At 69.3% G+C, this 55,213-nt stretch carries 55 protein-coding genes (1 of these 55 cut by a window edge); 21 read left to right on the top strand and 34 right to left on the bottom strand.

All coding sequences use genetic code 11. The annotated features are described in order from the left end of the window. Nucleotides 1–138: 138 nt before the first annotated feature. Together KUG39_RS01030 and KUG39_RS01035 are read left to right on the top strand one after the other, a co-directional pair. A complete protein-coding gene (locus KUG39_RS01030) occupies nt 139–636 on the top strand; it encodes a hypothetical protein (RefSeq protein WP_216912172.1) in 498 nt (165 codons plus the stop codon). A 38-nt stretch (nt 637–674) separates the two neighbouring features. After that, nucleotides 675–1,304: a hypothetical protein gene (locus KUG39_RS01035; RefSeq protein ID WP_216912173.1), complete on the top strand. Its 630-nt coding sequence runs from the start codon at nt 675–677 to the stop codon at nt 1,302–1,304. 36 nt (nt 1,305–1,340) lie between these two features. On the opposite strand, the gene KUG39_RS01040 is transcribed toward KUG39_RS01035, so the two are convergent. The 9 genes from KUG39_RS01040 to KUG39_RS01080 form a co-directional block, all read right to left on the bottom strand. Continuing rightward, a complete protein-coding gene (locus KUG39_RS01040) occupies nt 1,341–1,946 on the bottom strand; it encodes an alpha/beta hydrolase (protein WP_094584093.1) in 606 nt (201 codons plus the stop codon). Between the two features lie 64 nt (nt 1,947–2,010). Next, a complete protein-coding gene (locus KUG39_RS01045; protein WP_286192835.1) occupies nt 2,011–3,546 on the bottom strand; it encodes an alpha/beta hydrolase family protein in 1,536 nt (511 codons plus the stop codon). A gap of 70 nt (nt 3,547–3,616) precedes the next feature. Continuing rightward, nucleotides 3,617–4,423 (bottom strand): nitrate ABC transporter ATP-binding protein, encoded by an 807-nt coding sequence (locus tag KUG39_RS01050; RefSeq protein WP_094584095.1) that lies wholly within the window; start codon nt 4,421–4,423, stop codon nt 3,617–3,619. A gap of 27 nt (nt 4,424–4,450) precedes the next feature. Continuing rightward, nucleotides 4,451–6,448 carry an ABC transporter ATP-binding/substrate-binding protein gene (locus KUG39_RS01055; RefSeq protein ID WP_216912175.1) on the bottom strand — a complete coding sequence of 666 codons (1,998 nt, stop codon included), beginning with the start codon at nt 6,446–6,448 and terminating at the stop codon, nt 4,451–4,453. 6 nt (nt 6,449–6,454) lie between these two features. Next, complete coding sequence (locus tag KUG39_RS01060; RefSeq protein WP_216912176.1) at nt 6,455–6,604, bottom strand: hypothetical protein; 150 nt, start codon at nt 6,602–6,604, stop codon at nt 6,455–6,457. 13 nt (nt 6,605–6,617) lie between these two features. Next, nucleotides 6,618–7,451 (bottom strand): nitrate ABC transporter permease, encoded by an 834-nt coding sequence (ntrB, locus tag KUG39_RS01065; RefSeq protein WP_216912178.1) that lies wholly within the window; start codon nt 7,449–7,451, stop codon nt 6,618–6,620. A 117-nt stretch (nt 7,452–7,568) separates the two neighbouring features. Then, nucleotides 7,569–8,897, bottom strand: coding sequence for a CmpA/NrtA family ABC transporter substrate-binding protein (locus tag KUG39_RS01070; protein WP_094584098.1), 1,329 nt, complete (start codon nt 8,895–8,897; stop codon nt 7,569–7,571). A gap of 340 nt (nt 8,898–9,237) precedes the next feature. Beyond that, complete coding sequence (locus KUG39_RS01075; RefSeq protein ID WP_190609796.1) at nt 9,238–9,747, bottom strand: phosphate-starvation-inducible PsiE family protein; 510 nt, start codon at nt 9,745–9,747, stop codon at nt 9,238–9,240. Next, the gene (locus KUG39_RS01080; protein WP_158219474.1) at nt 9,704–10,414 is read right to left on the bottom strand and encodes a Crp/Fnr family transcriptional regulator; all 711 of its coding nucleotides are present in this window, start codon (nt 10,412–10,414) and stop codon (nt 9,704–9,706) included. The genes KUG39_RS01075 and KUG39_RS01080 overlap by 44 nt, the downstream gene beginning before the upstream one ends. Nucleotides 10,415–10,570: 156 nt before the next feature. On the opposite strand from KUG39_RS01080, the gene KUG39_RS01085 reads away from it, so the two are divergent. Continuing rightward, nucleotides 10,571–11,470 (top strand): DUF6671 family protein, encoded by a 900-nt coding sequence (locus KUG39_RS01085; protein WP_353617306.1) that lies wholly within the window; start codon nt 10,571–10,573, stop codon nt 11,468–11,470. A gap of 175 nt (nt 11,471–11,645) precedes the next feature. Here the strand turns inward: KUG39_RS01085 and KUG39_RS01090 are convergent, their stop codons facing one another. Next, complete coding sequence (locus KUG39_RS01090; protein ID WP_216912180.1) at nt 11,646–12,095, bottom strand: thiol-disulfide oxidoreductase DCC family protein; 450 nt, start codon at nt 12,093–12,095, stop codon at nt 11,646–11,648. A gap of 94 nt (nt 12,096–12,189) precedes the next feature. Here KUG39_RS01090 and KUG39_RS01095 point away from each other — a divergent pair, with 94 nt between their 5' ends. Further along, nucleotides 12,190–13,023 (top strand): lysophospholipid acyltransferase family protein, encoded by an 834-nt coding sequence (locus KUG39_RS01095; RefSeq protein WP_216912182.1) that lies wholly within the window; start codon nt 12,190–12,192, stop codon nt 13,021–13,023. Here KUG39_RS01095 and KUG39_RS01100 read toward each other — a convergent pair. After that, nucleotides 13,014–13,631, bottom strand: a complete 618-nt coding sequence (locus KUG39_RS01100) for a hypothetical protein (protein ID WP_094584103.1) — start codon at nt 13,629–13,631, stop codon at nt 13,014–13,016. The genes KUG39_RS01095 and KUG39_RS01100 overlap by 10 nt on opposite strands. 153 nt (nt 13,632–13,784) lie before the next feature. Between KUG39_RS01100 and KUG39_RS01105 the strand changes: the two genes are divergently transcribed. Then, nucleotides 13,785–14,378 carry a MarC family protein gene (locus KUG39_RS01105; RefSeq protein ID WP_158219475.1) on the top strand — a complete coding sequence of 198 codons (594 nt, stop codon included), beginning with the start codon at nt 13,785–13,787 and terminating at the stop codon, nt 14,376–14,378. Between the two features lie 25 nt (nt 14,379–14,403). Here the strand turns inward: KUG39_RS01105 and KUG39_RS01110 are convergent, their stop codons facing one another. Then, the gene (locus KUG39_RS01110) at nt 14,404–14,961 is read right to left on the bottom strand and encodes a hypothetical protein (protein WP_216912184.1); all 558 of its coding nucleotides are present in this window, start codon (nt 14,959–14,961) and stop codon (nt 14,404–14,406) included. 707 nt (nt 14,962–15,668) lie between these two features. Between KUG39_RS01110 and KUG39_RS01115 the strand changes: the two genes are divergently transcribed. From KUG39_RS01115 to KUG39_RS01130, 4 genes are all read left to right on the top strand, one after another. After that, nucleotides 15,669–16,283: an esterase/lipase family protein gene (locus KUG39_RS01115; protein ID WP_190609788.1), complete on the top strand. Its 615-nt coding sequence runs from the start codon at nt 15,669–15,671 to the stop codon at nt 16,281–16,283. 49 nt (nt 16,284–16,332) lie between these two features. Beyond that, a complete protein-coding gene (locus KUG39_RS01120) occupies nt 16,333–16,875 on the top strand; it encodes a methyltransferase family protein (RefSeq protein ID WP_216912186.1) in 543 nt (180 codons plus the stop codon). A 57-nt stretch (nt 16,876–16,932) separates the two neighbouring features. Next, nucleotides 16,933–17,670 carry a superoxide dismutase gene (locus tag KUG39_RS01125; protein WP_286192836.1) on the top strand — a complete coding sequence of 246 codons (738 nt, stop codon included), beginning with the start codon at nt 16,933–16,935 and terminating at the stop codon, nt 17,668–17,670. 79 nt (nt 17,671–17,749) lie between these two features. Next, nucleotides 17,750–18,196, top strand: a complete 447-nt coding sequence (locus tag KUG39_RS01130; protein ID WP_216912188.1) for a cupin domain-containing protein — start codon at nt 17,750–17,752, stop codon at nt 18,194–18,196. A gap of 22 nt (nt 18,197–18,218) precedes the next feature. Here the strand turns inward: KUG39_RS01130 and KUG39_RS01135 are convergent, their stop codons facing one another. The 6 genes from KUG39_RS01135 to KUG39_RS01160 form a co-directional block, all read right to left on the bottom strand. Next, nucleotides 18,219–18,434 carry a Nif11-like leader peptide family natural product precursor gene (locus KUG39_RS01135; protein ID WP_015108575.1) on the bottom strand — a complete coding sequence of 72 codons (216 nt, stop codon included), beginning with the start codon at nt 18,432–18,434 and terminating at the stop codon, nt 18,219–18,221. A gap of 43 nt (nt 18,435–18,477) precedes the next feature. After that, nucleotides 18,478–21,222, bottom strand: a complete 2,745-nt coding sequence (locus KUG39_RS01140) for a cation-translocating P-type ATPase (protein WP_216912196.1) — start codon at nt 21,220–21,222, stop codon at nt 18,478–18,480. A gap of 27 nt (nt 21,223–21,249) precedes the next feature. Continuing rightward, nucleotides 21,250–21,897 carry a thermonuclease family protein gene (locus tag KUG39_RS01145; protein ID WP_190609780.1) on the bottom strand — a complete coding sequence of 216 codons (648 nt, stop codon included), beginning with the start codon at nt 21,895–21,897 and terminating at the stop codon, nt 21,250–21,252. A 28-nt stretch (nt 21,898–21,925) separates the two neighbouring features. Then, nucleotides 21,926–23,305: a nicotinate phosphoribosyltransferase gene (locus KUG39_RS01150; RefSeq protein WP_216912198.1), complete on the bottom strand. Its 1,380-nt coding sequence runs from the start codon at nt 23,303–23,305 to the stop codon at nt 21,926–21,928. A gap of 12 nt (nt 23,306–23,317) precedes the next feature. Continuing rightward, entirely contained in the window at nt 23,318–24,334 is a 1,017-nt protein-coding gene (locus KUG39_RS01155; RefSeq protein ID WP_216912200.1) for a bifunctional nicotinamide-nucleotide adenylyltransferase/Nudix hydroxylase, read from the bottom strand. A 271-nt stretch (nt 24,335–24,605) separates the two neighbouring features. Next, the gene (locus tag KUG39_RS01160) at nt 24,606–24,884 is read right to left on the bottom strand and encodes a hypothetical protein (protein WP_216918181.1); all 279 of its coding nucleotides are present in this window, start codon (nt 24,882–24,884) and stop codon (nt 24,606–24,608) included. A 20-nt stretch (nt 24,885–24,904) separates the two neighbouring features. Here KUG39_RS01160 and KUG39_RS01165 point away from each other — a divergent pair, with 20 nt between their 5' ends. The 4 genes from KUG39_RS01165 to KUG39_RS01180 all read left to right on the top strand — a co-directional run bounded on the left by KUG39_RS01165 (nt 24,905) and on the right by KUG39_RS01180 (nt 27,955). Then, nucleotides 24,905–25,369 carry a hypothetical protein gene (locus KUG39_RS01165; RefSeq protein ID WP_216912204.1) on the top strand — a complete coding sequence of 155 codons (465 nt, stop codon included), beginning with the start codon at nt 24,905–24,907 and terminating at the stop codon, nt 25,367–25,369. Nucleotides 25,370–25,575: 206 nt separating this feature from the next. Beyond that, nucleotides 25,576–26,271, top strand: coding sequence for a phosphoribosyltransferase (locus tag KUG39_RS01170; RefSeq protein WP_216912206.1), 696 nt, complete (start codon nt 25,576–25,578; stop codon nt 26,269–26,271). Further along, a complete protein-coding gene (locus KUG39_RS01175) occupies nt 26,268–27,407 on the top strand; it encodes a phosphotransferase enzyme family protein (protein WP_216912208.1) in 1,140 nt (379 codons plus the stop codon). Before KUG39_RS01170 ends, KUG39_RS01175 begins: the two co-directional genes overlap by 4 nt. Further along, nucleotides 27,407–27,955, top strand: coding sequence for a DOMON-like domain-containing protein (locus tag KUG39_RS01180; RefSeq protein ID WP_216912210.1), 549 nt, complete (start codon nt 27,407–27,409; stop codon nt 27,953–27,955). The genes KUG39_RS01175 and KUG39_RS01180 overlap by 1 nt, the downstream gene beginning before the upstream one ends. On the opposite strand, the gene lipA is transcribed toward KUG39_RS01180, so the two are convergent. Both lipA and recR read right to left on the bottom strand, forming a co-directional pair. Beyond that, complete coding sequence (gene lipA, locus KUG39_RS01185) at nt 27,956–28,873, bottom strand: lipoyl synthase (protein WP_216912212.1); 918 nt, start codon at nt 28,871–28,873, stop codon at nt 27,956–27,958. 16 nt (nt 28,874–28,889) lie between these two features. Further along, complete coding sequence (gene recR, locus KUG39_RS01190; protein ID WP_233133770.1) at nt 28,890–29,459, bottom strand: recombination mediator RecR; 570 nt, start codon at nt 29,457–29,459, stop codon at nt 28,890–28,892. Between the two features lie 229 nt (nt 29,460–29,688). Between recR and psbP the strand changes: the two genes are divergently transcribed. The 6 genes from psbP (at nt 29,689) to KUG39_RS01220 (ending at nt 36,592) form a co-directional block, all read left to right on the top strand. Beyond that, a complete protein-coding gene (gene psbP / locus KUG39_RS01195) occupies nt 29,689–30,195 on the top strand; it encodes a photosystem II reaction center PsbP (protein WP_190609889.1) in 507 nt (168 codons plus the stop codon). A gap of 2 nt (nt 30,196–30,197) precedes the next feature. Then, the gene (locus KUG39_RS01200) at nt 30,198–31,262 is read left to right on the top strand and encodes an NAD(P)/FAD-dependent oxidoreductase (protein ID WP_216912214.1); all 1,065 of its coding nucleotides are present in this window, start codon (nt 30,198–30,200) and stop codon (nt 31,260–31,262) included. A gap of 32 nt (nt 31,263–31,294) precedes the next feature. Next, nucleotides 31,295–32,653, top strand: coding sequence for an NHLP bacteriocin system secretion protein (locus KUG39_RS01205; RefSeq protein ID WP_502988626.1), 1,359 nt, complete (start codon nt 31,295–31,297; stop codon nt 32,651–32,653). After that, complete coding sequence (locus tag KUG39_RS01210) at nt 32,650–32,841, top strand: hypothetical protein (protein WP_094584122.1); 192 nt, start codon at nt 32,650–32,652, stop codon at nt 32,839–32,841. Before KUG39_RS01205 ends, KUG39_RS01210 begins: the two co-directional genes overlap by 4 nt. A 211-nt stretch (nt 32,842–33,052) precedes the next feature. Next, complete coding sequence (locus KUG39_RS01215; protein WP_286192837.1) at nt 33,053–34,000, top strand: ABC transporter substrate-binding protein; 948 nt, start codon at nt 33,053–33,055, stop codon at nt 33,998–34,000. A gap of 15 nt (nt 34,001–34,015) precedes the next feature. Further along, nucleotides 34,016–36,592, top strand: a complete 2,577-nt coding sequence (locus KUG39_RS01220; protein ID WP_216912216.1) for an ATP-binding protein — start codon at nt 34,016–34,018, stop codon at nt 36,590–36,592. 66 nt (nt 36,593–36,658) lie between these two features. Here KUG39_RS01220 and KUG39_RS01225 read toward each other — a convergent pair whose 3' ends face one another. The 6 genes from KUG39_RS01225 to KUG39_RS01250 all read right to left on the bottom strand — a co-directional run bounded on the left by KUG39_RS01225 (nt 36,659) and on the right by KUG39_RS01250 (nt 44,594). Continuing rightward, nucleotides 36,659–37,756, bottom strand: coding sequence for a GGDEF domain-containing protein (locus KUG39_RS01225; RefSeq protein ID WP_286192838.1), 1,098 nt, complete (start codon nt 37,754–37,756; stop codon nt 36,659–36,661). A 239-nt stretch (nt 37,757–37,995) separates the two neighbouring features. Then, nucleotides 37,996–39,402 (bottom strand): chloride channel protein, encoded by a 1,407-nt coding sequence (locus tag KUG39_RS01230; RefSeq protein WP_190609761.1) that lies wholly within the window; start codon nt 39,400–39,402, stop codon nt 37,996–37,998. Continuing rightward, nucleotides 39,399–41,186 carry a TolC family protein gene (locus tag KUG39_RS01235; RefSeq protein ID WP_216912218.1) on the bottom strand — a complete coding sequence of 596 codons (1,788 nt, stop codon included), beginning with the start codon at nt 41,184–41,186 and terminating at the stop codon, nt 39,399–39,401. Before KUG39_RS01235 ends, KUG39_RS01230 begins: the two co-directional genes overlap by 4 nt. A gap of 15 nt (nt 41,187–41,201) precedes the next feature. Continuing rightward, entirely contained in the window at nt 41,202–42,548 is a 1,347-nt protein-coding gene (locus tag KUG39_RS01240; protein WP_216912220.1) for a carbohydrate porin, read from the bottom strand. Between the two features lie 4 nt (nt 42,549–42,552). Beyond that, nucleotides 42,553–43,635, bottom strand: coding sequence for an FUSC family protein (locus tag KUG39_RS01245; RefSeq protein WP_216912222.1), 1,083 nt, complete (start codon nt 43,633–43,635; stop codon nt 42,553–42,555). Further along, nucleotides 43,629–44,594, bottom strand: a complete 966-nt coding sequence (locus KUG39_RS01250; RefSeq protein WP_216912224.1) for an FUSC family protein — start codon at nt 44,592–44,594, stop codon at nt 43,629–43,631. Before KUG39_RS01250 ends, KUG39_RS01245 begins: the two co-directional genes overlap by 7 nt. A gap of 104 nt (nt 44,595–44,698) precedes the next feature. On the opposite strand from KUG39_RS01250, the gene KUG39_RS01255 reads away from it, so the two are divergent. After that, complete coding sequence (locus tag KUG39_RS01255; RefSeq protein ID WP_216912226.1) at nt 44,699–45,202, top strand: MgtC/SapB family protein; 504 nt, start codon at nt 44,699–44,701, stop codon at nt 45,200–45,202. Here KUG39_RS01255 and KUG39_RS01260 read toward each other — a convergent pair. The 3 genes from KUG39_RS01260 to rbp are packed head-to-tail and all read right to left on the bottom strand — an operon-like array spanning nt 45,171 to nt 48,395. Beyond that, on the bottom strand, nt 45,171–46,139 hold the full coding sequence (locus KUG39_RS01260; protein ID WP_502707661.1) for an LCP family protein: 969 nt from the start codon (nt 46,137–46,139) through the stop codon (nt 45,171–45,173). The two genes, KUG39_RS01255 and KUG39_RS01260, sit on opposite strands and share 32 nt — an antisense overlap. 25 nt (nt 46,140–46,164) lie before the next feature. Further along, entirely contained in the window at nt 46,165–47,994 is a 1,830-nt protein-coding gene (locus tag KUG39_RS01265) for an ABC transporter ATP-binding protein (protein ID WP_353617307.1), read from the bottom strand. After that, complete coding sequence (rbp, locus tag KUG39_RS01270) at nt 47,991–48,395, bottom strand: RNA-binding regulator (RefSeq protein ID WP_216912227.1); 405 nt, start codon at nt 48,393–48,395, stop codon at nt 47,991–47,993. The genes KUG39_RS01265 and rbp overlap by 4 nt, the downstream gene beginning before the upstream one ends. A 285-nt stretch (nt 48,396–48,680) precedes the next feature. On the opposite strand from rbp, the gene KUG39_RS01275 reads away from it, so the two are divergent. Next, entirely contained in the window at nt 48,681–48,884 is a 204-nt protein-coding gene (locus tag KUG39_RS01275) for a DUF8633 family putative protein (protein WP_216912229.1), read from the top strand. Nucleotides 48,885–48,911: 27 nt separating this feature from the next. On the opposite strand, the gene KUG39_RS01280 is transcribed toward KUG39_RS01275, so the two are convergent. The 5 genes from KUG39_RS01280 to KUG39_RS01300 form a co-directional block, all read right to left on the bottom strand. Continuing rightward, complete coding sequence (locus KUG39_RS01280) at nt 48,912–49,217, bottom strand: hypothetical protein (RefSeq protein ID WP_094584135.1); 306 nt, start codon at nt 49,215–49,217, stop codon at nt 48,912–48,914. A 59-nt stretch (nt 49,218–49,276) separates the two neighbouring features. Next, on the bottom strand, nt 49,277–51,235 hold the full coding sequence (locus tag KUG39_RS01285; RefSeq protein ID WP_216912231.1) for a DEAD/DEAH box helicase: 1,959 nt from the start codon (nt 51,233–51,235) through the stop codon (nt 49,277–49,279). Nucleotides 51,236–51,327: 92 nt separating this feature from the next. After that, complete coding sequence (locus tag KUG39_RS01290) at nt 51,328–51,690, bottom strand: phosphomannose isomerase type II C-terminal cupin domain (protein WP_094584137.1); 363 nt, start codon at nt 51,688–51,690, stop codon at nt 51,328–51,330. Between the two features lie 414 nt (nt 51,691–52,104). Further along, nucleotides 52,105–53,766, bottom strand: coding sequence for an ATP-dependent DNA helicase (locus KUG39_RS01295; RefSeq protein ID WP_216912233.1), 1,662 nt, complete (start codon nt 53,764–53,766; stop codon nt 52,105–52,107). Then, nucleotides 53,763–55,213 carry the end of a UvrD-helicase domain-containing protein gene (locus tag KUG39_RS01300; protein ID WP_216912235.1) on the bottom strand. The gene runs 2,356 nt beyond the window's last position, so 1,451 of the gene's 3,807 nt are visible here — the last part of the coding sequence; its start codon lies beyond the right edge, outside the window; it ends in the stop codon at nt 53,763–53,765. The genes KUG39_RS01295 and KUG39_RS01300 overlap by 4 nt, the downstream gene beginning before the upstream one ends.

The following is a 55,213-nucleotide window of genomic DNA, read 5'->3' on the forward strand; positions in this document are numbered from 1 at the left end:
GGCGAAGGGAGGGGCCTTATTGCGAATGGCTCTCAACCTAGAGGACCCACGGGCACTTTTGCAAGCGATTCTCAATAGCAGCTGGTGGTTGCGAGGCGGGGGTCACTAGCGTCGAGAGCTGCTTTCAGAGGCGCTGCCGTGATCCCCGATGCCCCATGGCTGCTCGAACGGGAACGCCGCTGCCGCCGGGAGGGCAGCGGCCTGACGACGGCGGATCTGGTCGGCTGCTGGCGACTCGAGCGGATCTGGAACAAGGGGAGCCGGGAGCCGGCCTCGGTGGCCGCCGGCCTGCTGCGGGGGCTGGCGGCCCGGCTGCGGCTGTCCGCGGACGGGGCCGGTCCGGAGGCTGGGGACCTGCGGCTGGCCAACAGCGTGCGCCTCGGTGCTCTGGAGCTCCGCTTCGAGGGTGTGGGCCGTCTGGAGGGCCGCCGCCCCCTGCTGGTCTTCAGCTTCGAGCGCCTGCTGCTGCTGCTGGGCGGGCGGGTGCTGATCGAGCGGGCCCTGCCCCAGCCCGATCCGCTGCGCCGGCCCTTCTTCGCCCTGATCGCCGCCGAACGCCCGCACTGGCTGGCGGCCCGGGGTCGCGGCGGCGGCCTCGCCCTGTGGCTCCTTGAGGGGGATGAAGGGCAAAAATGAGGCTAGGGTGAATGAAAATTGAATAAAAGGTTGGAACCATGGCTGAGTCAGCAACGGCCCTGCAGGACTGGTTGCTCCTGAGGGCGGAGGACGGCAGCACGGCGACCCTTCCGGACAACCTCTCGCGGGCCTTCCAGTCCAACGACCTCAGCCTGCTGCCGGTGTTCGTGGCCCACGCCTGGCAGGAGCACCTCCAGGCGGAGGCGGACCGCGGACGGCGGCAAGCCACCGAGGCCCAGCAGCAGGATCGAGCGGCCGCCTTCCATGCCCAGCTCGGCCTCGATGCCCAGGCCGACGGCGACCTGGCCCTGCAGCTGGGCCGGGCGGTGGACCGCGGCCTCAGCGCCTGCCGCTGCGAGCTTCACCTCACGGCCCAGTCGATGCCGGATGGTCTGCGCTGGTTTCGCCTGGAGATCAGGGACAGCCCCGCCGACCCCGGTGGGCAGCAGGAGACGGTCCAGGTGCTCCCCGTCGCCGGTGAATCCCAGGCCCTGACCATCCGCACCGCCATCCATGCGGTCCTCGAGGAACGCGGCTGGCAGGCCAGCGCCGAGCCGGGGCTGTTCCACCTCCAGGGTCCCCAGCTGGCGGCCCTGGTGGCGATTCTGAAGCGGCTGGCCGTGCCGGAATCCGAGGCCCTGACGGATCTGATGGCGCAGCCTGCCTGAGCTCCGGCTTGCCGGCCCGCCCCCCGGATGGCGCTGTCAGGGGCTGGCCGGCGGGCCGGGTTCCTGCATCCGCTCGAGGTTGGCGCCGAGGTCGGATTCGAGAAACTCCTTCACCACATGGCCCATGCCGCTGAGCCCCGCCAGGGCCGATTGCAGGGCCGGCAGGTTGATGGCGATCTCCTCGTTGGGGTAGGCCCGCAGGAATCCCACCGCCGAGAGCGTTCCCGAGCCGGACTCGATCCCCAGGATCGTCGCTGACCGCAGCGCCACCATGCCCACCTGCGGCGCCCTCAGCGGATAGAGGATGCCGGACAGCCGCTCCAGGGCGTTCTCGCCGAAGCGGGTGCTGAGCAGCCGGGTGGTCAGCGCCAGCGGCAGCGTCACCCGGTGGTTCAGCAGCCTGCCGACCTCGGCGGGGTCCTTGCCGCCCAGCCGCAGGGCATCCCCCAGCAGGCCCACGGCCTCACCGGTCCGGGCCAGCCGTTCCAGGTCGGCGACGGGGATCGAACGGCGAAACGCTCCGCTGACGAAGACCACCTGCTCGGCGGCCTCGGCCGCCGGCCCGGCCAGGATCAGCAGGGCCGCCAAGCCGGTGGCGCCCCAGGCGTGGGCCGTTGAGGGCAGGGAAGGCAGGGGGGGCATCGATCGGGTGGCCGGATCCTTGGGTGCCGGATCAAGTGTGGGTCAGACGACAGGCACCGGCGCTTCAGGGGTTCCAACTCGCCAGCCGGTCGCTCACGTCGACCAGGGGAAGGCCGTCACCCCCCCAGCCACCCGGGGGTAGCAGGGCCGGGGCTCTGGGCCCGGGGGCGACGGCGGGGCCGGCGGCGAAGGCCCCGTTCACCCAGGCCAGCAGCAGTCCCCGCAGGGGTCCGCCGCCCTGGTCATAGGGGGAGCCCATGTTGAAGTGATCACCGCCGCCCGCCAGGACCAGCCGATGGCCGTCCTTCCCCAGGCGGGCGACCCGGGCCATCGGAGCGATGGCTTCGGGACCGGGGGGCACCACCCAGTCACGGCTGCCGCTCACCACCAGCACCCGCCCCTGGAAGACGGGGATGGTTCCGGTCTCGAACAGGAGCGACATCGGCGGACTCACCGCCACGGCGGCCTTCACCCGCGGATCGGCCAGGGCGGCCTGGTCGATGGCGCCCAGGAAGCTGCACTGCAGCACCCAGCTCAGGTTGCGCTGGGGATCCTGCAGATTGCTGCAGCGTTTCTGCAGTTGCTGGGAGGTGGGTCGGGCGCCCGCCAGCTGCAGGGCCGTGGTGGCCCCCCAGGACTGGCCCAGCACCACCACCGAACCGGTGTCCAGTCCGCCCGGAAGCCCCAGTGTCCCGGCGGCCGCCGCATCGATCAGGGCAGAGATGTCGAGGGGGCGCAGGCGCAGCTCCGCCGGACCGGGCGGCGGCACCTTGCCGGAGAGCATGGCCTGCTGCTGGGTGCGGTCACTGCCGGGGTGGCGGGGCAGCAGCACCGTGTAGCCGTGGCTGGCCAGGTGCCGTGCCCAGCCCTCAAAGCTCTCGGGCCCGTCCCAGAGGCCATGGGAGATGGCCACCAGCCGGCCGGAGGCCTGCTGGGTCGGGCGGATCACCACCACCTCCAGGGGCTGGGGCCGGTAGGCCACCGGCAGAGTCAGGGTGTCGCGCCGCACGGGCAGGGGGCCCGGATCCCGCAGGGAGGGGGCCGGCGTCGCTGCCGTCCCCCCCTCCAGCAGACGGTTCGCCGACAGCAGCTGGGCGTTCATCCGCTGGAGCAGGAACAGGCCCTTGCCCACATCGACGCTGGCGGTGCGGCCCGGCACGGCCTGGAGCACCCCCAGCATCGTCAGGGGACCGCGGCCGGCGGCCCGGTCCAGCACCTTCAGCACCGTGTCGCTGGACACGTCGGCCGGCAGACCGTCGACCCCCCCGAGGGAGGAGAGCAGCAGCAGGGCCTGCTGGGCCAGGGGGGAGGGGACGACCTGGCGGGCCACGTCCAGGGCCTGCAGGGGCAGGGGGGCATTGAACAGATCCACCAGGGAGCGCCCGATGGCGCCCCGGGTGGCCTGGTCGAGTTCGGCCAGGTCGCTGTTGCCGGCGAGCAGGGCCCCGGGATCGCTCAGTTCCGCCAGCCGGATCGAGAACGTGGTCTCGACCAGGGGCAGCTTCAGCTCGATCGTCTCGAGGGCCCGGGCCGGCGGCACAGCGGCCAGGCCTGCGGCGAGCGCCAGGCCCAGAGCGGCCAGGGACGGAGAGATCCGCATCACCAGAGCAACTCCGCTGTGGGGGGCGCATCCTGGCAGAAATGAACGGCCATGACCCGCCCCGTGGGCCTCATTCCACGTCGTCGTGGGCGAAGCGGTTGTAGAGGAAGTCGAGGGCCGTGTTGCGCAGCTCGTAGTACTTGGGATCCTCCATGATGTCCTCCCGGTTGCGGGGCCGGGGGAAGTCGATCGGCATCACCTCGCCGATGGAGGCGGCCGGGCCGTTGGTCATCATCACCAGCCGATCGGCGAGGAACAGGGCCTCATCGATGTCGTGGGTGATCATCAGCACGGTGCATTTCTGGGTGTTCCAGATCTGCAGCAGCTCCTCCTGCAGCTCCTCCTTGGTGATCGCATCGAGGGCCCCGAAGGGTTCATCGAGGATCAGCACCTCCGGGCGGATGGCCAGGGCGCGGGCGATGGCCACCCGCTGCTTCATGCCACCGGAGAGCTGGGGAATGCGCTTGTCCATGGCCTTCTCCAGGCCCACCATCGCCAGATGGTCCACGGCGATCTCGCGCTTCTCGCGGCTGGAGAGGTCGGGCTTCACCTCGTCAATGGCCAGATAGACGTTCTCGTAGGCCGTCATCCAGGGCAGCAGGGCGTATCCCTGAAAGACCACCATCCGATCGGGCCCGGGCTTCTCGATCGGCCTGCCGTTGAGCAGCACCTGGCCGGCGGTGGGTGTCGAAAAGCCGGAGACCATGTTCAGCAGGGTGGACTTGCCGCAGCCGGAATGGCCGATGACGCAGATGAATTCCCCCTGCTCGACCTGCAGGTTGATGTTGTCCAGCACCGGGTAGGGGCCGGTGGGGGTGGGGTAGACCTTGCCCAGGCCTTCAAAACGCAGCAGGGGCTGGGTGGCGGTGGTGATCATGGGAGGAAGGGGCGGAGGGACGGCGGATCAGAGGCTGATGGCACGGGGCTGGCCGATGGGGATTTCGGCGACGCTGAAATCGCGGTGCAGGGACACATCGTTGAGGTAGCCGATCGGGTCCTCGGGGTTGAAGGGACGGCCGTCGAACAGTTCGATGCCCTGGCGCTGATAGCTCACGTCGTCCAGACCCAGTTCCCGCGCGGCGGTGCTGAACACCCCCACGCTGCAGACCCGCTCGAGGATCTCCACGTAGTTGCGGGGGAAGGGGATCTCGGCCCAGCGGGCCAGCTGGGTGAGGATCCAGAGGTGCTCGCTGCGGCTGGGCCGGTTCAGCCCCGCTCTGTAGAACAGGTGGTGCGGTTCGCCGTGGGGAGCGAAGGAGCCGGAATCGCCCTGCTGGCCGCTGAAGCGGATCAGATCGGCCTTGATCCCCAGATAGCGGCGGTCACTGAGCAGTTCGCTCATTTCCGCCCAGTGGGCGGGATCGGCGCAGTAGCGGCAGGCCTCCAGCAGCGCCTTGGTGAGGGCGATGTGGGTGTTGGGGTAGGCCTGGGCCCAGTCCTCGCGGGCGCCGAGCACCTTGCCGGGATGGCCCGACCAGATCTCCAGATCCCCCACGATCGGCACGCCGTGACCGCTGCTGGCGGCCCGGAAGTTCCAGGGTTCACCGATGCAGTAGCCGTCGATGGAGCCGTCCTTGAGGTCGGCGAGCATCTGGGCCGGCGGCAGGGTCTGCAGGTGCACGTCCTTGTCGGGGTCGATGCCGTTGGCCGCCAGCCAGTAGCGCAGCAGCAGGTTGTGCATGGAGGCGGGATGGACGATGCCGATCCGGTGGGGCTCCCGCTCGTGGCTGCCCAACCAGGCGCGGTAGTCCTCCACCGTGCTGACGCCTTGTTCCGCCAGTCGTTTGGCGAGGGTCACCTCGTTGCCGTTGCGGCTGATGGTGAGGGAGGACACGATCGGCAGCGGGTCGCTGCCGTGGCCGCCGGCCGTCATCCAGGTGGGCATCCCGGAGGGCATCATCGCCGCGTCGAGGGTCCTGTCGACCAGACCGTCGACCACACCCCGCCAGCTGGTCTCCCGCACCAGCTGCACGTCGTCGAGACCGTGCTTGGTGAAGAAACCCTTGGCCTCCGCCACCGCCAGGGGGGCGCAGGCGGCCAGGGGGATGAAGCCCAGGTCGAGATTCACCTTCTCCAGACCGTGGCGGGCCAGCACCTTGTGGGGCCGCGCCTGCCATTGCTTGACCCGCTTCTGGCGGTTGAGGAAGTAGATGATCTCCGAGCGCAGGCTGTAGTAGCTGGGGTGGTGCACCACCGTGAGCCGTTCTCTGGGCCGGGGGATGTCCACCTCGAGGATGCCGCCGATCTTCGAACCGGGCCCGTTGGTGAGCATCACGATCCGGTCGGAGAGCAGCACCGCCTCGTCCACGTCGTGGGTGACCATCACCGCCGTGAGCTCGTGCTCGTTGCAGATCTGCATCAGCTTTTCCTGCAGATTCCCCCGCGTCAGCGCATCGAGGGCGCCGAAGGGTTCATCGAGCAGCAGCAGCTTGGGCTTGATGGCCAGGGCGCGGGCGATCGACACCCGCTGGCGCATGCCGCCCGAGAGCTGGGCAGGGAGCTTGGTGGCCGCCTGGGTCAGACCCACCATCTCCATGTGCTCTTCGATCAGCGCGTCCTGCTCCGCTTTGCCAAGGTCGGGCATCACCTCCTCGATTGCCAGGGCGATGTTCTGGCGAACGGTGAGCCAGGGCAGCAGCGAGTAGTTCTGAAAGACGACCATCTTGTCGGGCCCCGGGCGCTTCACCGTTTCGCCTTCGAGGAGCACGGTGCCGCCGGTGGGCAGATCCAGGCCGGCGATCATGTTGAGCAGGGTGGACTTGCCGCAACCGGAGTGGCCGATCAGGGAGATGAATTCGCCCTTGCGGATTTCCAGATCGATCCCCTTCAGGGCCAGGTAGTTGCCGCCACCGGTGAGGGGAAAGTTCTTTTCGAGATTCTGAACATCAACGAGTGCTGTCATGGCGGATCACGTTTGGGGAAAGTGGAGGACACAGAAGGCCAGGACCATGGCGGTCATCAGCAGGAGGCGGGCCAGCAGAAAGCGGATCACGTTCTTCCTTTCGCTCATCCAGGCGTCGAGCCATCCGAAGGGCCTGAGGGCGGAGGGCAGATTCATGGCTGGGTGTGCCTCACTGGCCGGGGGAAATGCGGGCCTGGATCCAGGCCATCAGGCGATCCAGCAGCAGGCCGATGCCGCCGATCCAGATCACGGCCAGCACGATGTCGCTGACGTAGTTCTGCTGGTAGGCATCCCAGATGAAGAAGCCGATGCCGACGATGCCGCTCATCACGATCTCGGCGGCGATGATCGCCAGCCAGGCCAGGCCGATGGAGATGCGCAGGCCCGTGAAGATGTAGGGAAGGGCCGAGGGGATGAGCACCTTGGTGAAGAAGGTCTTCTTCGACATCTGCAGCACCAGGGCCACGTTGTGGTAGTCCTGCGGGATCTGGCGCACCCCTTCGGCGGTGTTGATCAGGATCGGCCACACCGCGGTGATGAAGATCACGAAGATGGCCGCCGGCTGGTTCTTCTGGAAGATCACCAGGGCAATGGGCACCCAGGCCAGGGGGGCCACCATGCGCAGGAACTGGAACAGGGGGTCGAAGGCACGGTTGAGTGTCTTGTTGAGGCCCACGGCGATGCCGGCGCTGATCCCCACCACGGCGGCGAGGAAGTAACCCTGGGCGACCCGGCCCAGGCTGGCCATCGTCTGCCAGAAGAGGCCCTTGTCGAGGCCGCCTCGGTCGTAGAAGGGATAGAGCAGCAGTTCACGGGTGCGCTGCTCGGTGAACAGGCTCAGGGGACCGGGCAGGCGGGTGAGGCCGAGGCTGGCGCTGAGCTGCCAGGCCAGCAGAAAGCCGGCGATGCCGAACAGGGGCGGCAGGATCAGCTTGCGGTTGCGCTTCCACCAGAGCAGGGGGCCTGCCGCGTTGCTGGTGGGGTTGGGGGATGTGGTCGTCATGGAAGGGGTTCGTCCTGGAAGAAAGGGATGGAATCCGTTGGAAGGAATGACCCGTGACGGCAGTCACGGGTCTGGGAGGTGCAGGGCCGATGGGGCACCGGCCGATGGGCGAAGAAATCAGCGCTTGATCTTGAGGCTGTCGAGATAGGCCTGGGGGTTCTCCGGATCGAAGACGATTCCGTCGAAGAAGGTCTCCTTGCCGCGGGAGGAACCGGTGGGAATGTCCTTGGCGGGCAGCCCCAGTTCGGTGGCGGCCTGGCGCCAGATGTCTTCCCGGTTCACCTTGTCGACCAGGGCTTTGGCCTGCTCGATCGAGGTGAGCTTGCCGGGGTGCATGTTCCAGCGCAGCGATTCCACCAGGAACCACAGACTCAGGCTCTTGTAGGGATAGGAGATCACCCCCCGATCACTCATCCAGTAGATCGGGCCCAGCTTCGGATCGTTCACCGGTTTGCGATCCGCACCGAGCAGGTACTCGCCCTTCAGCGCGGGTTCGAGCACCTCCACAGGGGTGTTGAAATAGGCGCGGGAGCTGATCAGCTTGGCCACCTCGCTGCGGTTCTCGGGCTTGTCGGCCCACTGCTGGGCCTCGATCAGGCCCTTCACCAGCGCCACCGCCGCCTTGGGATTCTTGTCGACCCAGTCGCTGCGGACCGCCAGGAATTCCTCGGGGTGCACCGGCCACATCTGGGCGGTGAGGGCGGCCAGGTAGCCGATGTCATCCTTGACGATCCGGAACGGCCAGGGATCGCCGGTGCTGAACGCATCCATGGTGCCGTTGCGCATGCCCTGGAGGGTTTCAGTGGAGGGCACGGTCAGCAGTTCAATGTCCTTGTCGGGATCGACACCCCCTGCCGCCAGCCAGTAGCGGATCCAGAGGTCCTGGTTGGCATTGGGGAAGGTGTAGGCGGCGCGGAACTTGCGGCCTTCCTTCTGCGGGAAGCGCTGGAAGACATCCACGGCCGGGGCCAGATCCAGCCCCAGGTTGTCGGCCTTGAGGCTGTTGGAGACCGCAATGCCATTGCCCTGGCTGTTCAGCTGGGCCAGCACCACCATGGGCACCTTCTTGCCGTCGGTGATGATCCCTTCGGTGATCAGGTGGGGCATCGGCAGCTGCCACTGGCCCCCATCGATGCCGCCGCCGGCGGAGCCGAGCACCACGTTGTCGCGGGCGGCGGGCCAGCTGGCCTGCTTGGCCAGTTCCACCTTGATCCCGTGCTTCGCGAAGAAGCCCTTCTCCACACCCACCACCAGGGGAGCGGCTTCCAGGATGGGGATGTAGCCGAGCTTGATGGTGCCCAGCTCCTGGCCGGCCGCAGGGCTGGCGGCCTGGGGCGAGCTGGTGGACTCGGAGGTGCCTGGTGGATTTCCCAGGCATCCGGCGAGCAGCAGGGAGGATCCCAGGGCTGCCCCGAACCGGGTGAGGAAGCGACGGCGACTCGTCATGGCATTCAGGTGTTGATGGAGGGAGATGAAAAGGGTTGGCAAGAAAAGAAGAGGGGCTGCTCAAAGAACAGTCCCATGGGGCTAATCCGTGGTTGTCAGCGTCTCCTCAGCGTGGAGACTATGGCGAAGGGAGAAGGGTTGAAACGGTGCGTTCGAGGGTGGTTTGGCGACCCCGGATTTGGGGTCCGGCAACATTAGTGGTTGAGTTTTAAACCTGGGTGTCGACTTGAAGCAGACCTGCCAATCTCCTGAATAAATCTGGCTTATGCATTCAGGAATACAAGGCTCAGGACACAGGTATCCCGAACAACATCCGCTGCTAAATGGCCTGGAGGGCTGCTTACTCCTGCTGCTGGCGCATCCGCGCCGACACCTGGGCTTCAGGGTCGACGCCGGCAAATGTCGGAGGCAGCCACACCCGCACCACCATCAGCAGGGCCATGGTCATCAGGAACAGGCAGACCGCCAGGATCTGTTGCCAGTCCGTCTCCAGCACGCCGCGGACGATCACTTCCCGGAGCACCGAGACGATGGCGATCTCCACCGCCACCCCGATCGACACCCGTTGTTCCTGCAGATAGATGATCAGCAGGCGGAACAGCTCCACCAGGATCAGGATGAACAGGATGTCGGCCGTGACCTCGTGAAACTCCGATGTGGAGAAGAGGGTCGAAAAGGTTCGCTTCAGCTGGAGCACCATCACGCCGAACAGCCCCAGGCAGAGGGAAATGGCGATCAGGTCCTGGACGGCCTCAAGGGACTGGACGATCTGGCTGCGGCGGAGCTGCTGATGCCAGGGGATGGCGTCATGGGGTGTCGAAACCGGCGTTCCGGTGGGCGGGTGGTTCATGGCGAAGGGTTTTCGGGAACGGGAAGGGGGCCACGGGAAGGGTGTCTGGGTTTTCGCTCGGGATCTGGGGGCTGGCGGCGCGAGGGACGAGCAGATCGGCCTCGCTGACCTTGACGACCTGGCCCTTGCTGCGGAACCGGGTCAGGGATTTGGTCACGGTGACCCTGGTCATGCCGGCGATGTCGGCGAGCTGGCGGTGGGTCAGGTTCATGTCCTCCAGCGAGAGGGTGGTGCCGCTGGTGCTGACCCGGCCGAAGCGGGCCCCGATCCAGTGCAGCAACCGCAGCAGCCGGGAGTCGGCGGGTCGGACGCGGTGGATCTGCAGCAACTGGGTGGTCTGGGTGAACAGATCCCTCATGAAGTCAAGGGTCTCGCCCTCGCTTGGCTCGAATTCGACCACCACCACCCGGGTGAGGGAGATGAGCTCGTAGGGAGTCACATCACAGCCGATGGGTGTGATCAGATCGCCCGGTCCCCAGATGCCAAGGGTGATGGACTCTCCCTCTTCATTCCAGGTGTTGGCTCGGATGTAGCCATCGTCGATCCGCCAGCTGATGTCGGCGGGCACATGATCATCAGCGCGGAGGGTCAGCTGCAGCGGTCGGGCGGGCATGGCGAGGGTCATGTCACGGCGAATGGCATGGCGGGAGGCTCCGGCGGGCTGCATGGCGAGCTGCGGATGATTGGGCTTGATGGTGTGATCGTTGCGTGGTGCCCAACCACCGGGCAGGACCTGGTGTTGGAGTCCGGGAACATTAATGACCAGATGTGGGTGTTGGGTGCTAGGTCAACGCAGGATTACCAATCCAGCCGATAAGTCCCGGTGATCGGATTGCCGCCCTTCGCCTGTCGCCCTCCGGCGGCTTTTGCTGGCCGTCCGGTCAGCCTGGCCACTCGTCATGGCAAGGAGCGGCTGCTGGCCAGGCCCTTCCGCCATGGCCTCGACCTCAGCCTCGTTCTGGCCAGCGGCTTCGACACCGACCTGCTCGGCACCTTTAGCGGTGAACGGCCCCGTCCCGCCGATGCCCTCGAGACCTGCCGGCGCAAGGCGGAGGCCGGCATGGACGACACGGGTCTGGATCTCGGGCTGGCCAGTGAGGGCAGCTTCGGGTCCCACCCCGCCCTCCCCTGGATGACGGTGGGCACCGAGTGGCTCACCTTCGTTGACCGCCGCGAGGGTCTGCTGATCGCCGAGAGCCTGGTGGCGACGCGCACCAACTTCGACCGCCGGCGGGTGTCACCGCAGGACGACATCCAGGACTGGCTCGATCGGGTGGGCTTTCCCTCCCATGCCCTGATCGCCAGTCCCCATGGCGGCGACGGCGACGGGGGCAGCCCCGGTACCCCCCTGATCAAAGGACTGCGGACCCATGCGGCGCTGGCCGAGGCGATGGGCCGCTGTGCCCGGGCCTCGAGCGATGGCTCGGTCTGGCTGGAGACCGACATGCGGGCCCACTGCAACCCGACCCGACGGCTGGCGATCCGCTCTCTGGCGTTCCGGCTGGTCCGGCGGATCGCCCGTCCCTGTCCGGCCTGCGGTGCGCCGGGCTGGGGCCGTTGCGACGTGCGGGTCGGCCTGCCCTGCCGCTGGTGCGGCCACCCCACCGAGCGCCTTCAGACCGAGGTGTGGGGCTGCGTCGCCTGCGCCCATCGGGAGGAGCGGCCCCGCCCGGATGGTCGACTCACGGCCGATCCCGGGGATTGCCCACGCTGCAATCCCTGAGAGAACTCTCCGGATCCTGTCAGCCCGATCCGCCTTGCCGATCGGTCGTGGCAGCTACCCGGCCAGGTGTCCGGTTGTCAGCGTCAACAGAATCGGTTTTCTAGGGTTGCTGTCTCCTGGAATCCCGATCCGGTGGGGCACCTGCAAGGGCTCTGCCGGATTTTTTATCGGCCGCTCATGATGCGGGGTGGAGGTGCTGAGCCGGAGTCTGCGGTGCCACGGCAGCAGAAGAAGGGACCGCGCAGCGCTCGCGGCAGAGAACCTCCAGGGACGGCCGGCCGGTGATGGCCAGACGCCAGCGGGCCCAGAGTCCGTAGAGGGCATCCACCAGGGGCCGCAGCAGGGGCCAGCGGGTGGGGGCGTAGAGCCAGCCCAGACCCACCAGCCCATAGGCCTGGCGGAACACCTCCACATCCCGGATCACCTCGCCGTCGCTGCGCAGGGCGTGCATGCGGCCCATGGCCTCGGCGTAGGTGATGCCGCCGTGGCGGGCCGGGTCGTAGGCGGGGTCATTGACGTCCACGAAGGCCAGCCGGCCCACCCCCCGGTCGCGGCGGCGCAGGGTGTTCACCTCCCGCAGGCACAGGGGGCAGCCGCCTTCGAACAGCAGGGTGAGCTCGGCCATGGGGCTCCAGACGCCTGGTGAGCCTAGAAAGAGCTGTCACCGTCCCGGTGGCGCCCGTCCGGTGGCCAGACTCCAGCCCGCTCCCCTCTCCCCCATGTCCGTCTGCCGCCAGGCCGCGCTGCGTCGCTGGCAACGCCGGGATCCGCAGTTGATCCAGCGGCTGATGCCGTTCTGGGGCTGGTTCTACGCCCATTACTTCCGCGTCGTCTCCGATGGCTGGGAGCACATCCCCGACGCCGATCCGCTGCTGTTCGTGGGCAGTCACAACGGCGGGCTGGCGGCCCCCGACATGCACATGGTCATGTACGACTGGTTCCGCCGCTTCGGCCTGGAGCGCCCGGTGCTGGGGCTGGCGCACCCGAAGGTCTGGCTGGGCTATCCGCCGCTGGCGGATCTGGCCGCCCGCACCGGAGCCATCCCCTATCACCCCCGCCTGGCCCTGGCGGCCCTGGAGGAGGGGAACAGCCTGCTGGTCTATCCCGGCGGCGGGCAGGACACCTTCCGGCCCCACCGGGACCGGGGCCGCATCCACTTCGCCGGCCGCACCGGCTTCCTGCGCCTGGCGATCTGGCATGACCTGCCGATCGTCCCGGTGATCTCCTGGGGGGCCCACGACACCCTGGTGGTGCTGGAGGACTTCTACCCCCAGTTCCGGGCGCTGCACGAGCGGGGGATGCCCTGGCTGTTCGGCATCGATCCCGAGGTGATGCCCCTCTATCTGGGCCTTCCCTGGGGCCTGGCCCTGGGGCCGCTGCTCAACCTGCCCCTACCGGTGCGGATCCACACGCGGGTGTGCCCGCCGATCCGCCTGGAGCGCAGCGGCCACGCCGCCAGCCGCGACCGGGCCTATGTGCAGGCCTGCTACCAGCAGGTGACCGCCACGATGCAGGAGTCCCTGGATCAGCTGGCGCTCGAGGCTCAGCGGTAACGGGAGGGCGACACGTAGGACTGGGAGGGAATCGACTGCGGCCCGGTGCCGTTGCCGAGCCGCTGCGGCAGGCCGTCCCGCTGGCGCTGCAGTTCCGCCAGAGAACGGGTTTCGCCCATGGCCAGGCCTGTCAGCACCGCCAGTTCCTGCTTCAGCTGGTTGGCGGGCCTGGGATTCACGAAGCGGAAGTTCAGCGTCGTCTTGTCGCCGCCGCTGTCGTAGCCCACCACCGTGAAGTAGAGGTCCGCCGTCTTGCCGGCCTTGGAGCCGGCGAGGGCCCCGCCCACCATGCCCCCCACCAGGCCGATCGGGCCCAGCAGCAGGCCACCGGCGATGGCCCCGGCGGTGCCGCCACCCACGGCTCCCACCGTGCCGTTGGTGCTGTCGTAGGTCTCCTGCCCGCCCGCGTACCAGCGGGCGATGCGGCCGATGGGGATGAAGCTCCTCCTGTCTCCGATGCCGTTGGCGTCGAGGTTGATGCTGCAGGGGTTGTTGCCGCAGAGGGCCTGATAGGTGGTGGCCATCGCCGGTGCGGGAAGCAGCAGGGCCAGGAGCAAGGGAGAGGCCTGGCAGGCTCGCCGTCGAAGCCGGGCTCGCGTGACGGTCATGGGTCGAGCGTGGAGGGTCGTGCCAGTCAATCGACGCTCGCCGACGGCGCAATGGGGCCGGGGCCGCGGGGTGATGACCGGATGTGTCCGGCGTGGCGACGCCCCCGGGGCTCCGATGATGGACATCGCTCTGCCGGTGTCCCCGGGGCCCCCATGTCCCTGATCAACACGGCCGTCGGTCTGCTGGCGATCAGTTCGCCGATCGGTCTGCTGCCGGTGGTGGTGGAGGCCGGAGGGGGCAACCCCGTGCGGATCCGCCGGATCAGCCGCCTGGCGGTGCTCACCTTTCTGTGTGCCCTGATCGCCGCCTGCTGGTGGGGCCAGGGCCTGCTCGACCTGTTCGGCATCACCCTGGACGCCTTCCGGGTGGCCGGGGGTCTGATTCTGCTGCCGATCGGCCTGCGCCTGATCGATGGCCGGGAGGTGAGCCACGGTTCCCTCGACGGCACCGAGGACAGTGCCGGCGTGGTGCCGATCGGCCTGCCGCTGCTGGCGGGCCCGGGGGCCATCTCCCTGGTGGTGGCCGATGCCCCCGCCGCCTGGCAGGGCAGGCTCGCCCTCAGCGGTGTAATCGGCCTGCTGGCGATCCTGATCTATCTGTTGCTGATCGCCTCGATGCCCCTGCGCCAGGCCCTGGGGGAACTGCAGGAGAAGGTGATCAGCCGCCTGATGGGACTGCTGCTGAGCGCCATCGCCGTTCAGATGCTCGTCAGTGGCCTCCGGGGGTGTTTTCCGGTGCTGGCCTGAGGGCCGCGGCGTCCCCCCCGGCTGCTCAGAGATAACCGAGCCTCGGCGGCGTCGGCGGCCCCTCGAACGGGTCAATGGCCAGCTCCCGATCCAGCACGGTGAGGATGTCCTGGATCACGGCAGGTCGGGTGGCCACCCAGAGGAAACCCTCCAGGGGAGCCGCCGCGTGTGGGTCCCACAGGCAGAACTGGGGGTGCTGCCGGTACATGCGGGTGGCCAGGGGCACCAGGAAGCGGGTCTTGGGGAACTGGTCCTCCCCGTGATCGAAGGTGAGGACGATGGCGAATTCCAGCTCGCCCTTCGGGGTGTAGCGGTCGATCCGGGTCTCCCCGTCCGATCCGGGAAAGGGGGAGAGCCGGTACTCGACGTAGCGGCGATGGAAGGGGTTTCTCTGCTCCTTCCAGGTCCTCGCTTCCACCCCCAGCTCCGTCGCCAGCTCGGTGAGCAGCAGATAGGAATGGGTGCGGAGGGTCTCGTGGAGCTCGTCGGTCCTGTTGCTCTGAAGCCGCCAGCGCTGGGCCAGCGCCTCATAGCGGTTCATCTGGGGCAGGTCCTGGGGGGTGGGTCCCGTGGGGCCAGTCACCGATGCTCTCCTCACTTTCTCAGTTTATCGACGGTCGGTGTGGGGGCCAGGGGGTGGTCGCGCCGCCCCGGGCGAGGCTCGGGCAAGGGGCGCATCACCTCCCGAAACGCCTGTCGGCAGCGGTTTTCCAGGAGCTTCAGCCCAATCGCGGCAGGGTTGCAGCAGCACCGCTGCTCTGGCCATGGCCATGAGCGATAACTTGGTGTACTCTTAAAGGGCAGTGAAACGACGGCCATGGATCCTGTGAGCCCGGTAGCCCAGCTGGCAGTCGCCGCCATCAGCGGCGCCGCCTTCCTGATTTCGATGGTTGTGATCCCCTTCCCAGAGTCGAAGGCCGATTCCTCGGCGGGCATCGCCCCGACCTCCCAGACGAGCGCCAGCATGCTTCGCACCCTTGAGTCCTCCGCCCCTCCTCTGGTCAAGTAAGCCTCAACCAACGACCGATCCGCTGGTCCGTCACGGCCACGGTCGAGCACCGTTCGTCCCCCAGTTCCCGGCCAAAGCCACACAGTTCAGCCAGCCATCCCGCAGCAGATTTCCTGCAGCAGCAGATTTCCGGCAACAGATTCCCCGCCAGAGAGCCCCCACTGACCGTTCAGCCGCGAGACCCCAAGCCGGCCCGCTGATCGCCAGTCCATCAACGGAATCCTCACCTCCATCGTTTCCTGGTTGCGCCTCAGGATGGTTAGGCGATGCTCGCCACTGCCATGTCCTCCGGCCCTGAGCCTCCCCAGGGGACGCCGCTGGTGCTGGTCCACGGTCTGTTCGACACGCCCCGGGTCTTCGACCGACTCGATCGCCAACTGGCCGGGAGGCGCCAGCCCCTGCTGAAGCCGGCCCTGCCGCTCCCCTTGCGTGCCGCCGCGATCGAGACCTCGGCCGAGCGGCTCGCCGCCACGATCGAGGCGGCCTTCGGGAGCGCGACGCCGGTCGACATCCTGGGCTTCTCCATGGGCGGCGTCATCGCCCGCACCTGGATCCAGCGGATGGGCGGCCATGCCCGCACCCGCCGCTTCATCAGCCTCGGCAGCCCCCAGCAGGGGACCCTGACGGCCCAGCCCTGGCCCCGCAGGCCGCTGGCCGGCATCGCCGACCTCAAGGTGGGCAGCCCGTTGCTGCGGGAACTCAATGCCGACCTCAGCCTGCTGCAGGGGATCGACTGCCGCAGCTACGCCACGGTCTTCGATCTGATGGTGGTGCCTGGCTGGCGGGCGGTGCTGCCGATCGGGCCGCGGCGGATGCTGCCGGTCTGGACCCACCAGCAGTTGCTGCGCCACCCGGCGGCCCTCGATCCCCTGGTGGCGGATCTGCTGCGCCCCTGAGCCGTTTCCGGCCCCAGCATGGGGGTGGACGCCGATCCGCGAGGTCACGATGCCGAACGCCCTGGCCGCAAGGCTCACCGCCTGGGGATTCTCCTGGGGGGGCCTGCGGGACAACCGCCGTGGCGAGTGGTGGCTGATCGCCCAGATGGCCCTGATCGTGGCCCATCTGCTGCCGGCCACCCCCTCCCCCGCTTCCCTGGGTCTGGCCTGGCCGCTGCCGGCGCGCTTCGGGGGGCTGGCCCTGTTCGCCCTCGGGCTGGTGCTGGCCGGGCAGGGAGCCCTGAAGCTGGGCGCCAGCCTCAGCCCCCTGCCCGAGCCCATGGCCGACGCCCCCCTGGTGACCACCGGGGCCTATGGCCGCTGCCGCCACCCGCTCTACCAGGCCCTGATCCTCTGCTCCCTGGGTGTGACCGTGGCCCTCGGCAGCCTGTTGCATCTGGGCCTGATGCTTGGCCTGGTGGTCGTGCTCGGCTTCAAGGCCCGCCGGGAGGAGGCCCGCCTGGTGCTGCTCCATCCGGACTACGGCGCCTACCGCCAGGCGACCGCCGCGATCCTTCCCGGGCTGCCCTGGCTCGACTGGCGTTCCGCCTGAGCCCCTGCCGCCGATCGGTGGAGCGGTTAGAACCGACGCCACTGCCCTGTCCGGTCCATGCTCCTGCTTCCGTTCTTCCGGGTTCTGCGGGCCTGCGGCCTTGCCGCCCTGATGGCTCTGGGGGTGCTCATGGCCGACCCGGCGCCGGCGTTGGCCGCCTTTGTGCTGCCGCCGCTGCCCTACCCGGTCGATGGCCTGGCTCCGGCGATCGAGCCCACCACGATGACGATCCACCACGACCGCCATCACGCCGCCTACGTGGCCAACCTCAACGCCCGGATCGCCGACCACCCCGAGCTGGAGGGGATGGCGCTGGAGGATCTGCAGGGCCGGATGTCGCGCTACCCGGCCGCCGTGCGCAACAACGGCGGCGGCCACTACAACCATTCCCTCTTCTGGCAGGTGATGGCGCCCCCGGGCCAGGGCGGTGCCCCTTCGGCGGAGCTGGGGGCGGCGATCACCGCGGCCTTCGGCTCCCCCGAAGCCCTGCAGCAGCGCTTTGCCCGGGCGGCGACCGACCGCTTCGGTTCGGGATGGGCCTGGGTGATCCGGCGACCCGACGGCAGCCTGGCGATCACCAGCACCGCCAACCAGGACAACCCGCTGATGGATCTGCCGGGCATCGAGCGGGGCGTGCCCCTGCTGGGTCTGGATGTGTGGGAGCACGCCTATTACCTCGACTACCAGAACCGCAGGCCGGACTACATCGCCGCCTGGTGGTCGCTGGTGAACTGGAACGAGGTGAACCGGCGCTTCGCCGCTGGCGGCGCGGCGACAACCGCGAGTGAATCCTGACAGCCGCGGTTGTCGGTAGCTGATACGACGACCGCCCGGGGAAATGGTCGCGAAAGTTAACGATATTGCCGTGACCACCATGGCCCTGTCCCGAACCGGCCTGTCCGGACACGCCCTGTCCCGAGTTGTCGAGCTCGTCCCCGTCCAGCGAACGCTCCACGGAGACGCCCTCTTCTCCGCGCCCCGCACCAGCGACGAGACCCTCATCGCCGAGATCGCCAGGGGCGACGCCTTCGAACTCTTCTGCCACCGCTTTCAGACCGATCAGCTGCTGGTGCTGCGGGGAGCGATCGATCTGGTGGTGCTCCAGAACCGCCAGATGCGCCGCATCCCCCTGCGGGAGGACGAGGCCACCTGGGTCTGCATTCCCCCCGGGGTGCCCCACGGCGCCATCAACCGGGGCCGGATCCCCGCCCTGCTCGTCAATGCCGTGCTCCGCCACGGACCGAGTGATCCGAGGGATTACGAGCCCCATCCGGTGCCGCCCAGGTTCCGCAGCCAGTGGCGCCGGCTGGCGGTCGCCTGATCGACGGCGCTGGCCGTCCCCCTCAGTTGTATTCCCCGGGGATGTCCTGCTTGGTCACCGTGACCCGACCGACCTTCTTCCCCGAAAGGCGCAGCAACTCATCGCCCGAGAAGTCGAAGCCCCTGCCGGCGGCGATCTGGGCGACGTCGTCGGCGGTGGCGGCGGCCAGCACCTCGGCGCGCAGGGCCTGGTCGTCCTGCATGCGGGCCAGGAAGGAACGGGCCTGATCGAGGCTCATGCGCCGGTGGGGGTGGCGTGGCCGTCCAGCATGGCGCAGGCCCCTATCGGCTCCACAGCTTCTCCAGCTCCAGGTAGGTGACGAACAGCAGGCTGACGCCCCCGCAGGCCCCCAGCTCGCTGGCCGTCAGCGGGGTGACGCCGAAGAAATGGGCCAGCGGCGCCACGTAGAGGAGCATCAGCTGCAGGGCGGCGCTGGCCAGCACCGCCCCCAGCAGCCAGGGGTTCGCCGCCGGAGCGGAGCGCCACAGGGCCCGATCGCTGCCGGCGGAGAGGGCATGGCCCAGCTGGGCCAGACAGAGGGTGGTGAAGGCCATCGTCTGCCAGGGCCGTCCCAGCCGGGCGGCCACCACCATCAGCGCCACCACCAGGGCACCGAAGACCAGTCCGATGCGCAGGATGGCGCTGCCCAGACCCCGGGCGAAGATCGATTCGCCGGGCTCGATCGGCGGCTGGCGCATCAGATCCTCGGCGGGCGGGCCCAGGGCGAGGGCCAGCGCCGGCAGTCCGTCGGTCACCAGGTTGATCCAGAGGATCTGCAGGGGGGTGAGGGCCAGCCCGAGCAGCGGGGCCGAGCCGATGGTGATCAGTTCTCCCAGGTTGCAGCCGAGGATGAAGCGCACGAAGCGGCGGATGTTGGCGTACACCTGCCGGCCTTCCTCCACGGCATTGACGATCGAGGCGAAGTTGTCGTCGAGCAGCACCACGTCGGCCGCCTCCCGGCTCACGTCCGAGCCGCTGATGCCCATGGCCACACCGACGTGGGCCTGGCGCAGGGCCGGGGCGTCGTTGACCCCGTCCCCGGTCATGGCCACCACCGCACCGGTGGCCTGGAGCGCCCGCACGATGCGGAGCTTCTGCTCCGGCACCACCCGGGCGAAGAGGCTGGTCCGTCGCACCAGCGCTTCAAGCGCCGCCGCGTCGAGGCCCTCCAGCTCCGGCCCCTGAACGATCGGGCTTCCCGGTTCCGCCAGGCCGATGGCCTCGCTGATCGAGCGCGCCGTGAGCGGATGGTCGCCGGTGACCATCACCGGCCGGATGCCGGCCCCCCGGCAGCGGGCCACGGCAGCGGGCACCTCCGGCCGGGGCGGATCCCGCTGGGCCATCAGGCCCAGCAGCACCATGGTCTGCAGCCCGGCCTGCGGGCCCCCATGCCGGGGGGCGGCGGCGAAGGCCAGCAGCCGCAGCCCCGAGGCGGCCAGTCCGCGGGCCTGGGCCAGCCACCAGTCCCGCTGGGCCTCGCTGAGGGGCCGCACCCCCGCGCCGTCCAGCCAGCGGTCGCAGCGGTGCAGGATCGCCTCGGGTGCTCCCTTGGCGATCAGCAGCAGGGAGCCCCCGGCGGGGCTCAGACCCAGGACTGGGGGGCCCAGAGGTGCCGTCAGGCGGCCGTCGGTGTCACTCACCCACACCGCCATCATCCGCTGCTCCGAGCAGAAGGGCATCTCGTGGGCACGGCCGTGCAGCGCCCGCAGGCTGGTGGCCTCCAGGCCCGCCCGGGCGGCGATCTCCAGCAGCGCCACTTCGGTGGGATCGCCCATTCCCCCCCGCTGCTGGGGCTCGGCGTCGTTGCACAACACCCCGGCCTGCAGCAGCAGCTCGAGGTGGGCGGGGATGAGCCCGGCCACGGCCCCCGGCGGCGCTGCCAGCTCGGTGGTCAGGAAGCCATGGCGGCTGTCGTCGGCCCCCCGGCCGCCCTGGTGCTCCTCGTCGGGGCGCAGGGCCAGGGTGCCGCAGCGGAGCTCGGTCACCACCTGCCGGTTCTGGGTAAGGGTGCCGGTCTTGTCGGTGCAGATGACGGTGATGGCGCCCAGCGCCTCCACGGCGGGCAGGTGGCGGACCAGGGCGGCGCGACGCACCATCCGCTGGGTGCCGATGGCGAGGCTCACGGTGATCACCGCCGGCAGCCCTTCCGGCACGATCGCGACGGCGGTGGAGAGGGCCAGCTCCAGCAGCGCCAGGGGGGAGCCGCCGAGCAGCCAGCCCCCCAGCGCCACCGCCGCCACGAGCCCCAGGGCCCAGGCCACCAGCCGGCGGGAGAGGTCCGCCAGCCGTTGCTGCAGGGGCGTCGGCTCCGGGCGGGCAGTGTGGATCAGCGTGGCGATGCCACCCAGCACGGTGGCCATGCCCGTGGCCGTCACCACCGCCAGGCCCCGGCCCCGCCCCACGGCGGTGCCGAGGAAGAGGCAGTTGCTGCGCTCCACCAGCGGCGTGTCCGCTGCCAGGGGCGGTTCGGGGCGCTTGCTGACCAGGTCGGCTTCGCCCGTGAGGGCCGACTCCTGCGCTCCCAGGTCGCTGGCCTCGAGCAGCCGGACGTCGGCGGGCACCCGATCACCGCTCTCGAGGCGGATCAGGTCCCCCGGCACCAGCTGGTCAGCGGGGAGGCGCTGCCAGCATCCGTCGCGGCGGACGCGCGCCAGGGGCTGGGCAAGATCCAGCAGGCTGCGCAGGGCCAGCAGCGCCCGGCTCTCCTGCAGGTAGCCGAGCAGGGCGGTGAGCCCCACGATCAGCAGGATGGCGATGGCATCTTTGGGGATGGCGTGGTCCACCACGGCCAGAGCGGCCGACACTGCCGCCACCGCCAGCAGCAGGAGCAGCATCACGTTGCTGAACTGGTCCAGCAGGATCCGCCAGCGCCCGGGACCCGGCGGTAGGTGGAGCCGGTTGGGGCCCGTGGTGGCCAGGCGTTCGGCCGCGGCGGCCCCGCCCAGCCCCTCCCTCTCGACCCCGAGCCGGCGCAGGCATTCCGGCCCGGACAGGGCCTGCCAGTCCGTGGCCTCGGCAGGGATCATGGCCAGCCACCCTGTGGCCCCTGAACCCTAGGAGCGCAGACTTTCGCAGGCCTCCCCGTCGCCATCGGAGTCCAGGTAGCTGTGACCCTGGCGCAGCAGCTCCTGGGCCCTGGCATGGGAGCCGATCTGGCTGCAGAAGTGGCGGCGGCCGTCGGGGGTGGTGCCATCGGGGATCCGGGCGGAACGGCGGCCGCGCCGGAAGTCCCAGGGCCGGGTGATCCCACCCGGCACCCGCCAGACGCCGAGCCCCTGGCGGCGGGCCCGTTCCTCGGCCTCCAGGTAGGCCGCCCCGTCACAGCCGGCCAGATAGCGCCGGTAGGCGAAGGCCAGGCCGTCCTCCACCAGGGCCAGGTTGATGTTGGTGTCACGGATCACCTCGGCCACCGTGCGCCCGAAGCGGTCGGTGCTGTGGGGTTGGATCGTCACCGGCCGCCCGACGGCCAGGCGCATCAGGAGGGCCTGGCGCGCCTGCTGGCCCCACGGGCTCTGGGCCGTTTCGGGGGCATCGATGCAGGCCAGGCGGATCGTGATCCGCTCCTGGCCGCGGCGCACCCGCAGGGTGTCGCCATCGCCGACCGAGACCACGGTGGCCCGGAAGGCCGGTGCCGCTGCCGCGGGCCCGCCCTGCAGCAGGGCCAGCAGGATCAGCAGCAACGGCAACCGGTGGCCGGGCATGGCGCCGGGGGGCAGGGAGGGCGGCCCCTCAGCCTTGCATCGCCCGGGAGCGCACCTCCTCGAGGCTGCAGCGCCGCCGCAGCGCCCCGTTCTCGAAAACGGTCTGCAGGCAGCTGGCCGGATGGGGCTCCGGTCGCTCCAGCACCACCGTCCGGTACCCCCGTTCGTCGCGGATCAGGTCGAGCACGCCGGCCTTGCTGGTCTTGGCGGGATCGGTGATGGGGCACTTGTGCACCGGCCGGATCCGGCCGGCCCGCTCCACCCACGACACCTTGTAGGCGAAGCGCTGGCTGTCCCGGTTCACCTGCTGCAGCAGGCCGCCACCCATGCCGAAGGCCACGTTCTCGACGCTGAAGCCCGCCGCCAGGATCGCCTCGATCACCAGCGGCAGGCTGGTGGCGGTGATGCCATCCCCCTGGATCACCCGCACGTGCTCCAGCACCCGGTAGCCCTTGCCGTTGAGCCGGCTGCCGAAACGGGCCTCCAGGCGCCGCAGCAGCTCGGGGACGATCGCCACCGGGTCGCCCGAATCGGGCCGGATCACCACGGTGGCGCCCGAGGCGATCACCTGCTCCCGCAGCTGCTCCCCCCAGAGATGGTCGACGGCGTTCCAGAGGTCGTAGGCATCGGAGACCACCGCCAGCACGGCACCGGGCCTGGCGAAGCGGTCGAGCATGGTCCGGTAGGCCTCCAGCTCGTGCTCCTTCCCCCAGGCCAGGATCGTGGAGTGCTCGGCGGCCGGAATCGAGAAGCCGGCCATCGGGCCGTCGTAGTGGCGCCGGCCCGCCACCAGGGCGGCGACGGTGTCGGTGCCGCGGAAGGCCACCAGGTGGGCCAGGCCGCCGATGGCGGCACTTTCCCGGCTCGAGACGCCGCGGGAGCCGAAGTCGTGCAGGCGGAAGGGGAGTTCGGCGGCCGGGTCATCGGCGGAGCGCTCCAGGCCTGCCCGCAGGAGCTCGCGGAAGTGCCAGCTGCGGGTGGCCACGGTGGTGGGGTACCAGAGGCGCAGCAGCAGGGTCTCCACCCAGGTGACCAGCCAGGCCAGGGCCGGATCGGTGGACTCCACCGTCATCAGCACGTTGCCGGTGGGTACCCGGCTGCCCTCGGGGACGGCCCGGATGCGCAAGGGCAGCCGGCCGCCGTGGACGCCGAGCAGACGCTGCCAGCCCTGGTGGTTGAAGGGCAGGCCGTGGGCGCTCCAGAGGTCGGCGGCCTCCTCCACATCGTCCCGGGTGACGGGCCGCTCCAGGGTGTCCTGCAGCAGCATCTGCAGTCCGAAGAACAGGGTGTCGGGGTTTTCGCCGCCGCGGCTTTCCATGTAGGCCCCCATGGCAGTCAGATCGGGGGGGTACTGGAGCCAGTGGCTGCCCTTGTAGCTGTCGGTGTCGAGCAGAAGATTGAAGTCCATGGTGTGCACTGCTCAGAGTCGCGAGATGAAGTGCTGGATGATCTGGACGTGGTCCTCGAAGAAGCTGTCTTCGTGGGCGTAGATGTCGGCGAGGGGCATCCAGAAGGCCTTCTCGGCGTCATCGCCGCCGCGGACGGAGGGCAGGGCCCCGCCCTTGAGCTGGATCAGGAAGGCGTGGGTGATCACCCGGCCGCGCAGGGAGCGTCCCGGAGCATCGAAGACGTGGCGATCGGCGATCGAGCCCTCCAGCACGGGCCTGGGCACCTTGAGGCCCGTTTCCTCCCGCAGCTCCCGCAGCATTCCATCGACCACCTGCTCCTGCTGGTTGAGGTAGCCCCCCGGCAGGGCGATCAGCCCCTGGCCCGGCCGCACCCGGCGGCGCACCACCAGCACATGGCCCGACTGGACCACCACCGCATCGGTGGTGACGAAGGTGGGTGGATAGGGCGCCACCGACCACAGCTGGCGGTAGCCGGCGATGTAGTCGGCCTCCTGGCGCAGCCAGCGGTAGCGGCCCGTGTCCCGGTAGTCCGTCAGGAAGGCCCGCACCGCCTCCGGGACATGGGCGGCCCACTCGGTTGCAGCGGCGTCAGAGAAGTAGGCCTGGCGAATGGCCGTGGAGTGGACGTCGCTTTTGAGGGGCACATCCTGAAAGTCCCACTGGGGAAACAGATCGAGGTAGTAACTGCTGCGATCCTTCCGGTGACCGATGAGCAGCACCCGTTCGTCCTCGGCCGTGACGGCGAGCACTTTCTGCTGCACCTCCGCCAGCCAGAGATTGTCGGAGTAGAGATGGTCGCGGATCGGGATCACCTCCAGCCGCCGCTGCCACGCGGCCGGAAGGGCGGACCGGATCATGGCCTCCCGTTCCTCGCTGCTCCAGGGGTTGCGGGTGTCGGGGGCACAGCGGTGGCTGCCGAGCAGCAGGATCAGCCGATCGGCCCTCTCCAGGGCCGCTTCGACCAACCCGAAATGCCCCACATGGAAGGGCTGGAACCGTCCGATGAGGACGGCGACGTCGTGATTCATGGTGAACCTCAGAATCCCTGAGATGAAGCCCGCCTCAGCGGCAGACTGCACTGATCTAGCACGTCCGCGGCGACTGTCAACGGCGGGGGGCAACGTCCGGGCGTCACGATCCGCAGGGGCCACCGCAGAGCGGAGATGGTGTGACGTTGCCTGGAGCTGAAGGTCATGGAGGCTGGCCGCCCATAGCCTGAGGTCTGCGGTGTGGTCTGAGGAAGCATGGGACCGTCTCCTTCCGATGAGACCTCCTCTCTGACCAGAAATCTCAGCATCTTCACGGCTTCGGTGGTGTCTCTCCGGGGCTTTCCAGGCCTGGAGCTCGATGCAGATCACCCACTCTCTTGAGGAGGCCAGGCGAACGCAGGCCTTCTCCAGGCAGATCCTCGATCAGATGGACAATCTCACGGGCGAGAATGAAACCAAGGGCAAGGTTGCCCTGATTGGCCTCTGCATCATTGCGGCCAATGACAAAGACAAGATTAATATCGCTAATATCGCGCTCCAGAGCGGAAAGAACAACCTCAGAGATGCCGCGCCATTCCTGAGCAGTCAACCTGCAAGAACGCCCTGGAGATGCTGGCGCGTACGGAGGATGTGATCGTGCAGCGCCAGATCCGCAAGGAAGACAAGCTGATCGGCGAATCGCCAGCGGCTCGCCAGCAGAAGGCCGTGGTGAAAGCTCAGGTTCAACCCTCGCCGGTTGCCCAGGCTCTCGAGGACATCACGACGGCCAGGATCGCCGCCTCCGACCTGCAGGGTTGGATCTACATCGGCAAGGCGCATCCCTCCGGCGCCCTTCTCGACGACCGCACCATCAACGTCGCCAGGAAGCCCTCCCCCAATGCCGATGTCACCACCATCACGTCGGTGTATCTGCGTTCCCAGAACACGATCCGCTCGGGTTCGTCCCTCGGCATCATCCCCAGGGGACAGGTTCTGCGGATCCACGCCCTCAGCTCGACACCGATGGCGGCCGGCACCGAGGCCGTCTGGGCCAAGGTGAAGACCCAGAGGGGCTCCCTCCAGAGCGTCCCCTGACAGGGGAGCGGCAACCGCTCCGGGTGATGGCGGCAGCAGCGCGATGCAGCCGCGGATGTGCTGCATCCGCCGCCTGGGGCGGTGGCTAGCACGGGGAAGGAGGGGGCGGGGTTTCTTCCGGGTCCTGCCGGGCGCGCCCGTGGCCACCACGCCGGTCCGTGGAGCCCGGGCGCCTTCGCCAGATCCGTCCCGCCGTTCCCGTCGCCATGGTGCTCCGACCTCCCCTCTGGACCAGTCGCCACCAGGCAGGCCTCGCCCTGGCCGAGGCCTTCGCCGATCGTCGGGGCCTCGGCGGCGACACCACCCTGGTGGCCCTGCCCAGGGGCGGTGTGCCGGTGGCGGCCGCGATGGCGTCGCGGCTGGAGCTGCCCCTGGTGACCTGGTCGGTGCGCAAGGTCGCCGATCCCAGCTGGCCCGAGCTGGCGATCGGGGCCGTCGCCGCCGGCGGGATGGTGGTCTGGCGCAACGGGGCGGGGGGCCGGCAGCGGGCCACCACGGCAACGGAGCACGGCTGGTTGCGGGACCAGGAGCTGGAACTGCAACGGCGGCAGCGCCGGTTCGGGGACCCACCCGCCGATCAGCTGCGCGGCCGGCACCTGATCGTGGTGGACGACGGCATCGCCACCGGCATGACGGTGAAGGCGGCGCTGCTGTCCCTGCGCCGTGTGCGCCCGGCCTCCCTGGCCCTGGCGGTGCCGGTGGTGGATCGGGACGTCGCCGACGAACTGGGCCACCTGGTGGAACGCATGGAGGCCCTGGCCGTCGTCAGCGACCTGCAGGCCGTGGGGCTCTGGTACGAGCACTTCGAGCAACTCAGCGACCGTCAGGTGCTCGCCCTTCTGCAGGGCTGCCTGGGCGGCATACCATCAACCCCACCTGCGCCACCGCTGAGCGGCCCATGACCCTGGGGGAATCCGACGGCGCCCTGGTCTCCATCGCCGAGGCGTTCGAGCTTCCCGGCCGGGTTAGCAGCCTCGATCCTCTGGGCAGCGGCAACGTCAACGAGAGCTTCGTCGTCGTCTGCGACGGCCCGCCCGAGCGGCGGTTCGTCCTGCAGCGCCTGAACCGCAGGGTGTTTCCCCGGCCCGATCTGGTGATGGCCAACATCCTCGCCCTCGGGGAGCATGTCGACCGGCGCCTGGCAGGGGAGGGCTTCCCCCTGGGGGAGCGGCGCTGGGAGGTCCCCCGGGTGGTGCGTTGCCGCGCCGACCAGCGGCCCTGGGTGGAGCGGGGGGACGGCTTCTGGCGCCTGATCACCTTCGTCGAATCTTCCAGGAGCTTCGATCTGGTGACCGGTGCCGACCAGGCCCGGGAGGTGGGCGTCGGCCTGGGTCTGTTCCACCACCTGATCAGTGATCTGTCTCCGGAGCGGCTGGCCGACACCCTGGAGGGCTTCCATGTCACCCCCAGGTATCTGGAGCAGTACGACGCGGTGCTGGCCGGCGCACCGGCCGCGGCCGGGGGCGACGTCAGCCATTGCCGGGCCTTCGTGGAGGAGCGCCGGGACTTCGTGCCGGTGCTGGAGGCGGCCAGGGTGAGCGGCCGTCTGCGGCTTCGCCCCATCCACGGGGACCCCAAGGTCAGCAACGTGATGCTGGAGGCCGGCTCCGGCCGGGCCGTGGCCCTGGTGGACCTCGACACGGTGAAGCCCGGGCTGATCCACTACGACATCGGCGACTGCCTGCGCTCCTGCTGCAACCCCCTCGGCGAAGAGACGGCGGATCTGGAGGCCGTCCGTTTCGATGTGGACCTCTGCCGCGCGGTGCTGGGCGGCTACCTGTCCGCCGCCTCAGGCTTTCTCACCGAGGCCGACTACGACCACCTCTACGCCGCGATCCGCCTGATCAGCTTCGAGCTTGGCCTGCGTTTCTTCACCGATCACCTGGCTGGAAACGTCTACTTCCGGACGGAGCGGCCCGACCACAACCTGCAGCGGGCCCTGGTGCAGTTCCGGCTGACGGCCAGCATCGAGGCCCAGGAGCGGCAGATCCTCGCGGTGATCGACGAGCTCCGGGCCGGCTGCGCCAGCCGCCTCTGATGTCCGGGACGCTCCGCCATGGCTTCGACCTGCGCCCCTTCGGTGCTGACGGTCCCTCGCCGGGCCTGCGGCTGGAGGGTGAGGTCTGCCGGGAGGGGGCCCTGCTGCGGCTCCGCTACCGGCTGAGCGGCGTGATCGAGACGGTGCAGCTGCCGCCACCGGTCGCCTCGCCCACACGGAGGGACGGGCTCTGGACCACGACCTGCTTCGAGTGCTTCTGGGGCCTCGAGGGGGAGCGGCCCTACTGGGAACTGAATCTTTCCCCGGCGGGCCACTGGAACCTGTACCGACTGGAGGACTACCGGCTGGGGCTGAGGCCGGAGCCTGGCTACGACCGGCCCCTGCACCGGGTCAGCCAGGGGGGCGGAGTTCTGTCCATGGAGCTGGATCTGCCGCTGCCGGCCCCGATTGCCCCCGATGCCCCCCTGCAGGTGGCGATCGCCGCCGTGATCGAGGACCGTCACGGCCAGCTGAGCTACTGGGCCCTGGTCCATCCGGGGGCCGAGCCCGATTTCCACCGCCGGGACGCCTTCCTGCTGCGGCTCTGATCAGGCCCCGGAGGCTTCGGCGTGGTAGCTGCTGCGCACCAGCGGGCCGCTGCGAACCTGGGCGAAGCCCATGCCGCGGGCGATGGCGCCCAGCTCCTCGAACTCCTCCGGCCGCCAGTAGCGGGCCACGGGGATGTGGGCGAGGGAGGGGCGCAGGTACTGGCCCAGGGTGAGCCGCTGGCAACCGGCGGCCCGCAGGTGCTCCAGGGTGGTCACCACCTCGGCGGCGGTCTCCCCGAGGCCCAGCATCAGGCCGGATTTGGTGGGAATCTGGGGTGCCAGCTCCCGGGCCGTGGCCAGCAGATCCAGGGAGCGGCGGTAGGTGGCGCCGCGCCGCACCTCCCCCTGCAGGCGCTCCACCGTCTCGAGGTTGTGGTTGAAGCACACCGGCGCGGCCGCCAGCACTGCCGCCAGCCGCTGGCGCTGGGCCCGGCGACCCGCTTCGGGATCCGGGTGTCCGCCCCAGAAATCGGGCGTCAGCACCTCGATCAGCACCCGGGGATCCCGGCGGCGGATCGCCGCGATGGTGGTGGTGAAGAGGCTTGCCCCGTGGTCGGGGAGGTCGTCGCGGGCCACGGCGGTGAGCACCACGTAGCGGAGGCCGAGCACCTGCACCGCCTCCGCGACCCGCTCCGCCTCGGCCCCGTCCAGGGGCATCGGGGCCCGGCCCTTGTCCACCTGGCAGAAGGCGCAGCTGCGGGTGCAGATCGGCCCCCCCAGCAGGAAGGTGGCCGTGCCGGCGGCGTAGCACTCGCCCCGGTTGGGACAGCGGCCCTCCTCGCAGATGGTGTGCAGCCGCTGGGCCTTGACCACCCCCTGCACCCGTTCGGTGGCCGAGGCCTCCCCGAGGGGACGGCGGATCCAGTCCGGCAGCCGCTCGGAGGGAGGGATGGCGCTGTAGCGGCTGGTGGCGGTCATGGTGTCGCGGTGGGGTTCATTCCATGCGCCGGCGTCCTTCGAACGCCCGGGCCAGGGTGACTTCGTCGGCATACTCCAGCTCCCCCCCCACCGGCAGGCCGTAGGCGATGCGGGTGACGCTGGTGAACGGTTTGAGCAGCCGGGCCAGGTAGAGGCTGGTGGTGTCCCCCTCCACGCTGGGGGTGAGGGCCAGGATCACCTCGATCGCATCCTCCCGGTCGACCCGCTCCACCAAAGGCTGGATCTGCAGCAGCTCCGGACCGATGCCATCCATCGGTGAGATCAGCCCGCCCAGCACGTGGTACTGGCCGTGGAATTCACGGCTGCGTTCCATCGCCAGCAGGTCGCGGGAGTCGGCGACCACACAGATCTGGCCGTTGCGGCGCTCCTCATTGCGGCAGATCTCGCAGAACTCCTCGGCCGAGAGATGGAAACAGCGCCGGCACTGGCCCACCTGGCTGCGGGCCGCCAGCAGGGCATCGGCGAAGCTGCGGATCTGCTCCTCCGGCTGGCGCAGCAGGTGCAGGGCCAGTCGCTGGGCCGTGCGGGGCCCGATGCCGGGCAGTCGTTCGAACTGGTCGATCAGCCGGGCCAGGGGTCGGGTGAAACCGCTCAGCGGACCGGCTGCAGGTAGGAACGAATCTAGGCGGCACGCTCGCGGCGGGCGACGGCGCCGGGTGAGGATGGCCCCGGCTCCCGCCAGCTCCCCCGCCCCGCCCCGTGCCATGGGTTTCCCCGCCACCCACCAGCCCGTTGCCCCCGCCGCCGCCGGCCCCTGGCGAGCCCGCGCCGGCTCCCTGCTGGCGGGCCTGCTGATGACTCTGATGCTGGTGGGCTGCAGCGCCGCCGCCGCGGGCCTGAACTCCTTCCAGAGCCCGGATGGCCGCTACGCCTTCCTGTACCCCACCGGCTGGACCCGGGTGCAGGTCTCCAATGGTCCCCAGGTGGTCTTCCACGACCTGATCAACAGCGACGAGACCCTCAGCCTGGTGGTGTCCGAGGTCACCCCCGACCGGGATCTCAGCCAGCTCGGCAGTGCCGTCGAGGTGGGCGAGACCCTGCGGCGCAGCGTCATCTCCCCGGAGGGCAGCGGCCGGGATGCCGAACTGGTGGAGGCCCACGAGCGCGAGCAGGGCGGCCGCACCTACTACGACCTCGAGTACACGGTCCATCTGGCCGACCGGGACCGCCACGAGCTCGCCACGGTGGTGGTCGACCGCGGCCGGCTCTACACCTTCGCCGCCAGCACCAACGAAGCCCGCTGGAACAAGGTGAAGGACCTGTTCGCCGTGGTGATCGGCTCCTTCACCCTGCAGATCTGAGCGTGGCCGCCCCCGGCCGGCTGACCGTCATCGGGGGCGGGCTGGCCGGCAGCCTGCTGGCCCTGGAGCTGGCGGAGCGGGGCCTGGCGGTGACCCTGATCGATGCTTCGGAGGCCACGGCAACGGCCCTCAGCTATGGCGGGGTGGCCTGGTGGGCCGGGGCTCCTGGCCCCCTGGGCCAGCTGCTGCGCCAGGCCCCCGCCCGCTGGCGACGGCTGCAGGCGCGCCATGGGCCGCTCGGCTGGCGGGGCTGCGGCCTGCGTCTCCATGGCGGCGACTGGACCACCCCCCTGCTGCGCCCCCCCTTCGCCCAGGTGGACACCGCCGTGCTGATGGCGGCCCTGCCCGGGGTGCTGGCGGCGGCCGGGGTTGAGCGGCGGCCGGGCAGGGTGGTGGCGCCGCCGCGGCCCCTGTCCGGTGGCTGGCACCTGGAGCTGGAGCCGGGCGGCACCCACCTGGCGGATCAGGTGGTGCTGGCGGCCGGAGCCGGCAGCCGCGCCCTGGCCCCCGGGCTGCCGGAGCGCCATCGCGCCAGCTGGGCCGGGGTGCTGACCCTGCCGGTGCGCCCGAGCCTTTCCTCAGCGTCCTCCAGTCCCTGGCTGGGGCACGCGGCCCAGCGCCGCATCGTTCAGCCGCGGCACTGGCAGCGACCGTCCCTGGAGGCCCGCGCCCCGGAGCTGGGGGAGGAACGCTGGATCGTCGATGCCGGTTTCGCCCCCCAGGGGGAGGGACTGCTGCTGGGGCAGATCAGCCTGGTGCGGCCGGGCCTGGACAGCGGCGAGCCGCCCGATGCGGCCGTCATGGAACGCCGGCTGCGCCAGGCCCTGGCCGGGCTCGATCCGGTTCTGGCCGCCCTGCAGGGCCCCTACCGCCAGGTGCCGGTGGCCTTCTGCAGCGGCGGGCTTCCCCTGGTGGGGCCCCTGGGCGGCGCGGCGGGTCTGTGGGTCTTCAGTGGCTTCGGCGGTGCCTTCGCCCAGGTGCCGGTGCTCGCGCCCCTGCTGGCCGATGTGATCGCCGGGGCGGCCGATCCGGGGGTTCTGGCCGGATTCGGCGTCCTGCCGGGCTGACAGGCGGCCTTCCATCCAGCATGCTGGCGGCGATGGCCACCTCCGCTCCCCCGACCGGTGCAGCCCTTCCGCCCGGAGCAGCCCAGTCTCGCCGGCCGGTGGCGGCCCTGCGCCGCCGTTGGAGTGGCCTCAGCGACCGGGGCCAGGTGGGTGCCTGTCTGGTGGCGATGGGCGGGGCCCTCGGGCTCTGGGTGCTGCTCTGGCCCGTGCCCACCGAGGTGATGGGGCAGGGGGTGCTGATCTACCCCGACACCGCCGGCCTGCTCGATGCCCGCGCCGGCGGGCAGGTGCGGCGCCTGCGGGTGGCTGTGGGGCAGGAGGTGCGCAAGGGGCAGGTGCTGATGGAGCTGTACCTGCCGGTGCTCGACCGCCAGCTGCAGCAGCAGCGCGGCAACCTCGCCCAGCTGGAGCGCGACAACCGCGACCTCGACAGGCGCGATGCCCTGCGGCTCTCCAGCGAGCGACTCAGCGTCGACACCGCCCTGGCCAAGCTGGCCCAGGATCGGCGCCGCTATCAGGAGCTGGCGGCCACCTATGCAGAAAAGGTGCGCAACCTGCGCTGGCTGAGCAAGCGGGAGGTGGTGGCGCCCCTGGCCTCCGAGGTGGTGGCGGCTGAGCAGGGGCTGACCAGCACCAGCGTCAGTCTTGATGCGGTGAGGATCCAGGAGAAGGACCTGCTGACCCGCTACGAGCAGGTGCGGCTGGACATCCAGACCCAGGCGCTGCGTCGCCGCTACCAGATCGACGACATGCGCCGTCAGATCCGGGTCACCGAGGCCCGTCTGGCTTTCGACGGCCAGGTGCTCGCCGACCGGGACGGCACCGTGCTGGATCTGCAGGTGATCCAGGGCCAGACGGTCGCCACCGGCCAGCGCCTTGGCACCCTGGGCCGGGCCGGGGGCGGCGCTGCCGGGGGGCCGCGGCTGCAGGCCGTGGCCTACTTCGCCCCGGCCGATGCCCGCCGACTGCCGGCCGGCCTGCCGGTGGAGGTGGTGCCCCTCTGGGACCAGCGGGGCCGGTTCGGCGGGATCGTCGGCAAGGTGGTCCAGGTGCTGGCCCTGCCGGCCACGGAGGAGGACATCTCCACCACCATCGGCAACCCCCAGCTGGCCCGGGACCTGCTCAAGCACGGACCGGTGATGCGCACAGAGATCGCCCTGGAGAGGGACCCCGGCAGCCGGGACGGCTACCGCTGGACCCTCTCCGGCGGCAGTGGGGTGTTCCCTGTGCGGGAGGGCCTGACGATCGCCGCCCATGCCTACGTGGAGTGGCGCACCCCGATCACCTACGTGATTCCGGGCCTGCGTTCCCTCACGGGCGGCTACCGCAGCCTGCGCATCGATCGGCTCTGGGACCGTCCGTCCCTGCGTCAGAGTGGGTCTCCGCCATGAGTGATCGTCGCTGGTGGCAGATCCGCAATCCCCTGCTGCGTCAGGAGCTTCCCTGGCTGGTCAGCGAGGTGGTGCTGCTGGTGGTGCTGTGCAATGCCAACCCACCGGAACTGTGGTTCTGGCTGGTGGTGCTGCTGGTGATCCTGGGTTACAGGATCGAGCGCTGGTATGCTTCACGGCCGGAATGATCTTTTCGCCTGGGTATTTCGCCCGACCAGTGATGATCTGCTGCTCATAAAATGTAGTAGCGGATAAACTTTCTCCTCAATTCCTGAAGCATTGTTTCCTGTGAGGCCGACAATGGAAGCCATGCATACCAGCTCCGTGTTGGAACAGAAAACGCTGAGAACGCCGAGAATGCTGAGACCGCGGAGTCGGCCGGCGTGGTTTCTGCTCGGCATGGTCGCCCTGGCCGTGATGGCCATGCTGACGAGTTGTTTCGGGCCGTCAGCAGCGCCCCTGAGAATCGGCGCCAACCTTTGGACGGGATACGAAACCCTCTTTCTGGCGAGAGATCTGGGAGAACTCAAAGGCAAGCCCATCAGACTGATCGATTTTCCATCCGGGACCGAGGAAGTCCGGGCCTACCGCAACGATGAGATCGACGGAGCCGGCCTGTCGATTGATCAGGTGATCACCTTGGCTGCCACCCAGGGGGACATCAGGATCATTGCCGTTATGGACTATTCCAACGGTGGTGATGTGATCCTCGCCAGGCCTGGCCTGACAGAGATGCGAGACCTGAAGGGAAAGCGCATCGGCGTGGAGTCCACCGCCCTGGGAGCTTTCTTTCTCGCCAGGGCCCTGGAGTTCAATGGCATGACCCCCCAGGATGTCAAGGTGGTGTCGTTGGAGTTGAGTGATCACGAAGCCGCCTACAAGGCTGGCAGGGTCGATGCGGTGGTGACCTTCGGCCCGGCTCGGACCAATCTGCTGAAGGCGGGAGCCATCCAATTGTTCGACAGCAGCCTGATCCCGGGCGAAATTGTGGATACGCTTGCTGCCAGCACCCGGGCGATCACCGACAACTCCGAGAATCTGCAGGCCCTCGTGGCGGCAAGATTCAAGGCCTTGGATTATTTTCAACGGAATCCCGCCGATGCCGCCCGGCGCATGGCCAGGCGCACCCAGGTGAAGCCGGAGGAGATGCTGGAGGCTTTCCGTCTCATCCAGCAGCCATCCCTTGAAGAGAATGTGGCGTTGCTGAGTCAGCGGGATCCAGCCCTGATGGTCTCTATGACAAACCTGATCCAGGTCATGCATGAAAACGGGCTGATCACGAAAAAGATCGACCCAGCCAGTCTCCTGGATCCACAGTTTGTCGAACGTGTAAGGGCTGGACGTTAGGTGGTCGCTGGCGTCATGACGCGTTTCCCTCCACCACTTCGCTTCACGATCCCGGCGCTGATCGTCGCCAGTGGCTTTTCCTTGGGTGCCATCAAGTTTGCCCTGGAAGTTCAAGATGTGAATCGTCGAACCGAGCAAAGCGCCACCATTTATCTGAAGTCTTCGGTCTCCCAAGCGGTTCGGATGGTTGACTATCTTTATCGAACAGTCGATGAAGGTGATCAAGTCGTTGCATTGATCAGCCAGCTGGGAACGAACCCAGGCTATCGGAGCGTGATTCTGTTCAATGACAAGAACGTCGTGCTCCGTGCCAATGACTACGGCTTGGTGGGCCAACCCGTGGGGGCGACCAACGCCGCGCCATTGGCGCCCATCTTTTCCGAGACCCGACGTACGCTTCGGGGAGAGGTCCGCCTGTCCAGGGACCGCCTTCATCTGTCGGCCGTTTATCCCATTCTGCTCAAACCCCTGGCGAATGAACTGAAGCCGTCTCGCGTCGGAATCTTCTACGTTGATTACAGCCTGAAAGAGGCGAAAAGCAGCGCCTTCCGTGAAGCATTCAGCCGAACGCTGGCCTTCAATGTTCTCCTGGTTGTTCTCGGAATCTGCGTATGGCTCTTTTTTCAGTACGCGCTGACCAGCCGGATCAGGAAGCTGATCGATGCCAGCCATGCCCTGGGGGAAGGGGACCTGGCGGTGAGAAGCGGTTTGGGTGGCTCCGATGAACTGGCAGGGATATCCGAGGCGTTTGATCAGATGGCGGAGAAAATGGAGCAGAATGCCGTGCACTTGCAACGGCAGGTGCAACGAGAACTGATCCTGCGTGAGATCACCGAGCGGATTCTGACGTTTCTTGAGCTCAAGCGCATCTTTCAGGTGGCGGTTAATGAAATGCTTCCCTATCTCGCGGTTGACCGGGTAGCCATCTACCGCTTTGATCAGGAGTTCCAGTGTCATCGGGGTGCCTTCATTGCCGAGGCTGTTCATCCAGAGACGGAATCGTTGTTATCTGTTTCCATTGAGGATACATGTTTTGACGATGCCTTGGTGGCGCGCTATCTCAAGGGCGGAAACCAGGTCATTGACGACGTGGCGACAGCTGACCTGGAGCCCTGCTACCGAGAGCTGCTTCTTGGCTTGAAGATTCAATCCAATCTGGTGGTTCCCTTGATCTGCGGTTCCCGTCTATGGGGGCTGCTCTGTATGCATCACTCCAAGCGGCCTCGTCACTGGACCGAAGAAGATGTCCAGGTCGTGAATCATGTCGCGAGCCAACTGAGTATCGCCATCCAGCAGGCTGATCTGTTCACCAAGCTGGAAGACGAATTGCAGGAGAAGAAGCTTGCTGAAGAACGCCTGATCACGGTGAATGAGGAGCTGGCCTCCACCAATGATCAGCTGGCCCGCTCCACGCGCCTGAAGGATGAGTTCCTGGCCAACATGAGCCATGAGCTGCGAACCCCGCTGAATGGGATCCTCGGCATGGCCGAATCGCTGCAGGACCATATCTATGGTGAGGTTTCCACGATCCAACGCAAGGCATTGGAAGAGATCGAACGCAGTGGTAACCATCTGCTGGAGTTGATCAACGATATTCTTGACATCACCAAAATCGAAGCCGGCAAGCTTGAGGTCCACCTCCATCCTGCCTCGATCACGCTGCTCTGCCACTCCTGTATCTCCACCATTCAGAGAATGGCGGAGGCCAAGTCGATCCTGCTTTCCTCAGAGATTGAACCTGATCTGCCTGTCGTCCTGCTGGATGAGCGGCTGCTCCGACAGGTTCTCATCAATCTCCTGAGCAATGCCGTCAAGTTCACTCCCGAGGCAGGAACCGTTCGCCTTGAGGTCAGGCTGGTCCGTTCCCCACAGGCTTCATCGGGCCAGGCCACGCTTGAGCTCTGCGTGATCGATTCGGGAATCGGCATCGACCCCGAGGATCAGAACAAGATCTTCCAGCCATTCGTGCAGATCGAGAGTGGTCTGAATCGCCAGTTCACAGGCTCAGGCCTTGGCCTCTCGATCGTGAAGCGAATCCTCCTGGCGCATGGTGGTGACATCGGTGTGCAATCGAGCCTGGGGACGGGTACACGCTTCGATGTTCATCTTCCCGTCACGCTCGTCCCTGCGACAGCCACGGATGGTTCTGTTCCCGAAACGGGGCAGACTGACACGGACGAACCCGATTCCCGCGCCCCAATTGATCGGCCTTCAATCTTGCTGGCCGAGGACAGCAGGGTCAACCGCATGATCTATTCCCGCTATCTCACCGCTAAGGGATACCAGGTGCATGAGGTGGTCAATGGCCAGGAAGCGATTGATTTCCTGCGGGAGCGTGTTCCGAGTCTGTTGATTCTCGATATGTCGATGCCGATCGTGGACGGCTTCACTGTCCTGCGCATGATTCGCTCCAGTGACAGGCCAGAGCTCGTGGCATTGCCCATCGTCGTGCTGACGGCCTTGGCCATGAAAGGTGATCGGGAAAAGTGCCTGGCTGCCGGTGCCAGCGAGTATCTGGCCAAGCCAGTGAAACTCCAACAGCTGGATCAGACGATCAGGAAAATCCTGGAGACGGCTGGCCAGAAATGTTGAAATGTTGGTGCATGATCGCCGATCAAGCGACCGCCATCCAATCGGTTACTGCCCCGGACGGGAGGATCAGCCGGTACGTTTCTGAAGTTTGCTGTTGAAACCGGCCAAGGCGCGGTCGGCCTCTGAGACTACGGGGTCGGTTGGTTCGCGATCGTCCAGGTAGTGGTTTCGCAGCTTCTTGATCTCCTCCATCAAGGCCTCTCCATCGGCCAGCAGCTCGACAATCGTTTCATGCCGCTCCGGCTGATAGGCCGTGATACCGAAAGAGAACGCGATGGGATACCCATTGTTCGTCAGTCCGTGGGCCTGGCTGAGGGCCTTCTTGATGCGATCGACAACGATCTCTGCCTGTTCCCGGGTCGCGTTGATCAGCAGGACCACAAACTCATCACCCCCCATTCTGGCCACCACATCGGAGTCTCGGCAGACATCCTTGATCCGATCTGCCAGGTTGATCAGCACGTCATCGCCCGCTTGACGCCCATGGAGCTGATTGAAGCTCTGGAAATCGTCCAGGTCGAGATAGAGAAGCGAAACAGGCGTTGCCTGGCGTGTGCAGAGTTGCAGACTCTGCTGGGCGAGGGCAAGGAAGCCGCGGCGGTTCTCAAGGCCGGTGAGCTGATCCCTGATGGCAAGAAGCGTGGAGGCGATCTCCTGTTCCACCACTTTCGCCAGATCCTTCAGGATCTCGATCTGATCCTCATCAAGGGTTCGGGGCACCTGATCGACGATGCAGAGCGTTCCGATCTTGCGATTGTCCACCGTCAGAGGACAGCCGGCATAGAAGCGGACATGGGGCTCGCCCAGGACCAGAGGATTGTCGTGGAAGCGTTCATCTCCAAGGGCATCGGGGACGATGAACGCGTCGGAACCGAGGATCGCATGGCCGCAGAAGGAAACGGTTCTGGGGGTTTCTGAAACTTCGAAACCCACACAGGACTTGAACCATTGCCTGTTTTCATCCAGGAGGCTGACCATTGAGATCGGCACGTTGAAGATGTGCCTTGCCAACCGGGTGAGGCGGTCGAAGTGGGGGTCGTCCTGTGCCGAGTCCAGCAGGCGGAGCGACCGGAGCTTGGCGAGACGAAGGTGTTCGTCGTCTGGGGTCTCGGGTGGTTTCAAACGATCCCTCTCTGGGTCATGACGGGTCGACAGGACAAGCATCGGAACGAGCAAGTGATGGGTGAACTCCCGATTTCAGGGAGCCGTGGTGGACACCGCCATCCTGAGTAGGGGATTCCATCCGTTGCGGGAATCAATCCGTTAGGGGCTGGGATTGCCGATTGTTAACCGTGAGTATTCATCGGACAGATTAGCGTGATTTTCCTGTCCCTTCCGGCCGTTGTTCCTTAGCGCCGACTTCAGCGCTGCTGTCATTGAAGGAAAGGATGGACGGCAAGCTTTCAGTCGTCTTTCAGTTTCCTTGCGCCGCTGGCTGCGTGGGCCTCCAGCCAGCGTTCCAGCTGTACTTCGTTCCAGGTGTCCTCGCTGACCCAGCGACCGATCGGCGCCGCCAGGGCGGCCACCAGCAACAAGAGCGGTACCAGGGCGACCGTACCGGCGATCTGGGCCACGAACAGCGCGCAGAACAGAGGCGTGCGGCAGGCGCCGCTGAACAGGGCTGTCGCTGCGGTCCACACCAGCAGCTGACGTTCCAGGGGCGGCAGGTCCCCGATCAGGGGCCCGGCCAGCAGCGCTCCCAGTGACATCGCGTCGTGCATCACACCGCCAGGGGCGCCGATGGCGATGCTCAGTACCGAGGCGAGCAGCCTCCAGGGGAGGATCTCCAGCCCCGGGCGATCCTCCCCGTAGGCCATGCGCAGGATCAGCAGCTGTCCGTCGTTGAGGCTCCACCCTTCGCTGGCGACCGCCGCCAGGCTGATCACCAAGGCGGCCACCAGAGCGCCCATCAGCGGCCTGGAGACGGCCGCCCCCCGCGCCTCTGCAGGCGTTGAGAGCCACTGGCCCCAGCGCTTGGCCATCCAGGCGGTGGCGGCGCTGAAGACTCCCCCCAGCCATCCCGCCCCGAAGGTGAGCAGCAGGGCCGGTGCGATCAGGTGGGGGCCACCGCCCACCAGCAGACTGATGCCGGCGTGGTGGGCCGGGGCCGCTTCGGCCGTGCTCTGCCACAGGCCCGTCGCAGCTCCGACCACGACCCCCAGCCCCGTGGTCAGCAGGGTGCCGTTGATCAGCGCCGCCGAGCGCCGCCGGCAGAGCTCCTCGACGGCATAGGTGACTCCCAGCAGGACGGAGTTGAAGGCGATGCCCAGGCCGGCCCCGGCGCCGGTCGCCAGCAGCACCGGCAGTGGCAGACGCTTCAGGGGGCCCACCTTCTCCCGCAGCGCCAGCAGCAGGCTCGCCCCCAGGGAGGCGGAGGGGGACTCCAGCCCCACCGTCAGGCCGGCGCCGTGGGTGAGCAGCAGCAGCGGCAGCCGGGCCAGCTGGCGCCTGAGATCCAGGGAGGCGAGGGCTGCGCTGCGGGCGGGGCCCTGCTGCACCTGCTCCAGCTGCAGGGCCAGCACCCCGGTGAGCCCGCCCCCCCGGCCGCCCTTCAGGGGGCCGTTCGCCAGCAGGGTCAGCAGCACCGTGCCGGCGAACACCAGCAGCAGGCTGCCGCCGGGGATGCCCCCATCCCCGCCCAGGGGCCAGGCCTGCTGGAGGCGGAAGCCGAGGGCCGAGAGCCACTGGTAGGGCTGCAGCAGCAGCAGCAGCGGCAGCGACACCAGCAGCAGGGCAACCACCTGGCCCAGGCGCAGACTGCCGTCACGACGGGCATCGGCGGCATCGATCGCTTCCGCTGGAATCGTCATGGGGTCCATTCGAGGCGCGCCGGAACCGCCGCATCGGGGTCCGTCGGCATGGGCAGCAGTTCGCGCAGCAGCTGGGCGTAGGTGATGTTCACGTTCACGGTGGCATCCAGGCGCTGGACCAGGCTGGCGATCAGCCGTTCCTGGGTGTTGGAGAGATCCAGCTCGCTGCTCAGCCCCGCCTGGTAGCGCAGGCGGGCGTCCCGGAAGGCCTCCAGGCTCGCCGCCACGCCTCGCCTGGCGGCCACCAGCCGCGCCAGGCTGGCCTCGTGGCCCAGGAAGGCCTGCTCGATCCGCAGCCGGATGTCGTTGCGCTGGGCGGCGTACTGCTGGGCCACCGCCGCACCCCGTCGGGCCAGGGCCCGGGCCTGGCCCCGGGTGGTGCCGGCGTCGAACAGCAGCCAGCTCACCGCCAGGCCCACCGACCAGTCGGTGCCGTAGGTGTTGAGGGAGGTGGCCACCGTGGTGCCGCAGCAGCCTCCGTCGGCGATGCGCACGTTCCAGTTGTTGGCGTTGCTGGCCCCGGCCCCGGCGCTGGCGAACAGCGACAGCTTCGGCAGCAGCTCGGCAGCGACCGCATCCTTCTGGCGCAGCAGCGCCTCGCGGGTGGCCAGCAGGGCTTCCAGTTCCGGGTTGTCCCGGAAGGAGGCCAGCAGGCTGGCCTCCAGGTCGAGGGGCCAGCGCGGCTGCAGGCGGATCGGGTCGCTGGCGGTGGGGGTCAGCTGGGGCGGCAGGTTGAGCAGGGCCGCCAGCCGCCGGCGGGCGACCGCCCGTTCCGCCAGGGCCGCGATCAGCTGCTCCTGGCCGTCCGCTTCGATCGCCTGCCGCCGCAGCACGTCGAGCCTGGGCACCAGCCCGGCCTGCTTGAGATCCAGGCTGTCCTGCAGGATCAGCAGGTCGTTGCGCACGACGGCCTCGCGGATGCGCACCAGCTGGTCGGCCCGCTGCAGCTGGTAATAGCTCTCGCTCAGGGCCAGTTGCAGCCGCCGCAGGGCATCGGCGTAGTCCAGACGGCTGCCGCGCAGTCGCGCCAGGGCGGCCCGCGCCTTCGGTGTGCGGGCCAGATCCAGGAGTTCGTAGCGCAGCTCAAGGCCGCCGCTCACCCCGTTGGCGTTGTTGTTGAGGGAGCCCCTGCCGCCGGGGGGGATGAAGAAAGGGTTGCTGGGGGCGAACAGGCTCCCGGTGCCGGTGGGGGAGAAGAAGCTGGTGCTCGCCTGGTCGGTGCCGCCGGCCGCGTAGGCGGAGATCCGGGGCCAGTAGGTGCCCATCTGGCTCTGCAGCTCGGCCAGGGCCGCCGCCACCGCTTCGCGACGGGCCTGCAGGCCCGGACTGTTGGCGAAGCCGATCGCCAGCGACTGCTCCAGGCTCAGGGCCTGAAGCTGGCCCGGACGGAGATCGCCGGCCTCCGGCAGCGCCAGGGGCGGCAGGGGAACGCTGTCCTGCGGTGGCCCGGGAACCGCGCTGGCTTCCGCCGGCCCCAGCAGCGCCTCCGGCAGCGCCGGCCTGGCGGACCCGTCACCGTGGTGGGGTGCCGCCTCGGCGGGCAGCAGCTCCTCGAGGGCACGGATCTGGCGATCCAGCTCGTTCCAGCGGCGCTCGAGACGTCGCACGTCGCCGGCGCTGGCCGCCGGCAGGGGTTGGCCCGCGACGGGCCCCGTTCCAAGGCCGAGACCGAGCACCATCCCGGGCACCATCCCCGCGAGGATCCACCTGGCCAGGGGCCGCCCCGTTCCGCTGCCCCCCATGGCCTCCCGTTCCCCCCATCCGGCGCCCAGTTTGCTCGACATCGGCCTCCCCGGCTCCTAGAAGCTGAAACCCAGCTGCAGGCCCGCCGCGAACAGGCCTGGCACGCGGCCGGCACCACCGGGATTGAGGATCCACTGGAGGCTGGGCTGCAGGTTGAAGGACTGGTTGAAACGGATCTGATACCCCAGCTCCACCACGCCTTCGTGGCTCAGGCCGGGCTGGGTGATCGGACTGAAGCCGGTGCGGGCGACGCCAAGGATCAGCAGGTCAAGGGGACGGCCGGGCAGCACCCCCTGGCTCACCAGACCGCCGCCGATGTAGCTGGGCGTGGGATTGGCGGCGGTGTCGAAGCCCGCGGCGGTGGCGGCCCAGAGCCGGTGGTCGAGGCCCCAGGGCAGGGCCACGGGCACGGTGGCGCTGCCGTACAGGCCCCGGTTCGGCCCGGTCCCGGCATAGGCCGCCAGCTGCAGCAGTCCGCCGGGAAGCTGGCGCTCCACCTGGACCGGCTGGGGGCAGGTTCGGCCCTGGATCCTGATGCCGTTGCCCTCGCGGCAGGCGGCGATCGGGGCCCCCAGCCGGCGGTTGAGCCAGGGGGCCGCGTAGCTCCACTGCAGCTGGTGGGTCCAGCCCCGGCCGGGGGGAAGGCCGCTGGCGGTTCCCAGGAGCCTGGCGACCTCGTCGGTGGCGGCCAGGTTGAAGCTGGCCAGCCGCAGGGTGGTGGCCGGGGTCGGCCGCAGCACCAGCAGGGCGCCCGGCGCCGCCACGGGAAAGACGGGGAAGTTCGGAATCGTGAACACCACCGGCGCCCCGTTGAGGGCGTCGTGGACGTAGAAGCCTTCGATCGGGGTGCTGAACAGGTCCGGGGCCATGCCCACCAGCCCCGCCTCCAGGCTCCAGCGACCGTCGTCGGAGCGGCGCTCCAGGCTGGCGCGGGTGGGCCAGAACCCCACCGGGTTGGCCACCTCCTGCAGGGGCAGCGCCGCCCCCAGCCTCTCGGCATAGGTGGGGTCGCCGTTGTAGGCGGCGATGGCCAGATGCATCGCCCATCGCTTCCATTCCCCTGACGCCACGTCGCCGGCGGGGGCTCGCAGGGTGAGGGCCAGGGTCGTCTGCTGGATCCAGTTCGCCTCCCTCACCAGACCGCCGACGGGATTGGCCATCGGTTCGGCCAGGATCTCCAGATCCAGATCGACCCAGGCCGGCAGACCCAGGGTCTGCTGGAGGGTGCCCCAGCCCGGCTCGAGCCGGACCAGGGGCGGCTCCGGTGGCGGTGGCTCAGCCTCAGGCTCGGGGGCGAGTGGCTGGGCGTTGCCGGATCCGGCAGCGGCCAGCAGCAGCAGCGCCTGCGCCAGCGCCCGGCGGCACCCGGGGGCCTGCGGTGGGGACGGGCGCGCTGCAGCCATGGCGTCAGCCGCTGGCCTCCCCCAGGGCCCGCCAGCTGTGCTCCGCCTGCTCGATGCTGCGCAGGGCCTGGCCGCAGAGCATCAGCCGGCTGGCATTGCGCTGCAGCAGGGGCAGATCGAAACGGTCCAGGTCCGGATCGTGGAGCGAGCGCTCCAGGTCCCGCCAGCGGGCCGGAGGTGTCATGGCCTTGGCGGGTGGCGCTGGCCGATGGCGGTGGGGCACCTCGAGGCAGTGGCGCCACTGCTCCAGGCGCCCGGCCACGGAGCGCAGCAGTTCGGCCTGGGCGCCGTGGAGTCCCTCCAGGGGCCCCCGATCCGCAGGGGTGTGCTCAAGCAGCCGCAGTCCTTCGACCACGCCGACCAGCTGGGAGCCGGCCCCGTTGAGGAGCTGGAACAGCCGGAACGTGGCATGGCTGGTGGGGTTGTTGCCGAGCTCATCGGCCACCGCCGGCATGGCCTGGCGCAGCGCCACCAGCTGGCGCCGCAGCCCCTGGGCCGTCTCCAGCTCAAGCTGCCGGGCGGCCACCAGGGCCCCCGGCGGCGCCGGGACGGCCGGCGCCTCGAGGCGGTCGGCCTGGGCGGTGAGGGCCCCGCCGAGCTCGGCCAGGAAGCGCCGCAGCCGCTGCCGGTTGCCCTCCACCGCCAGGTCGGGCCAGAAGAGCCGCAGGCACAGCAGGGCCACCAGGATGCCGGCCGCGGTCCAGAACAGCCGCACCGGGACCCACATCCCCAGTTCACCGTCGTGGACCAGCCAGCCCATCACGATGATGTTGCTGCCCACCTTGTACCCCACCTCCAGCCCCAGCGCCCCCCCCAGCAGCCGCATCGCCACCAGGGACAGGCTCAGCCCCAGGGGCAGGGGCAGGTGACTGAGGCCGGTGAAGGAGACCACCAGCACCACCCCCCCCACCAGCGACCCCAGCAGCCGCTGGCGCCCCAGGCCGATGGAACCCCCATAGGTGCCGGTGCAGACCACCAGCACGGCCATCGGCGCGTAGAAGCCGTAGGCCAAGGGGGCCAGGGACCCCAGCCCGTTCATCAGCCCGGCCGTCAGGGCCAGACGCAGCTCGGAGCGGCGGATCAGCATCGGGCCACCAGGCTCAGGGTGCGCAGGCTGGCCAGCAGCGGATGCTGCTCCTCGGCCAGGGCCAGCAGCGGCAGCAGCGGCAGGGAGCGGCGCCGGGCCAGGGTCTGCCAGGGCCCAGGGTCCGGGGCCAGGACCGGAAGGGTCTCCCCCCGAAGCAGGGCGGTCATGCGTGCCATGCCGGCCTGCAGGGGATCGCCGTGCTCCGCGTCCTGGCCCAGCCGGTCGGGGAGGCCCCCCAGCAGGCGCTCCCACTGCACCCAGTGGTGCTGGACCGCGCCCCACAGCTGCAGACGCTGCGACCAGTGCTGCCGCTGCAGGCGCAGGCCGTGGGGGCCGCGGCGCTCCTGGGCGAGCAGCTGTTCCATCGCCACCAGGTCGTGGCTGAGCCTGGCCGGGGGCAGGGGCTGGGGCCGCTCGCCACGGCCCTCAAGCCAGCTCCGCTGCTGCTCCAGCTGGGCGGCATAGCCCTGGCGCAGCCCGGCCTCCAGACGCATCAGCCGGTCGCATCCCCGCCGGGGCCAGAAGAGCAGGCCCACCACGATGGCGATCACGCAGCCGACGGCCGTGTCCAGGGTGCGGTTGAACACGTAGTCCCAGTTCAGGGCCACATGGCTGGGGATCATCAGGAACATCAGGCTGACCAGCGTTGCGGTCCCGGCGGCTGACTGCCACCCCAGCCAGCGCAGCAGGGGCAGCATCAGCAGCAGCGACACCAGCACCCCCGGCCAGCCGGACAGCACGGTGTGGACCAGGAAGGTGACCAACCCTCCGGTGATGGTGCCGAAAACCCGCACCCTGGCGGCCTGGAGGCTGAGGTCATCCCCGTCCTCCATGACCGTGACCACGGCCAGCATCGGGTACCAGACGTAGGCGATCCGCTCGAACCAGAGCGACAGGGCGGCGGTGAGGAAGGCGGCCACCCCGAGCCTCAGGCTGTTGCGAAGCAGGGCGGACCGCACGGACCTCGTGGCGCTGGGCTGGCAGGAGCCTATGGAGGCCCATGGTCCATGGCCGTTGGCCGATGCGCCATGGTTGAACACCCCTCACCGTGCCGCGGACAGCCATGGTCCTCTCGCTGAGCCCGGATCTCGAGGCCCTGCTGCGGCTGGGGATGGCGGTGCTCTGTGGATTGGCGGTGGGTCTCAACCGGGCGCACCACGGCAGCCGCGCCCACCCCAACCGCCTGCGGGTTCATGTGCTGGTGGGGATGAGTGCCTGTCTGATGGTCCTGGCGGCCGGGCCCGATGCCCAGGCCCGCAGCCGCGTGATCCAGGGGGTGGCGGCGGGCATCGGCTTTCTGGGGGCCGGCGAGATCCTGGTGCCTCCGGTGCGCTCGAAGCACGGCGTTCCGGAGGTGCGGGGCCTGAGCAGTGCCGCCTCGATCTGGTTCACGGCGGCCCTGGGGGTCACGGTGGCCGTCTCCAGCCCGGTGCCGGTGCTGATGGCCCTCGGCCTGGCCCTGATCACCCTCTCCGACCGTGACGGCCACCCGCCCGACGGGGGCAGCGACGAAGTTCCGCCTCCGGCGGAAGAGGTCAGAAAAGGAAACGGTGGCGGCCGTTCGTAGCGTTGGCCTGGCCCTCGTTGCCGGCCTCCAGGGGGTCGTTCTCCGGAGCCGGCCAGACGGCGTCCCAGTAGCTGATGCCGTCCTTGTAGAAGGGGCGGCCGTCCAGCCGCTCGGTGTCGAGCTGGGTGCTGCCCATGGCCGTGATCAGGCCCCCGAGCTCCATGGGTCCGAGGTCGGTCTTGAGGTCCTTGCGGGCGGCCATCATCAGGGCCGGCAGCCGCACGAGGTACTCGGGCCGGGTGAGTTTGCGGAACAGGGACTTCAGGGCCAGCTGCTGGCGGTCCATGCGCCCCAGGTCGCCGGTCTCGTCATGGCGGAAGCGAAGGAAACCCTCCAGATCCTTGCCGCGCAGGGTCTGCACCCCGGGTTGCAGATCGATGGACAGCCCCTGGCTGCGGTCGACGTAGAGCATCCGCTTGGGAACGTCCACCTCGATGCCCCCGAGCACATCGGCCATCTGGCGGATCGAGGAGAGGTTGACGACCAGGTGGTGCTGGATGGGGCGGCCGAGGCGCTGGGAGATCTCCCGCTTCACCGCCTCGATGCCGCCCAGGCTGTAGAGGGCGTTGATCTTGACCGGGCCGAAACTCTCGGCCTCGATGTAGGTGTCGCGGGGGATCTGGGTGATGCTGGTGCGCTTGCCGTCGATGCGCAGGGTGGCGATCACATCGGTGTTGCCGCCGCCCACGTCGGTGCCCAGAATCAGGACGTCCTGACCGTCCATGCCGCCGCTCCAGGCGGCGAAGGGATTGGTCAGCGCCGGGTTGCCCCCGGCGGTGGCCCGGGCCGAGATCAGCTGGGCCAGGGGTCCGGCCAGCAGCAGGCCCGCCCCCAGGCCGCAGACCATGGCCAGAAGCACGGGGGTGCGCCGGCGGGACGCCCTTGGCTTGGCTGCCTTCCTGGCCTTGGCCTCGGTGCTGGGTTGAGAAATCTTCATTGAATCCAAGCTAAGCCCAGTGAGCTCAGCGCAGGGCCTCCTCCGGCCTCAGCCCCGTCTGCACCCGCCAGAGCGCCGCATAGGCGCCGTTTCTGGCCAGCAGCTCGTCGTGCCCGCCGCTCTCGACGATGCGCCCCTGTTCCATCACCACGATGCGGTCGGCGTGGCGCACCGTGCTGAGGCGGTGGGCGATCACCAGGGTGGTGCGGGAGGCCGTGATCCGATCGAGGGACCGCTGGATCGCCGCCTCGGTTTCATTGTCGACGGCGGCGGTGGCCTCATCCAGCACCAGCACCGGGGGATCCTTGAGGATCGCCCTGGCCAGGGCGATGCGCTGGCGCTGGCCCCCGGACAGGCGCAGGCCCCGTTCCCCCACCAGGGTGTCGTACCCCTGGGGCAGGGCCTCGATGAAGCCCGCCGCCTCGGCCAGGCCGGCTGCCCGTTCGATGGCCGCGCGGGTGGCGGCGAAGGTGCCGTAGGCGATGTTCTCGGCCACGGTGCCGTGGAACAGGAACACCTCCTGACTCACCAGGCCGATGGCCCGGCGCAGGTCCTGCAGGGACAGCTGCTCGATCGCCAGGCCGTCGAGCAGGATCCGCCCGCCCTGGATGGGGTAAAGCCGCAGCAGCAGCTTGACGATCGTGCTCTTGCCGGAGCCCGTGGCCCCCACGATCCCCACGGTGGCGCCGGCGGGAACCTCCAGATCGAAGGCTTCGAGAAGCCGCTCCCGGCCGCTGTAGGCGAAGTCGACCCGCTCGAAGCGGATCTGGCCGCGGACGTCGGCGATGGGGAGCGGCAGGTTGCCGCTGGGGATGGCGACGGGGGTGTCCAGCAGGTCCATCACCCGGTGGGTGGAGGCCATGGCGCGCTGGTAGTCGTCGAGGGTGCGGCCCAGGGTGGTGAGCGGCCACAGCAGCCGCTGGGTGATGAAGACCAGGAACGAGTAGGTGCCGATGGCGATGGCGCCGCTCCAGGCCTGCAGTCCGCCGATCACGAGGATGGCGATGAAGGCGAAGAGGATCGCGAACCGGATCAGGGGGATGAAGGCGGCCGACAGCCGGATGGCGCGGCCGTTGCTGGCCCTGTAGGCCTGGCTCTGGGCGATCAGCCGCTGCTTCTCCCACGCCTCTGCGGCGTAGCTCTTGATGGTGAGCATGCCGCCCAGGTTGTTGCTGAGGGTGCTGGCCAGGTCCCCGGCCCGCTCGCGCACCTCCCGGTAACGGGGGGCCAGGCGCCGCTGGAAGCGGAGCGAGCCCCAGAGGATCACCGGGATCGGCAGGAAGGAGACGCCGGCCACCGTGGGGGAGAGGACCACCATGGCCCCGCCCACCGCCAGAACGGTGGTGATCAGCTGCAGGATGTCATTGGCGCCCTGGTCGAGGAAGCGCTCCAGCTGATTGATGTCGTCGTTGAGGACCGTGAGCAGACGCCCGCTGCTGCCGGCTTCGAAGAAGCCCATCTCCAGATGCTGGAGGTGGTCGTAGGCCTCGATGCGCAGCTCATGCTGCACCGTCTGGGCGAGGCGCCGCCAGAGCAGGGCGTAGAGGTATTCGAACAGGGACTCGGCGCTCCAGATCAGGAACGAGAGCACCGCCAGCACCCCCAGCTGGCCCGGCACCGTGGTGAAGCCGAGACCGGCCAGCCAGGAGGTGCGCTGCTGGACCACCACATCGACCGCCAGACCGATGAGGACGGGGGGCGCGAGGTCGAAGAGCTTGTTGAGAACCGAGCAGGCGGCCGCCAGGACGACGAGCCTGCGATGGGGCCGCAGGCTGCGCAGCAGGCGTTTCAGCCCTGCCGCTGTCGGGGCTGGCCCCGTGGGGCCATCAACGGCCCTGGCCGCCGCCGGACTCACCAGCGATTGCCGCCGCCGCCACCGCCGCCGTAACCACCGCCACCGCCACCGCCGTAGCCGCCGCCACCACCGGAGCGGCCACCGCCGCCACCGGGGCGACCACCGCCACCGCCGTAGCCGCCGCCGCCGGAGCGACCGCCGCCACCGCCGCCGCCACCCTCACGGGGCGTGGCCTTGTTGACACGGATCATGCGACCCATCCATTCGACGTCCTGGAGGTCGTCGATGGCCTTCTGCTCGGACGCATCGTCGGCGAGTTCGATGAAGGCGAAACCGCGCTTGCGGCCGGTCTCACGGTCGAGGGGCAGGCTGCACTGACGGACCTCGCCGTACTGGCCGAAGAGATCGAGAAGGTCCTCGCGTTCGGCCTGGAACGAGAGGTTGCCGACGTAGATGGTCATTCAATGAAAAAGCTGGAACGGATTCCTCCGGTGTCGGGAATCCCAGGGAAAGCAGGCGGTCGGCATGGAGCTGGAATCGGACCCAGGGTCGGGTCCGGTTCCGTTGGGCCCGAGCCGTCGATGCGTGCCGAAGGGAGCCAGAGCGGCATGGAATTCCCGGAAGCCTACAACCGTGACCCGGGCCTCCATGGCGAAGTTTGAAGCAGATGCGAAGGAAAACAAAAAAATCTCCCCACCCCCGCCGGCGACGCTCCATTGTCAGCAAACCCTGATCCAGTTGATCCCATGAAAGCCGCCCCTGTGCCCTGGAGCCTCACCTGGCGTGAGGATGGAGAGCTCGGTTCCCAGGATCTGTTCGACCTGCTGCAGGTCCTGGTGGCGAGCGAAAGTCACGAGGTGCAGATGACCCTGATCGCCGCCGTGGAGCAGCTCGCGGTGAGCGAGCTCCAGGTGACGGGCTGTAAGCAGGTCACCCGGCTCTGCGCCTGATGGTCTGCCCAGGCGCCTGATCGGGCTTCAGATCGGATAGCGCTTCGAGGTGGCGTCCCGGCAGCTGCTGCGAGCCGAGGCGATGCTGCTGCCGCTGGAGATGCGATCGGCCACGCAGTCGCAGGCGAAGCTGGCCATCCCGTCCGGGGCCTTTTTCCCGGACTGGGCCAGCTCCGTCTCGAAGGCGGAGAGGCAGATGGAGCGCACCACCTCGAGGATGGGGCCGGAGGCCGCCTCAGCCCGGCGCTCCAGCGGCCCGAAGGCCGCCAGAGCTACCACGCCGAGGATCAGCCCGGCCAGGCCCGGCAGGCGCCGGGAGCGGAGGGAAGCCAAAGGGGGCCGCTGCTGGGTAGGCATGGGGGACTGGCGTGAGGAGCGCCGCTGAGGGGATGTCAGGAGCCCAGCCGGGAGATCTGAAGTTCCTTGTTCATCACCCGCAGCCGACGCAGGTCGGCGAAGACGTCGTCGGGCATGCCCTTGGGCAGGTCGACGGTGCTGTGGGCATCGAAGATGCGGATCTTTCCGATCGATCGTCCGGCCAGGCCGGACTCGTTGGCGATGGCGCCGACAATGTTGCCGGGCTTGACCCGATCCCGCCAGCCCACCTCGATGCGGAACCGTTCCATGTTGTCCTCGGGCCCGTCCTCGCCGCGTTCCTGGTGACGGTCGTTGAAGGGGCGGCGTTCACCGCCCCGATCCCGCTCACCCCGGTCACGGTCGCGGTCCCGGGTGGGGGCGCCGGCACGGCCCTGGCCCCAGCGCTCCTCGCCCTGCAGCAGCAGGGGTTTGCCACCCAGTCCGAGCTCCAGGGCGGCCAGGGCCAGTTGCTCGGGGGTGCAGGCCTGTTCCTGGGCCACCCGCTGCAGGATCTCGCCCAGCAGGGCCCTTTCCTCGGGATTGCAGGCGGGCTGCTGGAGGACGGTGGTGAGTTTCTGGCGCAGCCGGTCGAGGCGGTGCTGGTTGATGCTGGCGTTGCCCGGCACCTCCATCGGTTCGATGGGCTGGTTCACGGCCCGCTCCAGACCCCCGAGGAAGCGCCGCTCCCGAGGCGTGAGGAACAGGATCGCCTCACCGCTGCGCCCGGCGCGGCCGGTGCGGCCGATGCGATGCACGTAGGCCTCCCCGTCGAAGGGGATGTCGTAGTTGATGACCAGGCCGATACGGTCGACGTCGAGGCCCCGGGCGGCCACGTCCGTGGCCACGAGCACATTGACCCGGCCATCCCGCAGACGCTCGATCGTGCGCTCCCGCTGGGTCTGGGGAACGTCGCCGTTGAGCACCGCCACGTCGTAGCCGTGCTGCTCGAGGGACTCGGCCACGGTGAGGGTGATGGCCTTGGTGCGGGCGAAGATGATCACCCCTTCGCTGCCCTCGGCTTCCAGCACCCGTTCGAGGGCCTCGAGCTTCTGGGGGCCGTTGACCACCAGGTGCCGCTGGCGGATGCGGCGACCGTCGGCGGCCTTCTGGCGGATGGTGACCTCCGCCGGGTTCTTCAGATGGTTCTGGGAGATCCGCCGGATCTCCGGGGGCATGGTGGCGGAGAACAGCACCACCTGACGCTCGGCGGGAAGCTGCTCGAGCACCCACTTGACGTCGTCGATGAAGCCCATGCGCAGCATTTCATCGGCCTCGTCCAGCACCAGGCTGCGCAGCCCGGAGAGGTCGAGGGTGCCCTGGCGCATGTGGTCCATCACCCGCCCGGGGGTGCCCACGACGATCTGGACGCCCCGGCGCAGTTGCTGGATCTGGTCGCGGAAGTCGGCGCCGCCGTAGACGGGCAGCACCTTGACGCCCTTCATGCACGCCGCGTAGCTGTTGAAGGCCTCCGCCACCTGCATCGCCAGTTCGCGGGTGGGGGTGAGCACGAGCACCTGGGGGGTGCGCTGGCCGGGATCGAGGCGCTCCAGCAGGGGCAGGCCGAAGGCGGCCGTCTTGCCGGTGCCGGTCTGGGCCTGGCCCACCAGGTCGCGGCCGAGCATCAGCTCGGGGATGGCGGCCTTCTGGATCGGCGAGGGCTCCTCGAAGCCGATGGCCGCCAGGCCATCCAGCAGCTCCCGGCGCAGGCCGAAGGCGGCGAAGGCGCTGACAGGAGCTTCCGTTTCGGTTGCTGCCGTTTCAGCGGGGGCCGCTTCGGTAGCTGAAGTTTCAGCGGCGGCCGTTTCGGTAGCGGCGTCATCGGCAGGGATGACGACCAGGGGAAGGGCGGATTCCGGCGCTTCGGGGAAATCGATGTCGGTGGCAATCCCCAGGGAGATGGGGGACGAGACCGTCTGGGCCTCGCAGGGCTGCGCGAGGGCCGCCTGGGAATCGACAGCACCGACGAGGGTGCTGCCGTCAATGATCTGGGTCACGGGATGCGGGAGCCTGGTGAATCCTTTTCAACGCAGGCCGGCAGCGGACCGTTGGAGATGGGTGCCTTGCACCCGGGCTGCCTTGCCCTTGCTCAAAGGTTGAAATGAGACTTTACCACCCTGCCGTAATCGTCGTCGAAACGCTCGATGTCCTCCTCCCGCAGCTCCTCGCCCAGCTGCACCTCGATGATCTCCAGGTCGGTGGCTCCGGCCGACGCCCGGTGCAGGCCGCCCCGGGGGACGAACAGGGTGGCGCCGGGGCAGGCGGTGATCGAGCCGCCGTCGACTTCCATCACCCCTTCGCCCGTCACCACCACCCAGTGTTCGCTGCGCTGGCGGTGGCGCTGCAGGCTGATGCGTTGCCCCGCCGTGATCCGCAGACGCTTGACGAGGTAGCCGGGGCCGGTGGCGAGGGTCTCGAACCATCCCCAGGGCCGCTGGGTCCGCTCAGTCATCGCATTGCTCTCCTGAAATCGCAGGCAGAGACACTGTCAGCGGGTCCGGAACGATGGCGGCGGGAGGGGGCGAGGCGGATGGGAAAAAAGACTGACCGGAACCACCTGGGGCCAGGGAATCCATGGGGTTGTCCCTGTCGACCTCGGGGCACCTGAAAGGTTTGATCCGGTGGGGCCGGTTCGCACCTTCGTGACGATGCAGGAGGGCATTCCTCAAGGGGGGACTCGAGGAATCAAGGGGCTCCCGAAAAGGGAGAGATCCCAGCGGTGGAGACTATTGGAGCAGGGGCTCCGGTGAGTTCGGCCCGGGGGAACCGCGCCGATGGACGAAGTATGGAACAGGGGTCGGAGCTGCCTCCGTGCGGTTCACTTTTCGTAGACACATTGCCGGCTGTGGCGATGAATGAAGAAGCCTTACGGCTCCTCCCCGGCCGCGGGCCCGTCCTCCCCGGCGCTGAGCAGCAGGGCCCCCTGACGCGCCCGGGTCAGGGCGGTGTAGAGCAGCCGCCCGTCGCGGTCGCCGCCGCTGGGCAGCAGCACGATCACCTCCTCGGCTTCGCTGCCCTGGGCCTTGTGGACCGTCAGGGCCAGGGCCGGCTCGGCGGCGCCGCCCAGCTGGCCGGGGTGGATCCAGAGCGGCTCCCCCTCCCCGTCCCCGAACAGCAGGCGTGCCGAGGGCCCGGGGCCGCCCACGAGCACGCCCACATCGCCGTTGGCCAGGTCCAGTTCCGGCAGGTTGCGGCGGCAGAGGACGGGGGTGCCCGGGGGGAGATCCTGAAGATCGCCGTCCCGCCGGCCCCCCAGCAGGGTCCGATGGATCGCCTCCAGACCCCAGCGGCCCTGGCGCTGGGGGGCCATCACCAGCAGGCGGTCCCGCTCGGCCAGCAGCGCCCGGCATCCCTGCTCGGAGCCCGGCCGGCAGCGCCCCGCCACCCGGGCCAGCTCGGCCTGGTGGCGGCGCAGCCGCTCCAGCAGCTCCGCCGGCAGGGTCCGGGGGGAGCAGGGGCGCCACTGGAGGTTGTCGGTGCTTTCCAGGGCCTGCAGCAGCGGGCGGATGGCGGCGATCGGATCCGGATCCTGCGGGCCGGCGGCGGCCCCCAGCCCCTGGCGCAGGGCGGCGGCCACGGCGGCGATGGCCCCGGCGTTGCGGTAGGTGGTGGTCAGGGTGATGGCGGCGTCCCCCAGCCGGTGGCGGTGTTCAGGCCGCTGCAGGTCCTCCAGCACGGCCCCGGGGGCGATCGGCGGCAGCTGGGCCGGGTCGCCCACCAGCACCAGCCGACAGGTGCTGGGCAGGGCCTCCAGCAGGGCCCCCATCAGACCCAGATCCACCATCGAGACCTCATCCACCACCAGCAGATCGAGGTCGAGGGGCCGGCCGCGGTGGCGGCCGAAACGGTCGCCGCGGCTCTCCAGCAGCCGGTGCAGGGTCGTGCAGGGAAGGGTGCCGCCGGTGGCGGTCCGCAGCCGGCCCGCCGCCTTGCCGGTGGGCGCCGCCAGATGGACGCGGGCGTCGGGCTGGCTTGCCCGCTGGGCCGCGATCATCGCCGCCACCGTGCTGGTCTTGCCGGTGCCGGGTCCCCCCTCCAGCAGCACCAGTCCGTGGCGAAGCACCGCCGCCACCGCCTGTCGCTGCCGGTCATCGAGGCGCCGGGGGGCGCCGGGCTCCGCAGCGCCGGGAGCCGCAGCCCCTGGAACCTCGCGCACGCGGCCCGGCTCGACGGCCCCGGCGCGAGCGATCAGGGCCTCGATCACCGCCCGCCGCTGCCGCTGCCAGCGGCCCCACTGCAGCCGATCCCCATCCAGGGCCAGGGGCCCGTCCGGATCGCTGCAGAGCGGACTGGCCGCCAGGGCCTGGCGGTGCCCCTCCGGCCAGGGTCCTTCGCTCACCTCCGCCGGTCTCGGACCCCGCAGGTCCAGCTCCAGCTCGCCCCGGGCCAGGGCCGCGGTGAGGGCGGCGATCAGCTCGCCGACCAGGGGATCGGCAGGGGTGCCGTGCAGACGGGGCAGGGCTTCGGCCAGGCCGAGGGCCAGGGCTGCCACCCAGGGCTGGGGCGTGGGGAAGAGGGGGTCTCTCATGGCGCCCCCTCGCCGGCGCCGGTCGCGGCCTGGCCGCCCAGGGCCCCGTTGAGGGCCAGGAGCCTGCCCAGGGGCGGGCGCTCCACGAACATGCCCGGCACCGCTCCGCCTGGGGCCTGTGCCCCCGCTGCTCCGGGTGCCCCGCGCAGGAAGACGTAGGCGTACCCCCCCAGATGGCGCTCGGGGTCGTAGCCGGGCAGGCGCCAGGCCAGGTAGCGGTGCAGGGCCACCAGGTAGAGGTGGGCCTGGAGGGGGTAGTGGCTCTGGGCCATCAGGGCGGCCATCGCCTCCCGGCCGTAGTGCCGGGGGCCGCAGGCCAGGGGTCTGCCCTCGCCGTCCCGCCGGCCCAGCCAGTTGCTCTTCCAGTCGGCCACCCACCAGCGCTCCTGGCCATCGGCATCCATGGCGGTGAAGATCAGGTCGATCGAGCCGGTGAGGAAGCCGCGGCTGGCCACCGGCAGGCTGCCCACGGTGGCGGCGTAGGCGGCACCGAAGGCGCCGCCGGGATGATCCCTGAAGGCCGCCGCCAGCTGCGCCGCCCTGGCGAAGCCGAGGGTCAGGTCGAAGCTGAGTTCGTTGAGCCGGCGCTCCAGCCCGAGATCGGCCACCCGCAGGGACCCCAGCCCGCCGCCGAAGGGGGTGAGGCGCACCTGCTCCAGGCCCCGCAGCAGCGGCTCCAGGTCTTCCGCCTCCAGCCCGGCCCGGCGCAGCTCCCGCTCCACCAGCTCCCGGCTGGCGGGCGAGTCGGTGGGAACCCGGTAGTCCAGCTGCTCCAGCATCCGGTGCAGACAGTCCCCGGCCCCCGGGCCGCGGGCGAAGCCGGCCAGGGGACCCTGCTCTGGCCACAGGGCCGCGTCGGCTCCTTCCGGAGCCTCGCCTTCGGGGCTGGGATCGCTGGTGTCGCGGCCCTGGTCGAGGGTCGCCTCCGAGACGCCGGCGCCGTGGGCGGAGCGGGTCCAGCCGGTGTAGCTGCTGCGGCTCCAGCTCGTGTCCAGCGTGCGCCGGGGCACGGGCCCGCAGCGCAGGGCATCGACCGCCGCCGGTGCCGGCGCCAGCGTCCGCGGGGCGCCCGGCTCCGCGGCGACCTGGTGCAGCTCGAGCCCCAGGGCCCGACGCCCGATCTCCTCCTCCAGCCGCAGGAGCCAGTCCCCGTCGCTGCGCCCGCTGATGGGGGCATCGTCCTCGGGGTCGGGCAGGGGGTCGCCTGGGAAGAGCCAGGGGTACAGGGGGTTGGCCTGCTGGCCCTTCGCCGGCCCCCAGGCGAGCAGCAGCAGGTGCTGGGCCCGGGTGACGGCCACGTAGGCCAGCCGCTCCCGCTCGGCCCGTTCCGCATCCCGGTGCTGGCGCAGCGCCGGCCATCCCCGTCCCCAGGCAGGACGGAGGTGGAGGTCGAGGTGGGCGCCGGCGCCGCCGGGCGGATGCCAGCGGAGGCCCACCCGGTGGCCGC

Origin of the sequence: Synechococcus sp. CCAP 1479/10 (genome assembly GCF_019038515.1) — a bacterium.
Taxonomy (GTDB): Bacteria; Cyanobacteriota; Cyanobacteriia; order PCC-6307; family Cyanobiaceae; genus Cyanobium.

Coding starts and splice junctions, on each gene's coding strand:
- KUG39_RS01220 (WP_216912216.1), top strand. CDS start 34,016: ATGACGCGTTTCCCTCCACCACTTCGCTTCACGATCCCGGCGCTGATC.
- KUG39_RS01295 (WP_216912233.1), bottom strand. CDS start 53,766: ATGAGAGACCCCCTCTTCCCCACGCCCCAGCCCTGGGTGGCAGCCCTG.
- KUG39_RS01240 (WP_216912220.1), bottom strand. CDS start 42,548: ATGGCTGCAGCGCGCCCGTCCCCACCGCAGGCCCCCGGGTGCCGCCGG.
- KUG39_RS01175 (WP_216912208.1), top strand. CDS start 26,268: ATGACCCTGGGGGAATCCGACGGCGCCCTGGTCTCCATCGCCGAGGCG.
- KUG39_RS01075 (WP_190609796.1), bottom strand. CDS start 9,747: ATGAACCACCCGCCCACCGGAACGCCGGTTTCGACACCCCATGACGCC.
- ntrB (WP_216912178.1), bottom strand. CDS start 7,451: ATGACGACCACATCCCCCAACCCCACCAGCAACGCGGCAGGCCCCCTG.
- KUG39_RS01155 (WP_216912200.1), bottom strand. CDS start 24,334: ATGAATCACGACGTCGCCGTCCTCATCGGACGGTTCCAGCCCTTCCAT.
- KUG39_RS01150 (WP_216912198.1), bottom strand. CDS start 23,305: ATGGACTTCAATCTTCTGCTCGACACCGACAGCTACAAGGGCAGCCAC.
- KUG39_RS01225 (WP_286192838.1), bottom strand. CDS start 37,756: ATGCTTGTCCTGTCGACCCGTCATGACCCAGAGAGGGATCGTTTGAAA.
- KUG39_RS01100 (WP_094584103.1), bottom strand. CDS start 13,631: ATGACCGTCACGCGAGCCCGGCTTCGACGGCGAGCCTGCCAGGCCTCT.
- KUG39_RS01215 (WP_286192837.1), top strand. CDS start 33,053: ATGGTCGCCCTGGCCGTGATGGCCATGCTGACGAGTTGTTTCGGGCCG.
- KUG39_RS01140 (WP_216912196.1), bottom strand. CDS start 21,222: ATGATCCCTGCCGAGGCCACGGACTGGCAGGCCCTGTCCGGGCCGGAA.
- KUG39_RS01080 (WP_158219474.1), bottom strand. CDS start 10,414: ATGCAGCCCGCCGGAGCCTCCCGCCATGCCATTCGCCGTGACATGACC.
- lipA (WP_216912212.1), bottom strand. CDS start 28,873: ATGACCGCCACCAGCCGCTACAGCGCCATCCCTCCCTCCGAGCGGCTG.
- KUG39_RS01060 (WP_216912176.1), bottom strand. CDS start 6,604: ATGAATCTGCCCTCCGCCCTCAGGCCCTTCGGATGGCTCGACGCCTGG.
- KUG39_RS01115 (WP_190609788.1), top strand. CDS start 15,669: ATGTCCTCCGGCCCTGAGCCTCCCCAGGGGACGCCGCTGGTGCTGGTC.
- psbP (WP_190609889.1), top strand. CDS start 29,689: ATGACTCTGATGCTGGTGGGCTGCAGCGCCGCCGCCGCGGGCCTGAAC.
- KUG39_RS01135 (WP_015108575.1), bottom strand. CDS start 18,434: ATGAGCCTCGATCAGGCCCGTTCCTTCCTGGCCCGCATGCAGGACGAC.
- KUG39_RS01255 (WP_216912226.1), top strand. CDS start 44,699: ATGGTCCTCTCGCTGAGCCCGGATCTCGAGGCCCTGCTGCGGCTGGGG.
- KUG39_RS01125 (WP_286192836.1), top strand. CDS start 16,933: ATGCTCCTGCTTCCGTTCTTCCGGGTTCTGCGGGCCTGCGGCCTTGCC.
- KUG39_RS01170 (WP_216912206.1), top strand. CDS start 25,576: ATGGTGCTCCGACCTCCCCTCTGGACCAGTCGCCACCAGGCAGGCCTC.
- KUG39_RS01235 (WP_216912218.1), bottom strand. CDS start 41,186: ATGTCGAGCAAACTGGGCGCCGGATGGGGGGAACGGGAGGCCATGGGG.
- KUG39_RS01050 (WP_094584095.1), bottom strand. CDS start 4,423: ATGATCACCACCGCCACCCAGCCCCTGCTGCGTTTTGAAGGCCTGGGC.
- KUG39_RS01230 (WP_190609761.1), bottom strand. CDS start 39,402: ATGACGATTCCAGCGGAAGCGATCGATGCCGCCGATGCCCGTCGTGAC.
- KUG39_RS01205 (WP_502988626.1), top strand. CDS start 31,295: ATGGCCACCTCCGCTCCCCCGACCGGTGCAGCCCTTCCGCCCGGAGCA.
- KUG39_RS01180 (WP_216912210.1), top strand. CDS start 27,407: ATGTCCGGGACGCTCCGCCATGGCTTCGACCTGCGCCCCTTCGGTGCT.
- KUG39_RS01105 (WP_158219475.1), top strand. CDS start 13,785: ATGTCCCTGATCAACACGGCCGTCGGTCTGCTGGCGATCAGTTCGCCG.
- KUG39_RS01145 (WP_190609780.1), bottom strand. CDS start 21,897: ATGCCCGGCCACCGGTTGCCGTTGCTGCTGATCCTGCTGGCCCTGCTG.
- KUG39_RS01070 (WP_094584098.1), bottom strand. CDS start 8,897: ATGACGAGTCGCCGTCGCTTCCTCACCCGGTTCGGGGCAGCCCTGGGA.
- KUG39_RS01040 (WP_094584093.1), bottom strand. CDS start 1,946: ATGCCCCCCCTGCCTTCCCTGCCCTCAACGGCCCACGCCTGGGGCGCC.
- KUG39_RS01120 (WP_216912186.1), top strand. CDS start 16,333: ATGCCGAACGCCCTGGCCGCAAGGCTCACCGCCTGGGGATTCTCCTGG.
- KUG39_RS01275 (WP_216912229.1), top strand. CDS start 48,681: ATGAAAGCCGCCCCTGTGCCCTGGAGCCTCACCTGGCGTGAGGATGGA.
- KUG39_RS01210 (WP_094584122.1), top strand. CDS start 32,650: ATGAGTGATCGTCGCTGGTGGCAGATCCGCAATCCCCTGCTGCGTCAG.
- rbp (WP_216912227.1), bottom strand. CDS start 48,395: ATGACCATCTACGTCGGCAACCTCTCGTTCCAGGCCGAACGCGAGGAC.
- KUG39_RS01260 (WP_502707661.1), bottom strand. CDS start 46,139: ATGAAGATTTCTCAACCCAGCACCGAGGCCAAGGCCAGGAAGGCAGCC.
- KUG39_RS01045 (WP_286192835.1), bottom strand. CDS start 3,546: ATGCGGATCTCTCCGTCCCTGGCCGCTCTGGGCCTGGCGCTCGCCGCA.
- KUG39_RS01165 (WP_216912204.1), top strand. CDS start 24,905: ATGCTGGCGCGTACGGAGGATGTGATCGTGCAGCGCCAGATCCGCAAG.
- KUG39_RS01035 (WP_216912173.1), top strand. CDS start 675: ATGGCTGAGTCAGCAACGGCCCTGCAGGACTGGTTGCTCCTGAGGGCG.
- KUG39_RS01290 (WP_094584137.1), bottom strand. CDS start 51,690: ATGACTGAGCGGACCCAGCGGCCCTGGGGATGGTTCGAGACCCTCGCC.
- KUG39_RS01130 (WP_216912188.1), top strand. CDS start 17,750: ATGGCCCTGTCCCGAACCGGCCTGTCCGGACACGCCCTGTCCCGAGTT.
- KUG39_RS01055 (WP_216912175.1), bottom strand. CDS start 6,448: ATGACAGCACTCGTTGATGTTCAGAATCTCGAAAAGAACTTTCCCCTC.
- KUG39_RS01245 (WP_216912222.1), bottom strand. CDS start 43,635: ATGCTGATCCGCCGCTCCGAGCTGCGTCTGGCCCTGACGGCCGGGCTG.
- KUG39_RS01090 (WP_216912180.1), bottom strand. CDS start 12,095: ATGGCCGAGCTCACCCTGCTGTTCGAAGGCGGCTGCCCCCTGTGCCTG.
- KUG39_RS01095 (WP_216912182.1), top strand. CDS start 12,190: ATGTCCGTCTGCCGCCAGGCCGCGCTGCGTCGCTGGCAACGCCGGGAT.